At 66.3% G+C, this 52,025-nt stretch carries 46 protein-coding genes; 21 read left to right on the plus strand and 25 right to left on the minus strand.

The genetic code is table 11. The features are described from left to right. The 5 genes from U0L91_RS08045 to U0L91_RS08065 form a co-directional block, all read left to right on the plus strand. A partial coding sequence (locus U0L91_RS08045) for a hypothetical protein (protein WP_330045905.1) occupies positions 1 to 224 on the plus strand: 224 nt, incomplete at its 5' end. A 232-nt stretch (positions 225 to 456) separates the two neighbouring features. Beyond that, complete coding sequence (locus U0L91_RS08050) at positions 457 to 1,398, plus strand: magnesium transporter CorA family protein (RefSeq protein WP_330045907.1); 942 nt, start codon at positions 457 to 459, stop codon at positions 1,396 to 1,398. A gap of 104 nt (positions 1,399 to 1,502) precedes the next feature. After that, a complete protein-coding gene (locus U0L91_RS08055) occupies positions 1,503 to 2,063 on the plus strand; it encodes an RNA polymerase sigma factor (protein WP_330045987.1) in 561 nt (186 codons plus the stop codon). Next, positions 2,060 to 3,343 carry a hypothetical protein gene (locus U0L91_RS08060; protein ID WP_330045909.1) on the plus strand — a complete coding sequence of 428 codons (1,284 nt, stop codon included), beginning with the start codon at positions 2,060 to 2,062 and terminating at the stop codon, positions 3,341 to 3,343. Before U0L91_RS08055 ends, U0L91_RS08060 begins: the two co-directional genes overlap by 4 nt. Before the next feature lie 67 nt (positions 3,344 to 3,410). Further along, positions 3,411 to 4,295 carry a glycosyltransferase family 2 protein gene (locus U0L91_RS08065; RefSeq protein ID WP_330045912.1) on the plus strand — a complete coding sequence of 295 codons (885 nt, stop codon included), beginning with the start codon at positions 3,411 to 3,413 and terminating at the stop codon, positions 4,293 to 4,295. 52 nt (positions 4,296 to 4,347) lie between these two features. On the opposite strand, the gene U0L91_RS08070 is transcribed toward U0L91_RS08065, so the two are convergent. Both U0L91_RS08070 and U0L91_RS08075 read right to left on the minus strand, forming a co-directional pair. Next, the gene (locus tag U0L91_RS08070; RefSeq protein ID WP_330045913.1) at positions 4,348 to 4,731 is read right to left on the minus strand and encodes a metal-dependent transcriptional regulator; all 384 of its coding nucleotides are present in this window, start codon (positions 4,729 to 4,731) and stop codon (positions 4,348 to 4,350) included. Between the two features lie 84 nt (positions 4,732 to 4,815). Then, a complete protein-coding gene (locus tag U0L91_RS08075; protein WP_330045915.1) occupies positions 4,816 to 5,673 on the minus strand; it encodes an Ig-like domain-containing protein in 858 nt (285 codons plus the stop codon). 168 nt (positions 5,674 to 5,841) lie between these two features. On the opposite strand from U0L91_RS08075, the gene U0L91_RS08080 reads away from it, so the two are divergent. The 9 genes from U0L91_RS08080 to U0L91_RS08120 all read left to right on the plus strand — a co-directional run bounded on the left by U0L91_RS08080 (position 5,842) and on the right by U0L91_RS08120 (position 15,905). Further along, positions 5,842 to 6,738 (plus strand): ribonuclease Z, encoded by an 897-nt coding sequence (locus tag U0L91_RS08080; RefSeq protein ID WP_330045989.1) that lies wholly within the window; start codon positions 5,842 to 5,844, stop codon positions 6,736 to 6,738. Positions 6,739 to 6,748: 10 nt separating this feature from the next. After that, on the plus strand, positions 6,749 to 7,093 hold the full coding sequence (locus tag U0L91_RS08085) for a NusG domain II-containing protein (protein ID WP_330045917.1): 345 nt from the start codon (positions 6,749 to 6,751) through the stop codon (positions 7,091 to 7,093). Between the two features lie 10 nt (positions 7,094 to 7,103). Then, entirely contained in the window at positions 7,104 to 7,604 is a 501-nt protein-coding gene (locus U0L91_RS08090) for a GNAT family N-acetyltransferase (RefSeq protein WP_330045919.1), read from the plus strand. A gap of 16 nt (positions 7,605 to 7,620) precedes the next feature. Continuing rightward, positions 7,621 to 8,763: an exonuclease SbcCD subunit D gene (locus U0L91_RS08095; protein WP_330045920.1), complete on the plus strand. Its 1,143-nt coding sequence runs from the start codon at positions 7,621 to 7,623 to the stop codon at positions 8,761 to 8,763. After that, positions 8,760 to 11,567, plus strand: a complete 2,808-nt coding sequence (locus U0L91_RS08100) for an SMC family ATPase (protein ID WP_330045923.1) — start codon at positions 8,760 to 8,762, stop codon at positions 11,565 to 11,567. Before U0L91_RS08095 ends, U0L91_RS08100 begins: the two co-directional genes overlap by 4 nt. 17 nt (positions 11,568 to 11,584) lie before the next feature. After that, positions 11,585 to 13,021, plus strand: a complete 1,437-nt coding sequence (locus U0L91_RS08105) for an aminotransferase class I/II-fold pyridoxal phosphate-dependent enzyme (RefSeq protein ID WP_330045925.1) — start codon at positions 11,585 to 11,587, stop codon at positions 13,019 to 13,021. A 62-nt stretch (positions 13,022 to 13,083) separates the two neighbouring features. After that, positions 13,084 to 13,224 carry a six-cysteine ranthipeptide SCIFF gene (scfA, locus tag U0L91_RS08110; protein ID WP_320866602.1) on the plus strand — a complete coding sequence of 47 codons (141 nt, stop codon included), beginning with the start codon at positions 13,084 to 13,086 and terminating at the stop codon, positions 13,222 to 13,224. A gap of 72 nt (positions 13,225 to 13,296) precedes the next feature. Then, positions 13,297 to 14,751 carry a thioether cross-link-forming SCIFF peptide maturase gene (gene scfB / locus U0L91_RS08115; RefSeq protein WP_330045929.1) on the plus strand — a complete coding sequence of 485 codons (1,455 nt, stop codon included), beginning with the start codon at positions 13,297 to 13,299 and terminating at the stop codon, positions 14,749 to 14,751. Further along, positions 14,751 to 15,905 (plus strand): aldo/keto reductase, encoded by a 1,155-nt coding sequence (locus tag U0L91_RS08120; RefSeq protein WP_330045931.1) that lies wholly within the window; start codon positions 14,751 to 14,753, stop codon positions 15,903 to 15,905. The genes scfB and U0L91_RS08120 overlap by 1 nt, the downstream gene beginning before the upstream one ends. Before the next feature lie 53 nt (positions 15,906 to 15,958). Here U0L91_RS08120 and U0L91_RS08125 read toward each other — a convergent pair whose 3' ends face one another. Genes U0L91_RS08125 through U0L91_RS08135 form a run of 3 tightly spaced genes read right to left on the minus strand, consistent with a single transcriptional unit; the run spans position 15,959 to position 18,538 of the window. Beyond that, complete coding sequence (locus U0L91_RS08125) at positions 15,959 to 16,438, minus strand: HD domain-containing protein (protein ID WP_330045933.1); 480 nt, start codon at positions 16,436 to 16,438, stop codon at positions 15,959 to 15,961. Beyond that, positions 16,435 to 17,415 (minus strand): TIGR03943 family putative permease subunit, encoded by a 981-nt coding sequence (locus U0L91_RS08130; RefSeq protein ID WP_330045935.1) that lies wholly within the window; start codon positions 17,413 to 17,415, stop codon positions 16,435 to 16,437. The genes U0L91_RS08125 and U0L91_RS08130 overlap by 4 nt, the downstream gene beginning before the upstream one ends. 19 nt (positions 17,416 to 17,434) lie before the next feature. After that, positions 17,435 to 18,538: a CobW family GTP-binding protein gene (locus tag U0L91_RS08135; protein ID WP_330045990.1), complete on the minus strand. Its 1,104-nt coding sequence runs from the start codon at positions 18,536 to 18,538 to the stop codon at positions 17,435 to 17,437. Between the two features lie 214 nt (positions 18,539 to 18,752). Between U0L91_RS08135 and U0L91_RS08140 the strand changes: the two genes are divergently transcribed. The 6 genes from U0L91_RS08140 to U0L91_RS08165 all read left to right on the plus strand — a co-directional run bounded on the left by U0L91_RS08140 (position 18,753) and on the right by U0L91_RS08165 (position 26,627). Next, positions 18,753 to 19,424: a response regulator transcription factor gene (locus U0L91_RS08140; RefSeq protein ID WP_330045937.1), complete on the plus strand. Its 672-nt coding sequence runs from the start codon at positions 18,753 to 18,755 to the stop codon at positions 19,422 to 19,424. Continuing rightward, positions 19,421 to 20,422 carry a sensor histidine kinase gene (locus tag U0L91_RS08145; RefSeq protein WP_330045938.1) on the plus strand — a complete coding sequence of 334 codons (1,002 nt, stop codon included), beginning with the start codon at positions 19,421 to 19,423 and terminating at the stop codon, positions 20,420 to 20,422. The genes U0L91_RS08140 and U0L91_RS08145 overlap by 4 nt, the downstream gene beginning before the upstream one ends. A gap of 118 nt (positions 20,423 to 20,540) precedes the next feature. Beyond that, positions 20,541 to 21,305, plus strand: coding sequence for an ABC transporter ATP-binding protein (locus U0L91_RS08150; RefSeq protein ID WP_330045940.1), 765 nt, complete (start codon positions 20,541 to 20,543; stop codon positions 21,303 to 21,305). Continuing rightward, entirely contained in the window at positions 21,298 to 23,274 is a 1,977-nt protein-coding gene (locus tag U0L91_RS08155) for an FtsX-like permease family protein (protein ID WP_330045942.1), read from the plus strand. Before U0L91_RS08150 ends, U0L91_RS08155 begins: the two co-directional genes overlap by 8 nt. A 79-nt stretch (positions 23,275 to 23,353) precedes the next feature. Continuing rightward, on the plus strand, positions 23,354 to 25,141 hold the full coding sequence (locus U0L91_RS08160) for an aminopeptidase P family protein (RefSeq protein ID WP_330045944.1): 1,788 nt from the start codon (positions 23,354 to 23,356) through the stop codon (positions 25,139 to 25,141). Positions 25,142 to 25,226: 85 nt separating this feature from the next. Further along, entirely contained in the window at positions 25,227 to 26,627 is a 1,401-nt protein-coding gene (locus U0L91_RS08165; protein ID WP_330045946.1) for an MATE family efflux transporter, read from the plus strand. 46 nt (positions 26,628 to 26,673) lie between these two features. On the opposite strand, the gene U0L91_RS08170 is transcribed toward U0L91_RS08165, so the two are convergent. Further along, the gene (locus U0L91_RS08170) at positions 26,674 to 27,393 is read right to left on the minus strand and encodes a uracil-DNA glycosylase (protein ID WP_330045948.1); all 720 of its coding nucleotides are present in this window, start codon (positions 27,391 to 27,393) and stop codon (positions 26,674 to 26,676) included. A gap of 197 nt (positions 27,394 to 27,590) precedes the next feature. Between U0L91_RS08170 and fba the strand changes: the two genes are divergently transcribed. After that, a complete protein-coding gene (gene fba / locus U0L91_RS08175) occupies positions 27,591 to 28,454 on the plus strand; it encodes a class II fructose-1,6-bisphosphate aldolase (RefSeq protein ID WP_330045950.1) in 864 nt (287 codons plus the stop codon). A 94-nt stretch (positions 28,455 to 28,548) separates the two neighbouring features. Here fba and U0L91_RS08180 read toward each other — a convergent pair whose 3' ends face one another. The 19 genes from U0L91_RS08180 to rplT form a co-directional block, all read right to left on the minus strand. Continuing rightward, a complete protein-coding gene (locus U0L91_RS08180) occupies positions 28,549 to 29,889 on the minus strand; it encodes an MATE family efflux transporter (RefSeq protein WP_330045952.1) in 1,341 nt (446 codons plus the stop codon). Positions 29,890 to 29,946: 57 nt separating this feature from the next. Continuing rightward, positions 29,947 to 30,909 carry a glycosyltransferase family 2 protein gene (locus U0L91_RS08185; RefSeq protein WP_330045955.1) on the minus strand — a complete coding sequence of 321 codons (963 nt, stop codon included), beginning with the start codon at positions 30,907 to 30,909 and terminating at the stop codon, positions 29,947 to 29,949. A gap of 30 nt (positions 30,910 to 30,939) precedes the next feature. Beyond that, positions 30,940 to 32,523 carry a glucosyltransferase domain-containing protein gene (locus U0L91_RS08190; RefSeq protein ID WP_330045956.1) on the minus strand — a complete coding sequence of 528 codons (1,584 nt, stop codon included), beginning with the start codon at positions 32,521 to 32,523 and terminating at the stop codon, positions 30,940 to 30,942. A 69-nt stretch (positions 32,524 to 32,592) separates the two neighbouring features. Then, the gene (gene leuS, locus U0L91_RS08195) at positions 32,593 to 35,136 is read right to left on the minus strand and encodes a leucine--tRNA ligase (protein WP_330045958.1); all 2,544 of its coding nucleotides are present in this window, start codon (positions 35,134 to 35,136) and stop codon (positions 32,593 to 32,595) included. Between the two features lie 57 nt (positions 35,137 to 35,193). Then, complete coding sequence (gene rsfS / locus U0L91_RS08200) at positions 35,194 to 35,562, minus strand: ribosome silencing factor (protein ID WP_330045960.1); 369 nt, start codon at positions 35,560 to 35,562, stop codon at positions 35,194 to 35,196. 20 nt (positions 35,563 to 35,582) lie between these two features. Then, on the minus strand, positions 35,583 to 37,508 hold the full coding sequence (locus tag U0L91_RS08205) for an LCP family protein (RefSeq protein WP_330045962.1): 1,926 nt from the start codon (positions 37,506 to 37,508) through the stop codon (positions 35,583 to 35,585). 76 nt (positions 37,509 to 37,584) lie between these two features. After that, positions 37,585 to 38,163: a bis(5'-nucleosyl)-tetraphosphatase (symmetrical) YqeK gene (gene yqeK / locus U0L91_RS08210; protein WP_330045964.1), complete on the minus strand. Its 579-nt coding sequence runs from the start codon at positions 38,161 to 38,163 to the stop codon at positions 37,585 to 37,587. Between the two features lie 15 nt (positions 38,164 to 38,178). Next, a complete protein-coding gene (gene nadD / locus U0L91_RS08215) occupies positions 38,179 to 38,781 on the minus strand; it encodes a nicotinate (nicotinamide) nucleotide adenylyltransferase (RefSeq protein ID WP_330045967.1) in 603 nt (200 codons plus the stop codon). Beyond that, positions 38,778 to 39,077 (minus strand): YhbY family RNA-binding protein, encoded by a 300-nt coding sequence (locus U0L91_RS08220; protein ID WP_330045969.1) that lies wholly within the window; start codon positions 39,075 to 39,077, stop codon positions 38,778 to 38,780. The genes nadD and U0L91_RS08220 overlap by 4 nt, the downstream gene beginning before the upstream one ends. A 20-nt stretch (positions 39,078 to 39,097) precedes the next feature. Further along, positions 39,098 to 39,730 (minus strand): RdgB/HAM1 family non-canonical purine NTP pyrophosphatase, encoded by a 633-nt coding sequence (gene rdgB / locus U0L91_RS08225; RefSeq protein ID WP_330045971.1) that lies wholly within the window; start codon positions 39,728 to 39,730, stop codon positions 39,098 to 39,100. A gap of 7 nt (positions 39,731 to 39,737) precedes the next feature. Next, positions 39,738 to 40,685: a signal recognition particle-docking protein FtsY gene (ftsY, locus tag U0L91_RS08230; RefSeq protein WP_330045973.1), complete on the minus strand. Its 948-nt coding sequence runs from the start codon at positions 40,683 to 40,685 to the stop codon at positions 39,738 to 39,740. 23 nt (positions 40,686 to 40,708) lie between these two features. After that, positions 40,709 to 44,266: a chromosome segregation protein SMC gene (gene smc / locus U0L91_RS08235; protein WP_330045975.1), complete on the minus strand. Its 3,558-nt coding sequence runs from the start codon at positions 44,264 to 44,266 to the stop codon at positions 40,709 to 40,711. A gap of 24 nt (positions 44,267 to 44,290) precedes the next feature. Then, positions 44,291 to 44,965 carry a ribonuclease III gene (gene rnc, locus U0L91_RS08240; RefSeq protein ID WP_330045977.1) on the minus strand — a complete coding sequence of 225 codons (675 nt, stop codon included), beginning with the start codon at positions 44,963 to 44,965 and terminating at the stop codon, positions 44,291 to 44,293. Then, the gene (gene plsX / locus U0L91_RS08245) at positions 44,962 to 45,984 is read right to left on the minus strand and encodes a phosphate acyltransferase PlsX (protein ID WP_330045979.1); all 1,023 of its coding nucleotides are present in this window, start codon (positions 45,982 to 45,984) and stop codon (positions 44,962 to 44,964) included. The genes rnc and plsX overlap by 4 nt, the downstream gene beginning before the upstream one ends. A 12-nt stretch (positions 45,985 to 45,996) precedes the next feature. Next, complete coding sequence (gene trmFO / locus U0L91_RS08250) at positions 45,997 to 47,307, minus strand: methylenetetrahydrofolate--tRNA-(uracil(54)-C(5))-methyltransferase (FADH(2)-oxidizing) TrmFO (RefSeq protein ID WP_330045981.1); 1,311 nt, start codon at positions 47,305 to 47,307, stop codon at positions 45,997 to 45,999. After that, positions 47,307 to 49,580: a type I DNA topoisomerase gene (topA, locus tag U0L91_RS08255; protein WP_330045982.1), complete on the minus strand. Its 2,274-nt coding sequence runs from the start codon at positions 49,578 to 49,580 to the stop codon at positions 47,307 to 47,309. The genes trmFO and topA overlap by 1 nt, the downstream gene beginning before the upstream one ends. Before the next feature lie 19 nt (positions 49,581 to 49,599). Further along, the gene (gene dprA / locus U0L91_RS08260) at positions 49,600 to 50,706 is read right to left on the minus strand and encodes a DNA-processing protein DprA (RefSeq protein ID WP_330045984.1); all 1,107 of its coding nucleotides are present in this window, start codon (positions 50,704 to 50,706) and stop codon (positions 49,600 to 49,602) included. A 6-nt stretch (positions 50,707 to 50,712) separates the two neighbouring features. After that, on the minus strand, positions 50,713 to 51,489 hold the full coding sequence (locus U0L91_RS08265; protein ID WP_330045985.1) for a TrmH family RNA methyltransferase: 777 nt from the start codon (positions 51,487 to 51,489) through the stop codon (positions 50,713 to 50,715). A 72-nt stretch (positions 51,490 to 51,561) separates the two neighbouring features. Continuing rightward, the gene (gene rplT, locus U0L91_RS08270) at positions 51,562 to 51,915 is read right to left on the minus strand and encodes a 50S ribosomal protein L20 (RefSeq protein ID WP_078783376.1); all 354 of its coding nucleotides are present in this window, start codon (positions 51,913 to 51,915) and stop codon (positions 51,562 to 51,564) included. Between the last annotated feature and the right edge of the window lie 110 nt (positions 51,916 to 52,025).

Consider the following 52,025-nt stretch of genomic DNA (forward strand, 5'->3'; position numbering starts at 1 on the left):
CCATCACGATTAAGGTTCCACAAGTTTCAGTATTGTTCAATTTTCAAGGTCCTGTGACCGCTGCCGGTGTCCCGGACAGCTCATTTATTATATCAAATCGTGTTTGCTTTGTCAAGCACTTTTTTGATATTTTTTTGAATCTCTTTCGAGATCCGGGAGCGCTTTCTCATCAAGCAAGTCATCCGGCTTTTCCGGGTTTCTTGACGTTCCAGCGTATTCCCTGAGCCTTTCGGCGGCCGCTGTCTCTCGCGACAGCTCATTTATAATACCACATTTCCAGAGAATGTCAACCCCTTTTTTCGAGTTTTTTCAAAACTTTTTGCGCGGATTCCTTTCTCTGCCGGAGTCTGCAAAGTTTCTACCTTATAATAGCAGCCAAACTTCCCTTTTTCGGCTCTTGCGCTTTGTCTGCGAACCCGCTATACTGGAAACTGGAAATGAACGGCGGTGATGTGAATGCTGGCAATCTATGCAACGACAAACGGGCATCTGACCCGTGCTTCTGAAATCACGGAGGGGACCTGGATCTCCCTGACGGCTCCCGAACTGTCCGAGGTGCGCCAGGTGGCGGCGACCCTCGACATTGAGCCGGCCGACCTGCAGGCCGCCCTTGACCCCGAGGAATCGGCCCGGATCAGTCTGGAGGACGGCTACACGGTGATCATTGTGGACATTCCCATCAAGAGCGCCGGGGCCGGGGAGGGCGTCTACACCACCATCCCGCTCGGCATCCTGCTGACCCAGACCACCATCACGACGGTCTGCTCGGTCGAGACCCCGGTACTGACCGATTTCGTGGCCGGGCGGGTGCGGGATTTCTCCACCAAGAAGAAGATGCGGTTCGTCTATCAGATTCTGTACCGGGCCGCCTCGATGTACCAGCAGGAGCTGCGGCTCATCGACCGCCGCCGTCAGGAGATCGAGAAGAACCTTGCCGGCACACTGCGCGACAGTGATCTGATGGAACTGCATTCCCTGGAATCCACCCTGGTCTACTTTGCGACCTCGCTGCGTGCCAACCACACGGTGCTGGACCGGCTGACCCGCTACAAGCGGCTGGAACAGTATCCCGACGATATGGAGCTGCTCGATGATGTCATCGTCGAGATGCGGCAGGCCATCGAGATGACCAGCATCTACCGCGACGATATCAAAGGTACCCGCGAACTGTTCAGCTCGATTCTGGACAACCGTCTGAACAACGCGATGAAATACCTGACCTCCATCACGCTGCTGATGGCCGTGCCGACCGTCATCTCGGGGTTGTACGGCATGAACGTCAGTGCCACCGGTGTCCCCTTCGCGGCCTCGGTCCACGGGTTCGGCATCGTGTGCACCCTGACGCTGGCCATCTGTGCGGCGGCTGCCTGGATTCTTCACAAAAAGCATATGCTGTAATCGTTGTGCAGGCTTTCGGGCCTGCTTTTTTTGTCGGGCACTGTAACGCGGGCGGGGTGTTTTCCTATATCATAGACAGAAGAGAAGAAAGGAAGGTGGCCGCCATGACGGACCGCGAGATCGTGGCCCTGTACTGGGCGCGGGACGAGGAGGCGATTGCCCGCACGGCGGAAAAGTTCGGCGTCTACTGCCGCCGCATTGCGCTGAATCTGCTGGGAAGCCGGCGGGATGCCGAGGAATGTGAGAACGACACCTGGCTGGCGGCCTGGCGCAGCATGCCCCGCAACCGGCCGGAACGGCTGGCGCCCTATCTGGGGCGGATCACCCGGAATCTGGCGCTGGATCTGTGGGACCGGCAGACGGCCGCCAAGCGGGGCGGCGGTCAGACCGAGCTGATCCTGGAGGAGCTGGAGGGCTGTCTGCCCGCCGCCGACCAGGTGGCCCGGCAGGCCGAGAGTGCCGAGACCGCCCGGGCGATCAGCGACTTTCTGCGCGGGCTGCCCGAGGAACCGCGCAACCTCTTTATCCGCCGGTACTGGTACTGCGATGCCACCGCCGCCATTGCGGCACGGTACGGCATCAGCGAAGGAAAGGTGCGGGTCACGCTGCACCGCACCCGGGAAAAACTGCGGGTATTTTTACAGAAGGAGGGCGTTGCCGTATGACGGCCCGAGAATTGTTTGAGGTCATCGGCCAGCTGGACGACGATCTGGTGCTGGCGGCCGATGCCGTCCCGCGCCGCAGGGCGCGGACGATCCTGCGGCGGGTGCTTCCGGCGGCCGCCTGTCTGTGCGTGACGCTGCTGGGCGTCTGGTATCTGCGGGGCAGCTCCGGCGCGGCCAGTCCGGGAACCGGCAGCGAGGCTGTCGCCGACCTGCGCAGCGAGGGTTCCCCCGAAATGCTGGCGGACGCCGCTGCGCCGGCGCAGTACGCGGGGGCGCTGAACGGCACCGAGGCCGCGGCCCAGCTGGAGGACAACGCCGGGGCGGGAAGCGTTTCGCTGATGGCCCGCCGGGCGGAGGAGCTGTTCTTTGCCGAGGGACTGACGCCGTCCGACGAGATGCCGGTCTACCGCAGCACGCTGACCGAGGAGGTCCATGAGGACGCGATGCGCAGCCGGCTGCGGCAGGTGCTGACCGCCCTGGGAGCGGACAGTGCCCAGGCCGACACGGCGGAGCTGGTCTCGGACTATGCGGGCGGGCTGGATGCTTTGCAGCAGACCGCCGACAAGCTGCGCAGCAAGGCCGAACAGTACGGCTGGGGTGACCAGGTGCTGCGGGAATACTGGAACGGCGCGGCCCGGCTGACCGCACAGGTGCCGGTCTGCGACGCCTGGCCGGACGGGCTGCGCGTCACGGTCTCCAACGATCTGTCGGTGACGGTGCAGGGCGAATCGGAGGACCCGCTGCTGTCGGTCACCACCCGGGCCGGGGCCGACGAGGCCGCCGGGCAGGCCGGCGAGCGGTACGGCGCGCTGCTGTCCGGGCTGCTGGGCGACGGGTACCGCAGCATCACGGACGGCGGGGACTGCGCCACCACGGGCGAAACGATGTCGGCGACCCTGCAGTTTGAATCCCGGCCGGGGTGCCGGGCTGCGCTCTCGCTCCGGACCGACGGGCGGCTGGCCTCGCTGCAGCTGACCGATCCTCCCATGGAGGAGCTGGGCCGTTACCCGGTGCTGGACCGGGAGGCCGCCGACCGGGAACTGGCCGCCGGCAACTATGTGGGCAGTTCCTCGCTGACCGCCGAGGAGCTGGCCGACCCCGACCGGCTGGTCTGTGCGCGGCTGTGCTACCGGGGCAGCACGCTGCTGTTCCCCTGCTGGGAGTATGTGGTGGACGAGGGCGAGACCTCCTGCACCGATGACGGCGAACCGCTGCACAGTTTCTGTGTGGTGTATGTGCCGGCCGTGGCGGTGAGCGAGCTGGCCGGGGCGGCGGACTGACGCTTGCCTTTTGGCGGATTTTGCGGTATAGTGTGACCAGAGTATCGCCGCAGAGGAGGGCCGCCGTATGCCGTCTGAGTCAACCTGTGAACCGCTGGTCAGCATCATTGTGCCGATCTACAATGCCGCCGATCATATTGCACGCTGTATCGAAAGTATCCGGCGTCAGACCTACCGGAATCTCGAGATTCTGCTGCTCAATGACGGCAGCAAGGATGTGAGCTTTTCGGTCTGCCGGTCCTATGCGGGCATTGACCGGCGCATCACGCTGATCGACAAGGAGAACAGCGGCGTCTCGTCCACCCGCAACCTGGGCATGCGCAAAGCGCACGGCAAGTACCTGCAGTTCGTGGACGCCGATGACTTTTTGCAGCCCTACGCGACCCAGCTGCTGGTGGAGAAGGCCGAGGCCTACCAGGCGGACATGGTGATTGCCCACTACAACCGGATTGAACCGCCGGCCCGGCTGCCCGAGGCCGTGCGCGACACCGTCGTGGAGCGGGCCCTTGACCCGATTCTGGATCCGAATCACCGGGTACAGACCTTCGGCTTTCTGATGGAAGGCGTGATGAACAAGAAAGCGTTTGCCTGCGGGCTGATGCAGGAACCGGCCAGCTTCTACTACGGCGTGATGTGGAACAAACTCTACCGCGCCGACCTGGTGCGCCAGCACGAGGACGTGTGCTGCAACGAGGAGCTGGATTTCAGCGAGGACCTGTATTTCAATCTGAGCTTCATCCGGTATGCCGAAACGTTCTACGCGCTGTCCACCCCGATTTACAACTATGTGCAGAACCCCGACAGCGCCGTGCATCATCTGAACCCCATCGACGCCCTGACCACCCGGTGGGAGCTTTCGGCCTATTATAAGGATCTGTACAAGCAGCTGGGCCTGTACGAGGCCAACAAGCTGCGGCTGAACAAGTATTTCTTCGGCATCGCGGAGAGCTGAGCCAAAAAAACGACCCCCGGAAGGTGATTCCTTCCGGGGGTCGTGCAGTTTGTCAGGATTCGGGAAGAAGATGCTGGCTTTCGGCAAAAGCGACCAGCTTTTCAAAGGTCTCGGCGCTCAGGTCATGCTCGATCTTGCAGGCATCCCGCGACGCCACCGAGGGATCGACGCCGATGGCCTCAAAGAAGCGGGTCAGCTTTTTGTGCCGCCCATAGATGCGGGTGGCAATCTCCAGGCCCTTGGGCTGCAGCACGATGGAACCGTTGCCGTCCATCGAGATATACCCCGCCTGGCGCAGGTTCTTCATCGCAATGCTCACGCTGGGCTTGGTGACGCCCATCTCGTTGGCAATGTCGATGGACCGCACCGCACCGTTGCGCTCGGTCAGCATCAGAATCTTCTCGAGGTAATCCTCGGCGGATTCATAAATTTTCACTGCCGCTCCCTCCTTCGGTGCCTCATTTGCGCATAATACAGTCATTTTAACACACGCCGGGGGATTTGGCAAGGGCGGCCCGGGTCAGGCCGTGGGGTCTCCCCCGTCAAACAGCCCCGCAAAGAAATTCCGCACGGTCTGCCCCGCCGATCGCAGCCACTCCCGCAGCGGCTCATGGGTCGGCGGCTGTTCGGTGCCGCCCGGTTCGGGCGAGGCGGCCGGCGCCGTTTTCCCGGTATCGGCAGACCCCGGCGCCGAGGGGCCCGGAGCCGCTGTCTCCGCCGTGGCGCTCTCGGGCGTCGCGGATTCCGGGGTGGCAGTCTCAGGGGTGGCGGTCTCGGGCGTTGCGGTCTCCGGGGTGGCGGTTTCCGGAGTCGCGCTTTCCGGTGTTGCGGTCTCAGGGGTGGCACTCTCGGGTGTCGCACTCTCCGGGGTAGCGCTTTCCGGTGTGGCCGTCTCGGGCGTAGCCGTTTCCGGGGTAGCACTCTCCGGGGTGGCGCTCTCGGGCGTCGCAGTCTCGGGGGTGGCAGTCTCCGGTGTCGCGGTTTCCGGCGTGGCAGTCTCCGGCGTGGCGCCGGGGGTATGTACGGTGATCTGCACCTCGGCGTAGAAGTCCAGGTCCACGCAGCTTACCAGCACGGTGGCCGTGCCCGGCGTCAGGGCCGTGACGACGCCGCCCTGGTCCACCGCGGCGACATCGGGATCGGTGGAGGCAAAGTGCACGACCGCCGACCCGGCCGCGGCCAGAAATGCCTGCCGGTCCTGGGTTGTCACCTCGGAAAGGTCCCCGGTATAGCGCAGCTCGCCGGGCAGCGAACACTGCTGCCCTGTCTGCAGCGCGATCTGCTGCGGCAGACGGAAGTCCTCGGCGCTGCACCCGCAGAGCACGCAGAGCATGACGGTGAGCAGCGCGGCAAATCCCAACAAACGAATCCTTTTCATAGTGAACAGTCCTCTCCCGGAATGACAGAAAAATCGGTGTTTCTGTCTATGATACGCGGCAGCTGTGAATTTTTCTACATGGTTTTGTGTAAGTTTGGCGGTTTGCACCGCCGGGCGGATGTGCTATAATACCGATATGGATTTTGCCGGAAGGAGGGCTGCGCCGTGATGACCGTTACGCTGCTGGGCACCGGCGGCACACAGCCGCTGCCCGACCGTGCGCTGGCTTCGGCCTGCATCACGGTGGGCGGTTCCACCGTACTGCTGGACTGCGGCGAGGGCACCCAGACCGCGGCCCGGCGCTGGGGCGTGAGCATTTTCAAGATGGATGCCGTCCTGCTGACCCACTACCACGGCGACCATCTGTTCGGTCTGCCGGGGCTGTGGCAGACGATGGCCGCCCTGGGCCGCACGGCGCCGCTGGTTGTGGCGGGGCCCGAGGGGCTCAGCCAGGTCGTGCGCGTCCTCTATGCGCTGGCCGGGCCGCTGCCCTTTCCGCTGCGTCTGCAGGAACTGACGGACGGCCGCGGCAGCTTTGAAATTCCCTGCGGGCAGGTGGAGGCCTTTCCGCTGCGGCACCGTGTGGACTGCTGCGGCTACGCCCTGACGCTGCCCCGGGCCGGGCGGTTTGACCCCGAGCGGGCCCGCGCCGCCCACATTCCTCTGCGCTGCTGGTCGGTGCTGCAGAGCGGCCGGCCGACGGAGGGATTTCTGCCCTCCCAGGTGCTGGGGCCGCCCCGCCGGGGGCTGAAGGTCGTGTACGCCACCGATACCCGCCCCTGCCCGGCGCTGCGCAAAGCCGCCCGGGACGCCGACCTGCTGATGATGGACGCCACCTATGCCGATGACGCCGACCTGCCCAAGGCCCGGCTGTACGGCCACGCCACCTGCCGCGAGGCCGGGGAGCTGGCTGCCCGGGCCGGGGTGCGGCGGCTGTGGCTGACCCATTACAGTGCCGCCGTGACCGATCCGGGACCCGGTCTTGCGGCGGCGCGGCAGGCCTTTGCCCCGGCCGAGGCCGGGCGGGACGGCATGTCCCTGACGCTGAAGTTTGATCCCGATTGAGGAAACTGCTTTGAAAAACAAATCCACCCGCATGAATCTGGTGTTCCTGGCCGTCGTGCTGGCCGCCGCCTTGCTGCTGTGGCTGCTGTCCGGCCGGGCCGGCGCCGGCGCCGGGCACACCGCCGTGCTGACCTACGGCGATGAGAACACCGAGCTGCGCATCCCGCTCGACCGGGATCAGCGCTATGACATTGATACCGGCTACTATACCATCCATCTGGAAGTCAGCGGGGGCGGCATCCGCTTTGTGGACAGCCCCTGCCCCGACCATACCTGCGAAGGGTTCGGCGTGCTGCGCAAGGAGGGCGACTGGGCCGCCTGTCTGCCCGCCCGGGCCAGTGTGACCGTGGAATGAGGAGGAAGCGATGAAACCGATTTACAAGCAAGTGACCAAGACCCGCTATGTGGAGCAGATTGAACAACTGGCACAGGAGATCTTTGTGCAGCATTACCACAAGCTGACCCCCAAGGTGGCCCGTGCGCTGGCCGACACCTACCAGAGTGCCGACCTGACCGACGACCAGATTCACAGCGGCACGGTGAACTACTTTCTGATCGAGCTGGGCGGCGAGGCCGTGGGCTATTTTGCGCTGGACCTGGCGCCCGCCGGGGCGGTCTGTCTGTCCCGGCTGTTCCTGCTTGAGAAAGCCCGCGGGCAGGGCATCGGGCGGGGCGTTGTGGCCTACGCCCAGAAACTGGCCGAGGGCGACGGGCGGAGCCGTCTGTATCTGAAGGTATGGGCCCGGGACCTCAAGGCGGAGAGTTTCTGCAAGAAATGCCGGTTCCGCAAGAGCGATGTCGAGACCGTGGAGGTCCTGCCCGGCGTGACGCTGGAACTGGCGACCTGGGAAAAGTTGTGGCGCTGAAGGAGGGCGTGCTGCCGTGAAACTGCTGCATCTTGCCGACCTGCATCTGGGCAAGCGGGTCAACGGGTTTGACCTGCTGGAGGACCAGCGCGCCATGCTGGAACAGCTGCTCGACCTGTGCGACCGCAGGCATCTGGACGCCGTGCTGCTGGCCGGGGACATCTACGACGCCCCGGTACCGCCCGCCGCGGCGGTGCTGCTGCTGGACTGGTTCCTGACCGAGCTGGCGGCCCGGGGGCTGGCGGTGCTGGCCGTGGCGGGCAACCACGACAGCGCCGAACGGCTGGACTATGCGGCGGGGCTGCTGCGCGGGCAGCGGATTTTTCTGGCCGGGCAGTACACCGGCGCGCCGCGTCAGGTCGTGCTGGAGGATGCGTTCGGCCCCGTGACCTTTGACCTGCTGCCCTTTGTGCGCCCGGCCACGGTGCGGCATTTTGCCCCCGAGGCCGCCATCCAGGACGAGGATACCGCGCTGGCCGCCGCGCTGGCTGCCGCCGCCCCCGCCGACGGGCGCCGGGTGCTGGTTGCCCACCAGATGATCATTGCGGGCGGCCGGATGCCGGACTGTGCGGGCAGTGAGAGCTGCGCCGCGGATGTCCATGTGGGCACGGTGCAGGCCGCCGATGCGGCCCGGCTGGACGGGTACTGCTATGCGGCGCTGGGGCACATCCACCGCCCGCAGCGGGTGGGCCGGGACACCGTGCGGTATGCGGGCAGTCCGCTGTGCTACAGTCTGGACGAGTGCGGGGCCGAGAAGAGCGCCGTGGTGGTGACGCTGTCCGCCGCGGGGGCGGAGCCCGAGCTGGTGACGCTGCATCCCCGCCGGGCGATGCGGCATCTGACCGGACCGCTGGACCGGCTGACCGACCCCGCCGCCGTGACCGACCCCGAGGATTACATCTGGGCGACGCTGACCGACCCCACGCCGCGCCCCGACGCGATGAAGGTACTGCGCGCCGCCTACCCCAACGCGATGAAGCTGGACTACGCCCTCGGTGCACAGGAGGACGGCGCCGGTCCGGCCGCCGATGCGGCCCGGCTGCGCGCTCTGAGCTTTGAGGAGCTGTTCGGCGGATTTTTTGAGAAGATGCACGGCCGCCCGATGACCGACGCCGAGGCCGCCGCGCTGCGCACCCTGCGGGAGGAGGCCGCCCTATGAAACCCCTTCGTTTGATTGTCTCGGCCTTCGGGCCGTATGCGGACCGCTGTGAGCTGGACCTGACCCCGTTCGGCGGCAGCGGTCTGTTTCTTGTCAGCGGCGACACCGGCGCCGGCAAGACCGCCCTGTTCGACGCCATCACCTTTGCACTGTACGGCGAGGCGACCGGCACCTACCGCGCTCCCAACATGCTGCGCAGCGACTACGCCGACCCCGCGGCCGACACCTTTGTCTCGCTGGAATTCCTGCACCGGGGCCGGCGCTACACCGTGACCCGGTCGCCGGAACAGCTGCGCGCCAAGCGGCGGGGCACCGGTCTGACCACGGTGCCCGGCTCCGCCGAGCTGCTGCGGGAACCCGACCCGCCCGTGACGGGCGCCAAGGCCGTGACGGCCGCCGTGACCGACCTGCTGGGCATTGACTGCCGGCAGTTCTGCCAGATCTCGATGATCGCCCAGAACGACTTTGCCCGGCTGCTCAATGCGTCGAGCGCCGACCGGTCGGAAATTCTGCGCCGGGTGTTCGACACGGGCAGCTACCAGCGGCTGGCCAACACAGCCCGCACCAAAGCCACCGAGGCCCAGAACGCCGTGGACCGGGCCAATGCGGCGGTCTGTCAGCAGCTGCGCAGTCTGCTGCCGGTGCCGGGCTGTCCCCACACCGAGGAACTGGCCGAGATCCAGCGCAGCGGCGACGTCTACCGCGCCGCCCAGCTGCCCGACTGGATCGGCGAGATGCTGGACGCCGATGCCGACGCCGCGGCCCGCTGTGAGGAACAGATCACGGCGCTGGATGCCCGGATCGGCGAGCAGAACGCCCGGCTCAGCGCCGCCCGGGACCGGGCCGCCCTGCTGGATTCGCTGGCCCGCGCCCGGGCCCGGGCCGCGGAGCTGACGGCGTCCCGTCCCGCCAAAGAAGCCGCCTGGAAGGCCGTCGAGGCCCGCAGCGGCGAGCGGGATGCGCTGGCCTTGCAGCTCAGGACGATGGCGGAGCTGGCCCCCCGCTACGAGACCCTCCGGACGCTGGAACAGGCCGCAGCCGCGGCGAACCGCCGGGTCACCGACGCCCAGACCGCCCTGACGGCCGCCCGCCAGGCTGCCGAGGCCGCCGCGGCGGAGCGGGACCGGCTGGAGGAGCAGATCCGCACCTGCGGGGCACCGCAGGCCGAGCTGGACACCCTCGAAAAGACCGCCGAGCTGGCCGCCGGGCAGCAGGCGAGCTGTGAGAAGCTGCTGGCCGACGGCGCCGCCCTGGCGGATGCCTACGGGCAATGGCAGGATTTTCTGGCCGCCTACCGTGCCAAGCAGCAGACCGCCGACCGCGCCGCCCGGGAAGCGGACGACCAGCGGCGGCAGCTCAACGCGGCGCGGGCCGGACTGCTGGCCGCCGAGCTGCGGGACGGCGAGCCCTGCCCGGTCTGCGGCGCGACCGATCACCCGCACCCCGCCGCACCGGTTCCCTCCCATCTGACCGAGGCCGCCTGCACGGCCGCCCGCCAGAAGGCCGACCGGCTGCAGCGGGAAGCCGGCAAGGCCGCCGAGCAGTCGGGGGCTGCCAAATCCGCCTTCACGACCCGGCGGGAGAGCTTTTACCGCGACGCCGACGCCTTTCTGAAACGGCGCGCCAGACAGTACACCGGCCCGGCGGCCGCCGAGCTGGAACCCGACCGGCTGCTCGAAGCGCTGCGCGGCCAGAACGCCCGGCTCAAAGCGGGGCTGCAAGCGCTGGAACCCCGGCGGCGGGAACTGCGCAGCCGGCTGGAAGAGCTGGACCGGCTGAACCGGCGGCGCGCGGCACTGGCCGACGAACTGCCCCGCCGCACCGAGGCCCAGGAGACCGCCCGCACCGCGCTGGAAGCGGCCCGCGGCGAGTCCGAGCGGACGGCGGCCCGGCTGGAAGAGCTGCGCCGCGGCCTGACCTGGCCGACGGCCCGCGAGATGGAACAGGCCCGGGCGCAGACCCAGGCGCAGTATGACGCGCTGTGCGGTGCGCTGGACCGGACCGCCGAGGAGCGGCGCCGGTTTGCCGATGCGGTGACCGCGGCCGAGACCGAGGCCGCCACGCTGGCCGACCGGGCGGGCAACCCCGACGACCGGCCCGACCCCGAGGCGATGAGCCGGGCACTGACCGAACAGCAGCAACAGCGCGATGCGCTGCGCAGCCGGGCGGCCGACCTGCATCACCGGCTGGAGACCAACCGGGCCGGCGTTCAGGCGCTGCGCCGTGCCCTGAGCCGGGCCGACGAGGCGCGGCAGCAGGCCGCCGTGATGGACTGCCTGAGCAAGACCATCAACGGCAATCTGCCCCAGAAACAGAAGCTGCCCTTTGAGCAGTATGTCCAGAGCTTTTATTTTGACGGGGTGGTGGCGGCGGCCAACCGCCGCTTCACCCGGATGACCGGCGGGCAGTACACGCTGCGGCGCCGCAGCGGGGCCGACATTGCCGGCAAGACCGCGCTGGAACTGGATGTGTTTGACGCCTACACCGGCAAGACGCGGCCGGTGGCGTCGCTGTCCGGCGGGGAGAGTTTTCTGGCTGCGCTGAGCCTGGCGCTGGGCATCAGCGACACGATCCAGGAGAGCGCCGGCGGCGTGACGGTGGACACCCTCTTCGTGGACGAGGGCTTCGGCACACTGGACGCCGAGGCCCTGCAGAAAGCGGTGGACACGCTGACCGCCCTGGCCGGCGCCGACAAGCTGGTGGGCATCATCAGCCATGTCGAGGCGCTGCAGGACCGCATTCCCCGCCAGATTCTTGTCCGCAAGACCCGCTCGGGCAGCACGGCCCGGGTGGTTCTGCCCTGACTGTACCGGAGGTATTGATGAATCCCTATCTGCTGCAATCCCAGCTGCAGGCCTATGCGGCCTCGGGGCTGTATCCGCTGCACATGCCGGGCCACAAACGGCGGGTCTGTCCCGCCCCCGGCCTGCCCTATGCCTGGGACCTGACCGAGGTGCCCGGCGTGGACGACCTGCACGATGCCGACGGCATCCTGGCCGACGCGATGGCGCGCACCGCCGCCCTGTGGGGGGCCCGGCGCAGCTGGTATCTGGTCAACGGTTCGACCTGCGGCATCCTGGCCGCGGTGCGGGCCGCCGTGATGACCCGCCGCAGCCGGGTGCTGCTCTGTGCGCGCAACTGCCACAAATCGGCCTACCATGCCATCGAGCTCAACGATCTGCAGGTCCGCTGGCTGATGCCCGACCGCGACCGGGCGTTCGGCATCTACGGCAGCGTGTCACCCACCGAGGTGGAAGCCGCCCTGCGCGAATACCCCGACGCCGCGGCGGTGCTGCTGACCAGCCCGACCTACGAGGGGGCGCTGTCCGACCTTGAGCGCATTGCGGCGCTCTGCCATGCGCGCGGGGTGCCGCTGCTGGTGGACGAGGCGCACGGCGCGCATTATCTGCCGCTGGCCGCGCCCTACGGCTGGCAGGGCGGGGCCGTGGCGGCGGGGGCGGATCTTGTGATCCAGAGCCCCCACAAGACGCTGCCCAGCCTGACCCAGACCGCGCTGCTGCATCTGGCCGGGGACGCCGTCCCCGCCGAGGAGGTGGAGCGCCAGCTGGATATTTTTGAGACCAGTTCCCCCTCCTACCCGCTGATGGCCAGTCTGGACGGCTGCACCGGGCTGCTGGCCGCCGAGGGCGAGCGCTGGTTTGCCGGCTGGCGCCAAGCGCTGGACCGCTTTGACGAGGCCATCCGCCCGCTGCGGCGGCTGCGGGTGCTCTGCCACGGGCAGGACCGCGCGGCCGGGCATCCGGCGATCTTTACGCACGATGCGGGCAAGCTGCTGATCCGGGGGGCCGGGCTGACCGGCGCCGCGCTGGCCGACCGGCTGCGCACCCGGTTCGGCCTGGAAACCGAGATGTCCTGCGGGAACTGCGTGCTGGCAATGACCAGCCCCTGCGACGCCCCCGACGCCGCCGACCGGCTTGCCAAAGCCCTGCTGGTGCTGGACGGCGAGGACCCCGGCGGGCCCGACCCGGTGTGGACGGTGCTGCCCGACCCGGGCCCCGCGGTCTGCACGATTGCCGAGGCGCTGCGCCGGCCCCGCACCCTGCTGCCCGAGGCGCAGGCGGCCGGCCGCACGGCCGCGGAATACCTGTGGGCGTACCCGCCCGGCGTGCCGCTGATCGCCCCGGGCGAGCGCATCACCGAGGAGTTTCTTGCCCTGACGGGGGCGCTGCGGCAGACCGGGACGCGGCTGCACCACACGGGCGGCGGCGACGGGCAAAACATTGCGGTGCTCACTTGACAAAGTGCGGGCGTTGCGTGTATGATAAAGGAAATCCAATGATGATAAAGGAGTGACTTTTCATGAAGCACATTCAGACTCTCGAGACCCGTGACATGGCGAAGAGCCTCCAGAACGGCGGCTGCGGCGAGTGCCAGACTTCCTGCCAGAGCGCCTGCAAGACCAGCTGCGGCATTGCCAACCAGCCTTGCGAAAAGAAGTAATTTGACTGGCTTTTCTGCCGGGACTGCCTTGACCGAGGTGCTCCCGGTTATTTTTATGATATGAGGAATTGTATGATCCATCAGTATAAACTCAACGGCTACAACATTGTGCTGGACGTGTACAGCGGCAGCGTCCATGCGGTGGACGACGTGGCGTACGATGCCATCGCGCTGATCGACGCCGGCCATTCCCGCACCGAGACCGCGGCCCTGCTGGCCGACAAATACCGCAGCCATCCCGAAGTGACCGAGGCCGACATCGCGGATTGCCTGGATGACATTGACGAGCTGCGCGCCGCCGGCAAGCTGTTTGCCGAGGACATCTATGCCGACCGCGCCTTTGATTTCAAGAACCGGTCGTCGGTGGTCAAGGCGCTCTGCCTGCATGTGGCCCACACCTGCAACCTGAACTGCGAATACTGCTTTGCCGCCCAGGGCAAGTTCCACGGCGAAAGCGGTCTGATGAGCTTTGAGACCGGCAAGCGGGCGCTGGATTTCCTGATCGAGAACAGCGGCACCCGCCGCAACCTGGAAGTGGACTTTTTCGGCGGCGAACCGCTGATGAACTTCGAGGTCTGCAAGCAGCTGGTCGCCTACGCCCGCAGCGTCGAGAAGGAGAAGGGCAAGAACTTCCGCTTCACGCTGACCACCAACGGCATCGGCATCACCGACGAAGTCATCGAGTGGGCCAACCGCGAATGTTACAACGTCGTGCTCTCGCTGGACGGCCGCAAGGAAGTCAACGACCGGTTCCGCAAGGACCTGGCCGGCAACGGCAGCTATGACCGCATTGTGCCCAAGTTCCAGAAGCTGGTCAAGGCGCGCGGCGGCAAGGGCTACTATATGCGGGGCACCTTCACCCACTACAACACCGACTTCACCAACGATCTGTTCCACATGGCGGACGATCTGGGCTTTGACGAGCTCTCGATGGAGCCGGTGGTCAGCAAGCCGGGCAGCCCCGAGGCCCTGACCGAGGCCGATCTGCCGATGCTGTTTGACCAGTACGAGCTGCTGGCCAAGGATATGCTCCGGCGCGAGAAGGCCGGCCACCCGATCACCTTCTACCATTATATGATTGACCTGGAACACGGCCCCTGCATCTACAAGCGGATTTCGGGCTGCGGTTCCGGCACCGAGTACATGGCCGTCACCCCGTGGGGTGACCTGTATCCCTGCCACCAGTTTGTCGGCGATCCGGCCTACAAGCTGGGCGACATCTGGCACGGCGTGACCAACACCGCGCTGCGCGACGAGTTCAAGCTCTGCAACGTCTATGCCCGTCCGGACTGCAAGGACTGCTGGGCGCGGCTGTACTGCGCGGGCGGCTGTGCGGCCAACGCGCTGCACGCCACCGGCGACATTCACGGCGTGTATGAGTACGGCTGCCAGGTGTTCCGCAAGCGCATCGAATGTGCGCTGATGATCAAAGTTGCCGAACGTCTTGACCCGGCGCTGGCCGGCGGTTCCCGCACCGATGCGGCGCAGGACTGCGACGGCTGCGCCGACTGTGAGGAGGAATCCTGATGGAATATCGCGTCTGCCGCCGCAATCCGGCCCAAAGCACCGACCGGGACAGCAAGATCAGCCTGCTGGGCCTGGGCACGATGCGTCTGCCCCTGACCAACCCCGCCGACCCCACCAGCATTGATGAGGAGAAGGCGCAGGCCATCGTGGACTATGCCTATGCCCACGGTGTGAATTATTTTGATACCGCCTATCCCTACCACGGCCGGATGTCCGAGAAGTTCTGCGGCCGTGCGCTGTCCCGCTATCCCCGGGACAGCTATCATCTGGCCAGCAAGCTGCCGGGCTGGTTCCTGCACAGCGAGGAGGACGTGCCCCGCATTTTTGCCGAGCAGCTGGAAAACTGCCGCACCGACTACTTTGACTTCTATCTGGTGCACTCGGTCCACAGCGGCAGCTGGCCCAACTATGTCAAGTACCGCGCCTACGACCAGCTCAACGAGCTGCGCAAGGCCGGCAAGATCCGCCGTCTGGGCTTCTCCTTCCACGGGGACCCCGACCTGCTGCGGGAGGTGCTGGCCGCCGGCGACTGGGATTTTGTCCAGCTGCAGCTGAACTATTTTGACTGGGATTACCAGCAGAGCCGCGAAAAATACGAGATCTGCCTGGCCGCGGGCCTGCAGGTCATCGTGATGGAACCGGTGCGGGGCGGCATGCTCAACACCCTCTGCCCCGAGGCCGCCGATCTGCTGCGCGCCGCCGAACCCGAGCGCAGCCTGGCCAGCTGGGCCATCCGCTGGGTGGCCAGTCTGCCGGGGGTGCTCTGCGTACTGTCCGGCATGACGACGCTGGAGCAGGTTGTGGACAACACCGCCTCGATGGACCCCTTTGTGCCGCTGACCACCGCCGAGCAGGCCACGCTGAACCAGGCCCTGGAGGTGTTCCGGGCCCAGAAGCTGGTGCCCTGCACGGCGTGCCGGTACTGCATGCCCTGCCCCGCCGGGGTGGACATTCCCGCCATGCTGCGGGTCTGGAACGACCACCGGCTGCACGGCGACAGCGCCGCCAACCTGCGGGAAAACTACGCCGACGCCCCCGAGGCGACCCGCGCCGAGCACTGCATTGCCTGCGGTGCCTGCCTGACCAAGTGCCCCCAGCACATCGACATCCGGTCGATGATGGCTGCCATCCGGGACAAGGCCAAGGCCGAATAAGTCAGAGAAAAAGAGCCTGTGACCCTTGGGGTCACAGGCTCTTTGTGTTTGGATCAGTTCTGACTGCGCGAAAGCTGCGGCATCCCGCGGCTGAAGCAGGTTTCCCCCGCGGCGCAGAGTTTGTCGGCCAGGCAGACCAGCCAGGCCTCGCGGCAGGCCGGCGGCACCGGCGTCAGCGGGAACATATGGCGGGCAATGATGTCCTGTTCCACATCGCTGAGGTCCCAGTCCTGCAGGGCGTTCTGCAGCGCGGTGGCCGGGTGGGTGAAGCCGTGCCAGCGGTGGCCGTTGTCGGGGTCGTGCCAGTCATAGAGGAAATAATCGTGGAGCAGCGCCCCGCGGATCAGCGCATCCTCGTCCACCGTCAGGTGAAGCCAGCCGGCCAGCGTACAGGCCAGGCAGGCCACCCGCAGGCAGTGGGCATAGACCGTCACATTGCCATGCTGGATGCAGCGGCGGGTGACGGCGTAGCGTCCCTGCCGCTCCAGCAGGGCGGCCTGGCGCATCACCCGGTCCAGAACGGCCCCGGTCAACTGAAGGTCACCACGTCATCGCGCGGGGCCTCGGCGGGCTCGATCGCGGTGGCGGTAAGCACCGGACCGACCGAGTCCGGCGTCTGGCCCTTGTAGATCGGATGGTATTTCAGGTTGACCTTGGCGGTGACGGTGATCCAGTCGCGCTGCTTGAGGCTCTTGTAGTCGTCATAGCGGCAGGGGAAGCCGACGAACTGGATGTCCTGGATGCAGCAGGTCATGGCGAACCGGCCGGGGACAAAGCTGTCCTTGCCGGCGCGGGAGGTCTGGCAGACCTGCGCGAGGAAGCGGACGGTCTTGCCGTCATACTTCTGGGCGTCGTCCATGCAGTCCATATACCACACGCCGAAATACTCGGCCGGAATGTCGATGACCGGCGCAGTCACGTCAAAGGGCAGCGGGTCGGGAATATCGTCATAGGCCACGCTGCCGTTGGCGAACTCGTAGGCGATGTCGCAGCGGCGGCTGGCCTGGCGGACCAGCTTGTGGATGAGCTGGCGGCTCTCCTCGTCGTTGACCTTCTCGGCCCGGTTGACGACGAGCAGCTCGCTGCCGCGCAGCTTGTCCAGCAGCAGCGACCGCATCGCGTTGTCGTTGGCGTAGGTCTTGATCGTCGTGCCGTCGGCGGTGGCCAGGCACTGATAGATCAGCCAGTTGTCCGGCATGGCATCGTACAGGTCCTGCACCAGCCACATGCCGTTGTATTCGATGATGACGCGGCCGCAGTCCGATTTGGTGGCCAGCGCCTGCAGATTCTGGCGGTTCAGCTCGGCCTTGTCGGACAGCGTCGCCACCGTCACCCCGCCGAACGCAAAGCGGTCGGGGTCATATTCCTCCTCGCCTTCCTCGCAGACCAGAAGCAGCGTCTTGTCGCCCGAGTCAAACTGCGGGTCCTCCATCGTTTCCTGGATGAACTTGGTCTTGCCGCTCTCCAGCTGGCCCACGAACAGGTAGCAGGGGATCTCTCTTTGTGCCATGTTGGCCTCCTTTTCTGCCTTACAGGCGGAACAGCGCTTCCACCTCGTGCTCCTTGAGGTCCGAACCGATCACGCAGAGCTTGCCGGTCACGTCGGGGCCGCAGGTGCGGATCTCGTGCTCGCCGGGCACCATGTCGAACTCGTACCAGGTGTCGGTGCCGTCCACAATGCCCTTGGCACGCAGCACGGCGCCGTACTTGCCGGAATCCAGCGCGGTCAGCGCCTGCTCCAGCTCCTCGCGGGTGTAGCGGCGGGCCGTCTCGCGGCCCCAGCTCGTGAACACCTCGTCGGCGTCATGGTCGTGATGATGATGGCAGCAGCACTCGCCGTCATGATGGTGATGCTCGTGCTCGTCCTCATCATGATCGTCATGATCGTGGCAGCAGCACTCGCCGTCGTGATGATGATGCTCGTGCTCCTCCTCGTCATGATCGTCATGATGATGGTGGTGATGATGGTGCTCCTCCTCGCCGGCATGGGCGGCGTTGGACGCCTGGGCCTCGGCCAGTAGCTCGGCGACGAGGTCGCGCTTGCCGTCCATGACCGAGACGATCTGGGCACCGGTCAGCTCGTTCCAGTCCGTCGTGACGATGGTCGCGGTGGGGTTCTTCTGCTGCAGCATCTCGACGGCAGCGGCCACCTTCTTCTCATCGGCGGTGCCGGTGCGGCTGAGCAGGATGCAGGAAGCATGGCTGACCTGGTCATCGTAGAACTCGCCGAAGTTCTTCATATACAGCTTGACCTTGTTGACGTCGGCGACCGTCACAAAGCTGTTGAGCCGGACGGGCAGCGTCTCGGCCACGCCCTCGACGGCGCGGGTCACGTCGCTGAGCTTGCCGACGCCGGACGGCTCGATGAGGATGCGGTCGGGATGGTAGGTCTCGACAACCTGCTTGAGGGCCTCGCGGAAGTCACCCACCAGCGAGCAGCAGATGCAGCCGCTGTTGAGCTCGTTGACCTTGATGCCGGCCTCCCGCATGAAGCCGCCGTCAATGCCGATCTCGCCGAACTCGTTCTCGATCAGGACGATCTTCTCGCCCGCAAAGGCTTCCTTGATGAGCTTCTTGATCAGCGTGGTCTTGCCGGCGCCCAGGAAGCCGGAAAAAATATCAATCTTTGTCAGTTTTTCTGCCATGATGTGTGTCCCCTTCTATTTTGAATCGCAGCTTGATTAGCAATCGCAGTTTCCTACTGCCAACCCTATTATACCAAACCCGTCAAGAGGTTTGCGCGGCATTTTTGTAGCGCAATTCTGAACTTTTTGCAAAATTCCTGCCCGGCTGGCTCGTCTTATCAGGTGAATGCCTGCTGCCGCAGACGGAAGGAGTGTCGCTGCGATGTACCGAATCTTTCTGGCCGAGGATGACCCGGTCACGGCCCGTCTGACCGCCCGCCATCTGGAAACCCTCGGATACGAGGTGTGCTGTGCGGCCGATTTTGCCGATCTGATGCCGGCGCTGACCGGCTTTGCCCCGCATCTGGTCCTGCTGGACCTCTCGCTGCCCTACCGCAACGGGTATCACTGGTGCCGGCTGCTGCGCCGGCAGTCCGATGTGCCGATCGTCTTTCTGTCCTCGGCGTCGGACAACCTGAACATTGTCACGGCGATGGACCTCGGGGCGGATGATTTTCTGCCCAAGCCCTACGATCTGGACGTGCTGGCCGCCAAGGTGCAGGCGATCCTGCGGCGGGCCTACCGGACGGCGCCCTCGCCGGTGCTGCCGCTGGCCGACGGGGCGGAGCTGGAACCCGGCACCGGGGAGCTGCGCACCCCCGCGGGCACCGTGACGCTGACCCGCAACGAGCTGCGCATCCTGCAGATGCTGCTGGAAAACCGCGGCCGCACCGTCCGGCGGGACACCCTGATGACCCGGCTGTGGTCCACCGACTGTTTTGTGGACGAGAACACGCTGACCGTCAACGTCGGGCGGCTGCGCCGCAAGCTGGACGCCGCCGGGCTGGGCGGGCGGCTGCGCACCGTCAAGGGGGAGGGGTATCTGCTGGCATGAAAACGCTGTGGGGGTATCTGGCCGGGCAGCGGCACACCGCGCTGCTCTGGCTGCTGACCGTGGGGATTTTCTGGTGGGTGGGGCTGCTCTATGCCCTGCCCGGCGAGGCGCTGGGTTATGCGTCGGTGCTGTCCGCGGCGGCGGGACTGCTCGTGACGGCGGCGGGGTTTCCGGGCTGGCGGGCGCGCCGGGCGGCGGTGGCCGCGGTCCGGCACTGCCCCGAGGAGAGCCACCCCGTGCTGCCCGATCCGCCGGCCGGGGCGCAGAGCATCGAGGGACAGTACCGGGCCGCCGTGGCGGCGCTGGCCGACCGGATGGACCGGCAGCGGGCCGAGGCGCGCCGGGCGCGGGATGCGCTGCAGGAGGACTTTGCCCTGTGGGCGCACCAGATCAAGACGCCGCTGGCCGCGCTGCATCTGCTGGTGCAGTCCGCCCCCGGGGAGGAGGCCGCCGCGGCCGAGACCGAGCTGTTCCGCACCGAGCGGTATGTGGACATGGCGCTGAACTGCCTGCGGCTGTCGGACGGCAGCGCCGACCTTGTGGTCTGCCCCACGGCGCTGGACCCGGTGATCCGCCGTGTCGTGCGGCGGTTTGCCCGGATGTTCATTCTGCATCATCTCTCGCTGCGCTATGACGGCACCGCGGCCCGGGCTCTGACCGACGCCCGCTGGCTGGGCTTTGTGCTGGAACAGCTGCTCTCCAACGCCGTCAAATACACGCCCGACGGCGGCACCGTGACGATCACGGCGGACGCCGCGGCGCTGTGCGTGGCGGACACCGGCATCGGCATCCCGCCCGAGGACCTGCCCCGGGTGTTTGAGAAGGGCTATACCGGCCGCAACGGCCGCGATGCCGACAGCCATGCCACCGGGCTGGGGCTGTATCTGAGCGCCCGGGCCGCGGCGCGGATCGGGGCGTCCCTGCAGGCCGGGGCGGCGCCGGGCGGCGGCACGGCGGTGACGCTGCACTTTCCCCGCCAGGACCTGCTGTGCGAGTAAGGTGACAAAACCGTTCGGTTGGCGGGCCGCTTTGTTCGCTGCGGCCATGGCAGACGCCCGCGCCGGGCGGTACGATGACGGTGTATCCATCCGATGCAAGAAAAGGAGGCTGCCTGCCATGGCACTTTTGGAAATCCGTCATCTTCAGAAAATCTACACCGCCCGGTTCGGCGGGGCGCGGGTCCAGGCGTTGTCCGACCTGAGTTTTGCGGTGGATCAGGGGGAATACCTGGCCATCATGGGCGAGTCCGGCGCCGGCAAGACGACGCTGCTCAACATTCTGGCCGCGCTGGACCGGCCTTCCGGCGGCGAAGTGCTGCTCAACGGCCAGGACATCACCAAAATTCCCGAGCGGCAGCTGGCCGCTTTCCGCCGGGATCACCTCGGGTTTGTCTTTCAGGACTTCAATTTGCTGGACACCTTCAACCTGCGGGACAACATCCTGCTGCCGCTTGTGCTGGCCGATCTGCCCTACGCCCGGATGGAGGAGCGGCTGCTGCCGCTGGCCCGTCAGCTGGGCATCGACGGGCTGCTGGACAAGTACCCTTATGAGGTCAGCGGCGGCCAGAAACAGCGCGCCGCCGTGGCGCGGGCACTGATCACCCGGCCGGCGCTCGTGCTGGCCGACGAGCCGACCGGCGCGCTGGATTCCCGCTCGGCGGAATCGCTGCTGCAGCTCTTCGGCCGCATCAACGCGAGCGGCCAGACCCTGCTGATGGTCACCCACAGCGTGCGGGCGGCCAGCCATGCGTCCCGGGTGCTCTTTCTGCGGGACGGGCAGGTCTACCACCAGCTGTTCCGCGGCGGGTCGGACTCGGAGCAGATGTTCACCCGGATTCAGAACACGCTGGCCGCGCTGACAGGGGGTGAAGAGGATGCGTAAACCCGCCTTCTATCTGCGGCTGGCCCTGCGCGGTCTGGTGCGCAACCGGCAATACTGCGGGCCGTTCTTTCTGACGGCGGCGTTCTGTTCCGCCATGTGCTACATCATGCGGTATCTCAGCTACAGCCCCTTTGTGCAGACGATGCACGGTGCGGACTATGTGGCGATGATGCTGACGCTGGGCAGTGCCGTCATGGCCTTTCTGATCGTCTGGATCATGGTGTATGCCAACGGCTTTGTGCAGCGCCGCCGGGGCCGGGAACTGGCGCTGTACAACATTCTGGGCATGGAAAAGCGCCACCTAGCCGTCCTGCTGGCGCTGGAATCGGCGCTGATCTGGGCCGGGTCCTCGGCGGCGGGGCTGGCGGGCGGCGCGCTGCTCTCCAAGCTGGCGCTGGCGGCGCTGCTGCGGCTGATGCACCTCTCGCTGCCGCTCGGCTTTGCGTTCTGTCTGCCCGGCGCGCTGGAAACCGCCGTCGCCATGGCCCTGCTGTTCGGGTTTCTCTATCTGCGCAATCTGTGGCAGGTCGGGCGGATGAGTCCCATCGAGCTGCTGCACAGCGACCGCACCGGCGAGCGGGAACCCCGCAGCCGCCGTCTGGCGGCGCTGGCGGGGGCCGCGGCGCTGGCGGGCGGCTACGCGCTGAGCATCCTGACCCGCGACCCCGTGATGGCGTTGCTCCTCTTTTTTGCGGCGGTCGCCCTTGTGATTGTGGGCACCCATCTGCTGTTCGGCGCGGGCAGCGTTGTGCTGCTCAAGGCGCTGCGGGCCAACCGGCGGTTCTACTACCGGCCGCGGGCCTTTGTGGCGGTGTCGGGGCTGATCTACCGGATGAACCAGAACGCCCGCGGCCTGGCCAACATCTGCATCCTGTCCACGACGGTGCTGGTCAGCGTAGCCACAACGGTCTGTCTGTACACCGGCATGGAGGCCAGCCTGCAGACCAACTATCCGCATGATCTGCTCATCACCTCGCACTATACCTGCGACACCGGCGACGACACGGCGCTGCGCGGGCAGCTGGCCGACGCGGCCGCCCCCTGGCTGACCGACCGGGCCGTCTGGCAGAGCCAGACAAGTCTGGAACTGACGGTGACGGTCCGGGACGGCGTCTACCGCCCCATCAGCGAGTACACCGCCGACGCGGTGATGCTGTCGGTGCTGACGGTGGAGGACTACAACGCCGCCGCGGGGCTTTCGCTGACGCTGGACGACGACGAGGTGCTGGTGGCCGGGGCGGACCCGGCACAGCTGCGGTACGGCTCGCTGTGCTTTGCGGCAAGCCCGGCGCCCGCGGTGCCGGAGGACCTGGTCAACCGGGTGAGCGGGTCGCTGGCCGTGGTGGTCTCCTCCCGGCAGGTGCTCGAGACCTTCCGGCAGGAGACCGAGCGCTGCATCGGCGAGATGCCCAACCTGCAATGGCAGCTTGCCGTGGACGACCCCGGCGCTTCCGACGAGGCACTGCTGTCCTGCGCCGAAGCGATGCAGCAGACGCTGGACGCCAGTTCCGGCACGCCGTTTGACGGGGCGGGGCTCTATCTGTTCTGCCAGCCCCAGCTGCGGCAGGAATTCACCGGCCTGTACGGCAGTTTTGTCTTTCTGGGGCTGTTCCTGGCGCTGCTCTTCACGATGGCCACCGTGCTGATGATCTACTACAAGCAGCTCAGCGAGGGCTACGAGGACCGCGGCCGGTTCGTCATCCTGCAGAAGGTCGGCATGTCCGCCGAGGAGGTCCGCGCCGCCATCCGCACCCAGGTGCTGCTGGTGTTTTTCCTGCCGCTGGCGGCCGCGGCGGTGCATCTGGCCGCCGCCTTCCCGATGCTGTCCCGGATGGTGGAGATGTTCGGCATCACCGACCTTGTGCTGTTCGCCGGGGTGGCGCTGGCCGTCCTGGCCGTGTTTGCGGTGTGCTATACGGCGGTCTATGCCGTGACGGCCCGGCAGTACTACCGCATTGTGCGGCGGTGAACCGCGCGCCTTGACCTTTTGTAAAAACGTGTTAGAATGGACTTGTTCGATACCAAATCACAAAAAGGGGCGATCCATTTTGACTACGAACGAAAAGATCTCCGCCCTGCGCAGCGCGGCCAAAGCGGCCGGCGGCAGCGGCGTTCTGCTGATGACGAGCGACCCGCATTGCAGCGAGTACCTGCCCGATTACTACAACAGCCTGCCCTGGTTCTCCGGCTTCACGGGGGAGAACTCCACGCTGGTCGTGACGATGCAGGGCAGTGCCCTGTGGTGCGACGGACGGTTTTACGTCCAGGCCGACAAGCAGCTGGCCGGCACCGAGATTGCCTGCATGCACGCCGGTTCCGCCGGGGTGCCGACGGTGGCCGAGTACCTGGCCGACCATTTCGGCGCCGGGGACACCCTGCTGCTGGACGGCAGCTGCGTGCCCGCCACGACGGCCCACACCTATGAGCAGGCGCTGGCCGCCAAGGGCGCCGCGCTGAAGAGCCTGGACATCGTGACCCCGCTGTGGGAGAGCCTGACCGACCGTCCGCAGCTGCCCAACACCCCCTGCCGCCTGCTGACCCCCGAACAGACCGGTGCGACGGCCGCCGAGCGCATCGAGATGGTGCGCGCCGAGCTGCGCAAGGCCGGTGCCACCGCGCTGGCCGTGACGGGTCTGGACTGCGTGGGCTGGCTGACCAACGTCCGGGCGCTGGACCTGCCCTGCACCCCGCTGGCCGTGGCCTATGCGCTGGTCACGATGGACAGCTGCACGCTGTTCATTGCGCCGGGCCGTCTGAGTGAGGCGGACGCCGCCACCCTGCACGACAACGGCGTGACGCTGCGGGATTATCCCGAGCTGCTGGAGGCCGTCCATGCCCTGCCCGCCGAGGAAGTGTTCCTGGTGGACGAGAAGGCGACCAACTATGAACTGTACCGCGCCCTGTGCGAGCACCGCACCGTGGCGGGCCCCGACCCGATCTTTGCCCTCAAGGGCATCAAGAATCCCGTCGAGCTGGCCAACATCCGGGAATGCCATATCCGGGACGGCGTGGCCGTCGTGCGGTTCCAGATGGATCTCGAGAAGGCGCTGGCCGAGGGCAAGACGCTGCACGAGACCGACATCGAAGTGATGCTGCAGCGCCGCCGCAGCGAGATGCCCGGCTATTTTGAGGACAGCTTCGGCACGATTGCGGCCTACGGTCCCAACGCCGCGATGATGCACTACCATGCGGGCGGCGACGTGGACAGCGTGATTGAGCCTCACGGCTTCTTGCTGGTGGACAACGGCGGCCAGTACGACTGCGGCACCACCGACATCACCCGTACCTATCCGGTGGGCCCGCTGACCGACAACGAGCGCCGCTACTACACCTGGACGCTGCAGTGCCACATCGACATTGCCCGCGCCGTCTTCCTGGATTACTGCACCGGCTTTGCGCTGGACAGCTTTGCCCGCGGTCCGCTGTGGGCCCACAAGATCAACTACCGCTGCGGCACCGGCCACGGTGTCGGCTTCATCAGCGGCGTTCATGAGGGTCCGCAGAGCCTGCGTCCCCAGAACGACATTGTTTTCAAGCCCGGCATGACCATCACCGACGAGCCCGGTGTCTACGAGACCGACGAGGTGGGCATCCGCATTGAGAACGAGCTGGAATGCGTCGATGCCGGCGAGAACCAGTACGGCCACTGGCTGCGGTTTGAGCCGCTGACCCTGGCGCCGATCTCGACCGAGCCGGTGCTGGTGGATGAGCTGACCCGCACCCAGATTGACTGGCTGAACGCCTATCATGCCCATGTGTATGAGATGCTCAGCCCCCGCCTGAACGAGGAGGAGAAGGCCTGGCTGAAGGCCAAGACCGCCCCCATCGGACGCTGATTTCCGGATGATGGCGGCGTGCCGCTCCCTTGGAGAGCGGCACGCCGTTTTTTGTGTTTCTAACCCGCTGCAAGGAGATACCGCTATGTTTTTTCACCGCTCCCCCGCCGGCGGCAGCCGCCAGGTGGATTTTTCCACCGGCAGCGTGCGCCAGAACGTGCTGTCCGTTGCGGCCCCCATGCTGGTGGCCCAGGTCCTCAACCTGCTGTACAACATCGTGGACCGCATCTACATCGGCAAGATTCCCGGCCACGGCACGCTGGCGCTGGCCGGGCTTGGCCTGTGCTTTCCCATCGTGACCCTCGTCACGGCCTTTGCCAACCTGTTCGGGGTGGGCGGCGCACCGCTGTGCTCCATCGCCCGCGGCCAGAAGGACCTGCCCGCCGCGCGGCGCATCATGGCCAACGCCTACTTCATGCTGCTGGTCTGCGGTGCGGTGCTGACCATTGTGGGCATCGCCTTCCATCGCCCGATTCTCTATCTGTTCGGCGCCAGTGCCGACACCTACGGCTATGCGTCGGACTACATGACGATCTACCTGCTGGGCACCGTCTTTGTGATGACCTCGCTGGGGCTCAACCCCTACATCAACAGCCAGGGCTTTGCCAAGGTCGGCATGCTGACCGTCCTGCTGGGCGCCGCGGCCAACATCGTGCTGGACCCCATCCTGATCTACGGGTTCGGGCTCGGCGTACGCGGCGCCGCCATTGCGACGGTGGTCTCGCAGTTCCTCTCGGCGCTGTGGGTGCTGCGGTTCCTGACCGGGCCGCAGGCCGAGCTGACGCTGCAGTTCCGCGGGTTCCGGCCGGACTGGGGCTGCATCCGCCGCATCACGGCGCTGGGCACCTCCAGCTTTGTGATGTCCTTCACGGACAGTCTGGTCCAGGTGGCCTGCAACGCGACGCTGCGCGCCTTCGGCGGGGATCTGTACATCAGCGTGATGACCGTCATCAACTCGGTGCGGCAGATCGCCCAGACGCCGGTCATGGCGCTGACCGACGGCGCTTCGCCGGTCATCAGCTACAACTACGGCGCCCGCAATGTCCCCCGCGTGCGGCAGGCCATCCGGTTCATGACCCAGCTGGGCTTCGGCTACACGCTGCTGATCTGGGGGCTCATCTCGCTGTTCCCCACCTTCTTCATCAGCATCTTCAACCATGATGCCGCCCTGCTCGGGGCGGCGGTGCCCTCGTTGCACATCTACTTTTTCGGGTTCGTCATGATGGCCTTCCAGTTCACCGGGCAGAGCGTCTTCAAATCGCTGAACAAGGCCCGGATGGCCATCTTCTTCTCGCTGCTGCGCAAGGCGATCATCGTCGTGCCGCTGACGCTGGCCCTGCCCCACCTGGCAGGTCTCGGGGTCAACGGCGTCTTTCTGGCCGAGCCGATCTCCAACCTGATCGGCGGTCTGGCCTGCTACCTCACGATGCGCCGCACCGTCATGCCGGAGCTTTCCGCCATGGAGGCAGCTTCTTCGGTCCACTGACAGCACAAGGCCCGCGGCCATATGGCCGCGGGCCTTGTGGTTTGCATCAGTCGGTCGGGGTGTTCAGCGCCCAGCGGATCGGCGGTTCGCCCTGCGCCGTCAGGAAGGCGTTGGCCTGGCTGAACGGCCGGGACCCGAAAAAGCCCCGGTGTGCCGACAGCGGGCTGGGATGCGGCGCACACAGGCAGCACACCGGCGCGCCGGCGCGTGCCTCGAGCATCGGGGCATAGGACTGGGCGTGCGCGCCCCAGAGCAGCGCCGCCACCGGATGGGGGCTTTGCTGCAGGGCGTAGGCGATGGCGCTGCGGGTGAAGGTCTCCCACCCGTGGCGGGCGTGGGAGTTGGCGGCGCCGCGGTCCACCGTGAGCACCGTGTTGAGGCAGAGCACGCCCTGCCGGGCCCAGGGCGTCAGGTCGGTGCCGGCGCCCGCACCGGGGCCGAGGTCGCTTTCCAGTTCGCGGCAGATGTTGCGCAGCGAGGGCGGCGCCTTGACCCCCCGGGGCACCGAGAAGGCCAGTCCCATCGCCTGCCCCGGTTCATGGTAGGGGTCCTGGCCGAGCAGCAGCACCCGCACCGAGGCCGCCGGCGTACATGCCAGCGCGCGGAACACCTGCCCGGGCGGCGGATACACCGTGCCCGCGGCGGCGCGCTGCGTCACAAAGCGGTCCAGCGCCTCAAAATAGGGCTGCTGCGCCTCGGTTTCCAGAAAGGGCTCCCAGTCCCCGTACCGCCCTGTCCCGGCCATCTCTTCCAGCAAGATTCCCATGCCGTTCTCCTCCCTGCGGTCTGTTCGCCGCACCGTTCTGGTCTGATTATAGCATAGTGCGCAGCGGCAGGCAATTCCTGAATCTTTTTGTTGCTTTTTTGTCAAAGTCAGGCTATAATAGAGGTATCGGAGGGGCGGGGTCTCTCTGCCTTTCTCAGGAATGAAATTAGGGAATGAAATTTGAGGAGGTACCTGATATGCTCGTTAATGCAACCAATATGCTCCTGAAAGCCCGTGACGGTCACTACGGTGTCGGTCAGTTCAACATCAACAACCTGGAATGGACCCGCAGCATCCTGCTGCAGGCGCAGGCCATGCAGAGCCCGGTGATCCTGGGTGTTTCGGAAGGCGCCGGCAAGTATATGACCGGCTTCAAGACGGTGGCCGCGATGGTCCGCGCGATGGATGAGTCGCTGGGCATCACCGTGCCGGTGGCGCTGCACCTGGACCACGGCACCTACGAGGGCGCCAAGGCCTGCATCGAGGCCGGCTTCACCTCCATCATGTTTGATGGTTCTCATTATCCGATCGAGGAGAATGTCGCCAAGACCCGCGAGCTCGTTGAGCTGGCCCACGACAAGGGCCTGTCCATCGAGGCGGAGGTCGGTTCCATCGGCGGCGTCGAGGACGGCGTCGTGGGCGCCGGCGAGATCGCCGATCCCGAGGAGTGCGCCAAGATCACCGCGCTGGGCGTGGACTTCCTGGCTGCCGGCATCGGCAACATCCACGGCATCTACCCCGACAACTGGAAGGGCCTGGACTTTGAGGCGCTGGACCGCATCCATCAGGCCACCAACAACATCCCGCTGGTCCTGCACGGCGGCACCGGCATCCCCGACGAGATGGTTCAGAAGGCCATCAGCCTGGGCGTCTGCAAGATCAACGTCAACACCGACTGCCAGCTGGTCTTTGCGGAAGCCACCCGCAAGTACATCGAGGCCGGCAAGGATCAGCAGGGCAAGGGCTACGACCCCCGCAAGCTGCTGAAGCCGGGCGCCGATGCCATCATGGCCAAGGTCAAGGAGAAGATCGAGCTGTTCGGCTCCGCCAACCGTGCCTGATTGAATCCCTATTTGCGGCAGACGCCAGAGCGTCTGCCGCTTTTTTCTTTGCAAAAAGCGCCCCTTCCCGGCCGGGAAAGGGCGCTTTTATTTTTCAGGTCCGGTCCGCGGCCAGCCAGCGGGCGCGGGTTGCAAAATACCAGGGGACCTCGACGCAGAGCATGACGGTCCAGCCGACGGCGCAGGCCCAGGCAATGCCGCTGATGCCCAGCCGGGGCGCCAGCAGACAGGTAAAGATCACCCGCAGCGAGGTCTGCAGGAAGGTGCCCAGCAGGGTCATGGGCATACGGCCCATGCCGCGGTAATAGCCCTGGAAGCCGTTGGTCAGGGCGGGCAGCAGATAGAACACCGCCATCAGCGCGAGATACCGGGACGCCAGCGCCACAACGCGGTCGGCGCCCTCGCCGGTGACGAAGAGGGAGGCCAGCGGCGTGCGCAGCACCGCCACCAGGGTGCCGATGATGGCCCAGTAGGCGACCTCCATGCCGAGCCCCACGGCAAACCCGCGGTTGATGCGGTCCCGCCGGCCGGCGCCGCGGTTCTGGGCGATGTAGGTCGTGATGCCCTGGGCGATGCTCTGTTCGGGGGTGAAGGCGAAGTCATCCATCCGGGTCACGGCGTTGAAGGCCGCGATGATGTCCACCCCCAGCGCGTTGACCTGGCCCTGGATGAGCACCTTGCCGATGGGCTGCACGGCCTGCTGCAGCGCCGTGACGCCGCCGTACCGCAGCGTGCGGCCCAGCAGCGAGCCGTCGATGCGCCAGTCGCAGCGTTCGGGGCAGAGTTCGGGGGTGCGGCGCAGGAGCCACCAGCCGGCCAGCGCCGCGCTGACGGCCTCGGCGACGACGGTGGTCACCGCCGAACAGACGATGCCGAAGCCCAGCGCGCCGATGAAGATGAGGTCCAGCACGGCGTTGAGGATGGAGGAGAACATCAGGAAGCGCAGCGGCGTCCTGGCGTCGCCGACGCTCTTGAAGCCCGCCGCGAGGGCGTTGTAGAAGCAGGTGAAGGGCGCGCCGAGGAAGGTGATGCGCAGATACACGCCGGTGATGGTGAGGATTTCGGGCGGGACGGCGAGGCCGCGCAGGATGGCCGGCGTGAGCAGGATGCCCGCCGCCGCGACCCCCGCGCAGAACACGGTGCCGAACAGCACGGTGGTGGCCAGTTCGCGGCGCAGACGGGGCAGGTCCCCGGCGCCGAAAAACTCGCTCATCAGCACGCCGGCGCCCAGACAGATGCCGGTGATGCCCAGGATGACGAGGTTCATGACGGGGCCGGCGACGCCCTCGGCGGCGAGGGCTTCCTTGCCGATGAAGCGGCCCGCGATGATGGAATCCACGGCATTGTAGGCGAGCTGGAACCAGTTGCCCAGCATCAGCGGCAGGGCGTACCGCCACAGATGCCCGAAGGCCGGGCCGGTGGTCATATCCCGCATGGATGGTCCCCTCCTATACAAAAAAGCAGAGAGCCGGATGCCCTCTGCTCGGTGTTGTTACGGATTGCCGCGGCGCGCGTCGCGGTCGGCCTCGGTCTCCCGGGTGATATAGACCGGGCGGTGTTTGACTTCCAGATAGGTCTTGGCCAGGTACTCGCCCACGATGCCCAGGCAGAAGAGCTGCACGCCGCTGCAGAGCAGCATGATGCAGACCATGCTGGGCCAGCCCGAGGTGGGGTCACCGAAGAGCAGTGCCCGCACAATGACAAAAATGATGCCCACAAAGGCCGCCAGGCAGAAGATCACGCCGGCCAGCGCCGCCATGACGAGGGGCGCCGTCGAGAAGCCGACGATGCCCTCGATGGAATACTGGAAGAGGCTCCAGAAATTCCATTTGGTCTTGCCGGCGACCCGCTCGACGTTCTTGTAGTCGAACCAGCGGGTCTTGAAGCCCACCCAGCTGAAGATGCCCTTGGAGAAGCGGTTGTACTCCGACATTTCCAGCACGGCGTTGACCATCCGGCGGCTCATGAGGCGGAAATCCCGGGCGCCGTCCACAATCTCGGTGTCGGACATCCGGTTGATGATGCGGTAGAACAGCCGGGCGAACCAGCTGCGCACCGGGGGTTCGCCCTCGCGGGTGGTGCGGCGGGTGGCGGCGCAGTCATAGTCGCCGGTGAGCAGGGCGTCCAGCATGTCGGGCAGCAGGGCGGGCGGGTCCTGCAGGTCGGCGTCCATCGTGGCGACATAGTCGCCGCGGGCGGCCTGCAGACCGGCATAGATGCCCGCCTCCTTGCCGAAGTTGCGGCTGAACGAGACATACCGCACCCGCGGGTCCTCGTCATGCAGGCGCCGGGCCGTGGCCAGGGTGCCATCCCGCGAACCGTCATCCACAAAGATGAATTCAAAGTCCGCGCCGTGGCTGGTTTTCATCTGCTCTGCCACACGGGAGGCCTCGCGGTAGAACAGCGGCATGGCCTCCTCCTCATTGTAACAGGGTACGATCAGGCTGATGAGCATATCTTGACTCCCCTTCCGGGTATTTTGGTATCAGAATCGGACGAGCAGATACCCGTCCTGCATGGTCACGCCGTCGGGCAGTGTCTGGGCCAGTTGGTCGGCCTCGCTCTGCTGTTCGGGGGTGACTGCCGCGCAGGGGCGGCCGACCTGCTCCATCAGCAGGTAGAGCTGTTCCTTGCCGCCGAAGGCATCCTGTGCCCAGTTGATGACAAGGGTCTGGGGGTTTTCGTAGCGGTACAGTTCACCGAACGGCCCGCCCAGCACCGCCGAGATCAGGTAGGACACCTTGTACGCGGGGTTCTGCGCCGGGACGACGAGCCGCCGGGAGAGTTCCTCGGGCAGTTCGACCTCCCCGGTGAAGGCGACCGGCATCGTGCCGGCGGGGTCGAGGGCATCGAGGGCGCGGGCCGTATCGGTCAGCAGCGATTCCTCATAGTGCCAGCGGTCCCGCCCGAAGGCGAAATCCGCCCGCAAAGACGCCGCCTCGATGCCGAGAAAGACCAGGCCCGCCAGCAGGGCCGGCACGGTGCGGCGCGGCCGGAGTGCATCCAGGGCCGGACCGAGCCACAGCCAGGCCGCGAAGGGGACAAAGACCGCAAAGCACTGGGTTGTGCGGGCCATCTGGGCGCCGGTGCCCTGCAGCAGCCCCAGGGAAAACTGGGAGAGCAGCAGGCCCGCCGCAAAGAGTGCCCGGCCGTTGCCGCCGCGGTGCCGCACGCCCCAGACCAGGACGGCCAGGCAGGCCAGGGCCAGCAAAGCGAGCGCCGGCACCGCAAAGGCGAGGGCGACGTAGTTGGTCAGCCATTCCCGCAGCGGGATGAGCAGTGCCTGGGCGAGGCTGTCCCGCCGGAACCAGAAGATGGTCTTGGAGGCGGTGCCGTTGCCGCCCGTGACGCCGGCGGCCGCACAGAGCAGCGCGGTGAAGAGGCGGCGGAGCAGCAGACCGGCGGCCAGCGGCCAGAGGCCCCGCACCAGTGCGGCGGCGGACCGGCGCAGCGAGCGGCTGCGGGGCGGCAGGGCCGCGGCGTCGAGCAGCAGCGCCGCAAACACCAGGGTGAGCCAGACCGGGGCAAAGGACTCGTAGAGGCCGAGGGCGAACGCCAGGCAGAGCGCCGCGCCCGCCGCGCCGGGCAATCCGGTGCGGACCCCGCCCAGCAGGTGGGGCAGCGCGAGGGCGAGCGCCGCGGCGCAGAGCAGATACCCCAGCCCCACCCCGCACTGGTTGGAGTACATGAGGATCTCGGCATGGTAGGGCCAGAGCACGAGGCCGGCGGCCAGCAGCAGGGCGCCGGGCAGGGCCGCCGGGCGCCGGGCCGCGGTGTAGAGCGCGGCGGCCAGCACGACGCCGGCCAGCGCCAGGCAGACCAGCGCGAACAGTTCCGGCCAGAAGGGCCGGTATGCCATGATGCCGGTCAGCGCCTGCAGCAGCCAGACGGTGAACCGTCCCTGCCGCAGGAATTCCCCGCCCTGCTGGTAGACGCCGATGGCGAGGTCGTCCATATCGACGGCGGGGACCCGCAGAGCGAGCCAGTAGCCGGGCAGCGAGAAGGCCGCCAGCAGCAGCCAGAGCAGCGGACGACGTGCCAGCGCGGCCAGATTGCCCGAAACGGGCAAAGCCCCCGCGGAGGCGGAGGCTTGCCGACAGGTATTCAGCTTTTGCGAAGCGTGTGCCATGGGGAGCAATCAGCCTTTCACGGCGATGTTGACCAGGCGGCCCTTGACGTAGATTTCCTTGGCGATGGTCTTTCCGGCGATGGCTTCGGCCACAGCGGGGTCCGCCTTGGCGGCGGCGATGGCGTCGGCGCTCTCGATGTCGGCGGCCACGTCGATGCGGGCCTTGACCTTGCCGTTGACCTGAACGGCGATCTGGACGGTCTGCTCGACGCACTTGGCCGGGTCATAGCTGGGCCAGGGGTGGTAGGCCAGCTGATCCTCGTGGCCCATCTGCTGCCACAGTTCCTCGGTCATATGCGGCACGAAGGGGTTGAGCAGCTGGAGCAGCACCTCGAACTCGGCGCGGGTGGCGCCGCCCTGCTCATACAGCGCGTTGACAAGGATCATCAGCTGTGCGATGGCGGTGTTGGCCTTGAGGGCGTCGATGTCCTCGCCCACCTTCTTGATGGAGCGGTTGAAGAGCGCCTCGAGCGACGGACGGATGCCGTCCCCCTCGACCTTCTTTTCGGACAGCGCCCAGATGCGGTCGAGGAACCGCTTGCAGCCCTTGATGGAGTTGGTGTTCCAGGGCGCGGCCTTCTCGAAGTCGCCGATGAACATTTCGTACAGGCGCAGCGTGTCGGCGCCGTACTCGTTGACCACGTCGTCGGGGTTGACGACGTTGCCCAGGCTCTTGGACATCTTGACGATGGGATGTTCCGACATCTCGCCGTACTTCTCGACCAGATGCTCGCGGACGGCCTTCTCGCTGCCGAACTCGGCCAGCAGGGCCTTGCGCTCCGAATCGGGCAGATTCTCGTAGGCATGGGGGTTGAGGCCCAGGATCATGCCGTGCGAGGTGCGCTTCTTGTACGGCTCGGGCAGCGGCACCACGCCGATGTCGTACAGGAATTTATGCCAGAAGCGGCTGTACAGCAGATGGAGCGTCGTGTGCTCCATGCCGCCGTTGTACCAGTCCACCGGGGACCAGTAGTCCAGCGCCTCCTTGCTGGCGATGGCGTCGGGGTTGTGCGGGTCCATATAGCGCAGGAAATACCAGGACGAGCCGGCCCACTGGGGCATCGTGTCGGTCTCGCGCCGGGCCGGGCCGCCGCAGCACGGGCAGGTCGTGTTGACCCACTCGGTATGGCGGGCCAGCGGGCTCTCGCCGTCCGGGCCCGGCTCAAAGTCGGTGATCTCGGGCAGGCGCAGCGGCAGCTCGCTTTCGGGCAGGGGCTGCCAGCCGCACTTGTCGCACCAGACCATCGGGATGGGCTCGCCCCAGTAGCGCTGACGGCTGAACACCCAGTCGCGCAGCTTGAAGTTGACTTTCTTGCAGCCCTTGCCGTTCTCTTCCAGCCAGGCATACATCTTCTCCTTGGCCTGCTCGACGGACAGACCGTTGAGGAAGCCGGAGTTGATCAGCGTGCCGGTGGCAACGTCGGTGAAGGCCGCCTCCTCGAGGTTGGACGGGGTTTCGCCCTTGACGACCTCGATGATGGGCAGACCGAACTTCTTGGCGAACTCCCAGTCGCGGGTATCGTGGGCCGGCACGGCCATGATGGCGCCGGTGCCGTAGGTGGCCAGGACGTAGTCCGAGATGAAGATGGGCACCTCGGCGCCGTTGACGGGGTCAATCGCGTTGACGCCCTCGATGCGCACGCCGGTCTTTTCCTTGTTGAGCTCGGTGCGCTCGAAGTCGCTCTTGCGGGCGGCTTCCTCCTGGTAGGCCTTGACGGCGTCGGGGTTGCGGATCAGGCCGGCCTCCATCCATTTGCGGATGAAGCTGTGCTCCGGCGAGACAACCATATAGGTGCAGCCGAACAGCGTGTCGGCGCGGGTGGTGTAGACGGTCAGGGTATCGCCGGCGGTGGTGTCGAAGTTGATTTCGGCGCCGTGGCTGCGGCCGATCCAGTTGCGCTGCTGGGTCTTGACGCGGTCGATGTAATCGACGGTGTCCAGATCGTCGATCAGGCGGTCGGCGTAGGCCGTGATGCGCAGCATCCACTGGCTCTTGACGCGCTGGACCACGGGGCTGCCGCACCGCTCGCAGACGCCGTTGACGACCTCCTCGTTGGCCAGAACGACCTTGCAGCCGGTGCAGTAGTTGACGGTGGTCTCCTTCTTGTAGGCAAGGCCCTTCTTGTAGAGCTGCAGGAAGATCCACTGGGTCCACTTGTAGTAGTCGGGATCGGTGGTGTTGATCTCGCGGTCCCAGTCAAAGGAGAGGCCCAGCGCCTTGAGCTGGCTCTTGAAGCGGGCGACGTTGCGGGCCGTGATGATCTCGGGGTTGATGTGGTTCTTCAGGGCATAGTTCTCGGTGGGAAGGCCGAAGGCGTCCCAGCCCATCGGGTACAGCACATTGTAGCCGCACTGACGCTTTTTGCGGGCCACGATGTCCAGTGCGGTGTAGCTGCGGGGATGTCCCACATGCAGGCCCGCGGCGGAAGGATACGGGAACTCCACCAGCGCGTAGAATTTGGGCTTGGAATGATCGATCTCGGCGTGGAAGGTATGCTCATCCTCCCAGACTTTCTGCCATTTGGCCTCAACGGCCTTGAAATCATACTTCATTTGACGTTCTCTCCCCACTGATTGTATTGGGATGGCACCGCGGACGGCGCGCCCTGTTTATTGTTGTTGTTCCGGGGCTGCCCACTCACTCTCGGGCAGCTGGGTGGCATCGGCCCACAGATGTTCCAGGTCATAGAAATCGTGGGCCTCGGGGGTAAACACATGGACAATGACACTGCCGTAATCCAGCAGCACCCAACGGTTGCCGTCGTGGCCTTCGGTGCGCAGGACATGCACGCCCTGCTGCCCGAGCTGGAAGTCCGCCTCGTCGGCCAGCGCCCCCACATGGGTGGTGGAGTTGCCGGTGGCGATGACGAAGTAATCCGCCACGGTGGTCAGGTCCTCGACGTGGAGGACCCGGATGTTATACGCCTTCTTGGCGTCCAGAACACGGGCCAGACGAATGGCCAATTCCTTGCTTTCCATAGTTGCTCCTTCCTTGGGGCTCAGGCCGCGGGTTCCGCGTCGCTCTGGGCCGCATCGCTGCCGGCCGAGTCGGCGGAATCTGCGGGGTCCGGGGTCGGTTCGACGTAATCCACGACATGGGAACCGTCGAGGTTGTCGTTGACCTGGGCCTCGGAATCCTTCTGCATCAGGTCACCCATATACTGGATATTGGGGTCGGTCACGGTACCGCCGGTCAGCGCCACGACATTGTCGCACAGGTTCAGTTCGCTGGCATCGACGGGGCCGGTATTCTCGCGGAAATACTGGTTGAGCAGGTCGGCGTCCTCCTGACGGGCCGGGTAGAGCAGATCCTGGTCGTTGTACTTGGGTCCGCCCATATAGACCGGCATCTGGCAGATCATGATCTTGGAGGATTCCACCTTGAGCATGCTGACCGCAAAGCTGACCAGCTTGGTCACGCTGAGGTCGGTTTCGAGATAGTTGACGACGGCGGGCACCATCTTGGCGACATCCCAGATGTTGCCGATGCTCTTGAGCTTGCGGAACAGCGCGGAGTAGAACTGCCGCTGCATGTTCAGACGGCCGATGTCGCCGTCGGGGTAGATCTTGCGGGCGCGGAGCAGGAACTCGCAGGCCGCACCGTTGAGGGTCTGGTAGCCCTGGCTGAGGTGGCTGCCCTGGAAGTCCATATCCTGGGGCACGTTGAGTTCCACGCCGCCGAAGGTATCGACAAGGCTGACCAGCATCTCGAGCCGGATCGTGATATAGCCGTCGATGGGCAGCTTGTACTGGTCGGCGACCAGCTCACAGAGCGCAGCCATATTGTTGTTGTTGTCCGAGCCCTGGGTCTTGGCCACGCCGTTGATGCGGTAGTTGCCCGAGACCGAGGTATCGGTGGTGACCATCGTATCGCGGGGGATCTGCAGCATCCGGACCTCGCCGGTCTCGTTGTTGAAGTGCAGATACAGGATCATGTCGGTCATGCCGTCGTTGACGTTGGAGTCATTGGCGGCGCCGGCGCTCAGGTCGTCGGTGCTCGAGCGGTCCACGCCGGTGATGAGGACGTTGAACTCGCTGTCCTGCAGTTCCTTGGGGGTGTTGATCAGCTGGCTGATCTTGATGGCACCGGCCTCCGGCGCGATGGCGCGGATGATGAAGAACAGCGTGCCGGCAAAGATCAGGACAATGGCGGCCAGGGTGCCCAGCAGGATTTTCCACCAGCTGCCCTTCTTCTTTTTGGAACCGCCCTTGCCGTTCTTGCCGCCCTTGCCGCCTTTTCCGGCCTTGCCGCCGTTGCCGCCGCGGGGAGGCTTGCCGCCCCCGGCGCCCGAGGCTCCGGCACCGCTGCGCGCAGAGCCGCCGGCTTTGCCGGCCGTGCTGCCGTTCTGGGACGTGCGGGACGCCATGACGGGCTGCGAAGCCGCCGGGGCCGCGGCGGCCGGCTGCTGCGGACGGGCAGCGGCCTGGGCGGCGCGGCGCTCGAGGCGGGCGCGGTATTCCGGATCGTCGTTCATATCGTAATGCGGACGGCTGCCCCGGGTTTCGTTGAGGTCAAGACGCCGCACCTGGGTGCCGCTGCTGCGGTGAATCGTGCGGTTGTTGGCCGCGGCGCGGCGCTGGATTTCCATGGCCTGGCGCTGGGCCAGCGTGAGCGGCTGCTGGGCCGCCGGCTGCGCGGGCTGGGCCGGCTGCGCGGGGCGCTGGGCCTGTGGCTGGGCGCCGGCCTGCTGGCGGGCGGCCTGATAGCGGTCAATGTCGTGCTGCTGCACCCGGTTGAAGCTGCGGGTGCGGCGGCTGTTGTTGGCGGCGGCAGCCTGGGCGCGGCGGCGGGCCGCCTCGTATTCCTGCTGGCTCAGCACGCCGCCGGCCGTCGAGCGCCGGACATTGACAGTGCGCTGTGCGTCCCCCGCATGATAGACACTGCGGGGCGCGTCATCGGTATTCAACCTGCGTGACTCGCTCATATTGTTCCTCCCTTTGGGTCAGATATGGGAACAGACCGGAGGGCACTGCCTTCCGGTATCATGGCTTTTTCGGTCGTTACAGCGGATCCTGCGCGCAGTGACGGCGCACGTCCTGAAGGGCGGCCACGGTCTCGGGGTCCAGCACGCCGCCCTTCTCTTTGACAAAACCGATGCACTGTTCCAGTGCATGGCAGAGTGCCAGGTCGAGATTTTCCATCTCCTCGGCACGCAGCACCTCAACGCCGGGATAGTCCCGCTCGGCGCTGGTCATATCCGCCATATACAGGATCTTGTCCAGCAGGCTCATCCCCACCTTGCCGGTGGTATGGCAGCGGATGGCGGACAGGATCTCGGGGTCCGTCACCCCCCACTGTGTCTGGCACAGTATGGCGGCGGCGATCCCATGCCACACCGGCGAAGGACGCTGGGCAGCATTTTGTGCTATTATAGCATTATCGGCAAAAATCTGCAACAGCTCCTGCCGGGGCAATTCCTTCGCACTGTCGTGCAGGATTGCCGCAAGAGCGGCCTTTTCGGGGTCTGCGCCGTAGCGTCGGGCCAGTTTGACCGCCATTTTTTTTACATTTAAGGTATGCTGGTAGCGCTTGGCGGACAGGCGCGGTTTGACAAGAGCTTTGGCCTCTTCCTCGGTCATAACGGCAACTTCCTTTCAAAAGGTACGGCGGTACAGTCGGTATTGTTCCATCAGGCGGGGCACCGGCGGCGGCAGCAGTCTGGCCAGCTGTTCCGGTGTGTAGCGCCCGGCGCGGATGTCGCTGGAAGCGCACTCCACGACGGGGGCGCGGGTGAACAGCACCTGGCCCCCCGCCTCGACCAGCGGGCGGGCGGCGGCGCGCAGCGCGTCGGCGTCGTCCTGTTCCCGGCTCTGCACGACCAGCGTGGCCAGCCGCAGCAGATCCTGCCAGCGGTACCAGCGCTGGAAGGTTTCCAGCATATCGCTGCCCACCGTCATGTACCGCTCGGCGGCGGGCCAGCGCTCGGCCAGCATGGTCAGGGTATGGTAGGTGTAGCTGCGTCCGCCCCGCTCGATCTCCCAGCCGCTGATCTCCACGCAGGGGTCCACGGCCCGGAAGCAGGCGCACATGGCCAGCCGCACCGACCCGGGGGTGGCGCTGGCCTGTTTGTGGGGCGGGATGCCCGCCGGCATGACGATGGCCCGGTCGGGCCGGACCAGCTCGATGGCGGCCCGCAGGTTGTTCATATGTCCGGCGTGGGGCGGGTCAAAGGTGCCGCCGAACAGCAGAATCTTCATCGCAGCAGATCCGCGTAGGCGGACTCTTTTTCTTTGAGGCGGAACAGCACGAACTTGCGGCCGATGACCTGGACGCAGTCGGCGCCCAGCCGCTCGCTGAGCAGGTCGGCGGCTTCGCGGGCGGTGTATTCGCTGTTTTCCAGCACCTTGATCTTGATGAGTTCCCGGGCGGCCAGGCAGTCCTCGACGCCGGCGGCGAGGGTATCGTCAATCTCGCCCTTGCCGATCTGGAAAACAGGGTCCATCGGGTTGGCGAGGCCGCGCAGCACGGCGCGCTGTTTGCTGGTAAGGGACATGGGGGTTCCTCCTTTGGATTTCAGGATTGAAGGAAGTCCGGCAGGGCGGCTTCCAGGCGTTCCATCGCGCGGCCGCGGTGGCTGATGGCGTCCTTCTCGGCGTCGGCGAGTTCGGCGTAGGTGCGGCCCTCGGTGTTGGGGCGGGTTCCGCCCTGCGGCAGGCCCACCCGGTCGGGGATGAACAGCGGATCATAGCCGAACCCGTTGCTGCCCGCCGGGGTCAGCGCGATGCGGCCGGGGCATTCCCCGTGGACGGTCAGACAGCGGCCGTCCGGCAGCATCAGGCAGACCGCCGAGACAAACCGTGCGGCGCGGCTGCCCTCGGGCAGGTCGGCCATCCGGTCCATCAGTTTGCGGTTGTTGGCCTCGTCGTCGCCGTGGCAGCCGGCATAGCGGGCGCTGTACACGCCGGGCTCGCCGTGCAGTGCCTCGACGCAAAGACCCGAGTCGTCCGCCACGGTGGCCAGGCCGGTGGCGGCGCAGAACGCCTGCGCCTTGATGCGGGCGTTCTCCTCAAAGGTGGTGCCGGTCTCGTCGGGGTCGAGGGTCACGCCCAGCTCACGCAGGCTTCTGACCTCGTGGCCGCAGCGGGTCAGGATGCGGCGCAGTTCCTTGAGTTTTCCGGCATTGTTGGTGGCGGCACAGACGATCATCGGACACTCACTCCTCGTTGTGTTTGGCGGGCACTTCGGGCAGAAGCGCCTCGGAGAAATCGGTGGCCGAGAAGAACAGCAGATCGTCAATCTTCTCGCCCACGCCGACAAAGCGGATGGGCAGGCCCAGCTTTTCGTGGACGCCGATGACGCAGCCGCCCTTGGCGGTGCCGTCCAGCTTGGTCAGCACGATGCCGGTGGCGCCGGCGGCGCGGCAGAATTCCTGCGCCTGGCTGATGGCGTTCTGGCCGGTCAGGGCATCCAGCACCAGCAGCACTTCCAGGCTGGCCTCGGGGCTGGCCTTGCGGACGCTGCGGGAAATTTTGGCCAGCTCGTCCATCAGGCCCTTCTTGTTGTGCAGACGGCCGGCGGTGTCGGCGATGACCAGGTCATAGCCGCGGGCCGCGGCGCTCTGCACGGCGTCAAAGATGACGGCGGCGGGGTCGGCGCCCTCGCCGGCCTTGACCAACGGCACCTCGGCGCGCTCGGCCCAGATTTCCAGCTGTTCGCTGGCCGCGGCGCGGAAAGTGTCGCCGGCCGCCAGCATGACGTGCCGGCCCAGGTCCTTGTACAGATAGGCCAGCTTGGCGATCGTCGTGGTCTTGCCGACGCCGTTGACGCCGATGACCAGGATGACGGCGGGCTTGCCGGAAAGATCGAGGTCGGTGCTGGGGCTGATCTCGCGCCGGATGATCTCGCGCAAAGCGCGCAGCGCTTCCTCGCCGGTCCTGAGATGCTGCGATTCGACGGTGTCGCGCAGCTCGTCCACGAGGCGGACCGCACAGGCGGGGCCCACATCGGCGAGGATGAGCTGTTCTTCCAGCTCGTTGTACAGATCGTCGTCGATCTGGGAGTTGGTCAGTGTGTTCACGATGGACTGGAAAAAGCCGGTGCGGGTCTTTTCCAGGCCGACCTTGAGCTTTTCCTTCTTCTTGAATGCGTCAAACAGTCCCATAATGTATCTCTCCCTTGGTGGGTTCAGCTGATCAGGTCAGCGGTCACGTTCTCGAGGTCCAGGCGCAGGATCTTGGAGACGCCGTCCTCCTGCATCGTCACGCCGTACAGCACGTCGGCGGCCTCCATGGTGCCGCGGCGGTGGGTGATGACGATGAACTGGGTGTGGTCGGTCATGCGGCGCAGATACTGTGCGTAGCGCGTCACGTTGACATCGTCGAGGGCGGCTTCGATCTCGTCAAGGATGCAGAAGGGCGCGGGGTTGACGGCCAGGATGGCAAAGTAGATGCTGATGGCCACCAGCGCCTGCTCGCCGCCCGACAGGGCCGACAGGTTCTTGATGACCTTGCCGGGGGGCGAGACCTGGATTTCGATGCCGGATTCCAGCACGTTGGACTCGTCGGACAGGTAGAGCCGGGCCGTGCCGCCGCCGAACAGTTCGCGGAAGATCTGACCGAAATGGCGGTTGATGTCCCGGAAACTGGCCGAGAACATCTGCTGCATCTCGTCGGAGAGCTCGCGGATCATCCGGGTCAGCTCGGCCTTGGATTTCTCCACGTCGGTGACCTGGGCCTTGAGGAAATCGTAGCGCTGCCGCACTTCCTTGTACTCGTCGATGGCGCCCACGTTGACATTGCCCAGCGCGCGGATCTTGCCGCGGATCTCGGTGACCTGGCGGCGCAGTTCGGTGACCGAGGAGAACTCGACGCAGAGTTTCTGCGCCTCGCTCTCGGCCAGCTGGTATTCCTCCCACAGCTTGGCGGCCGTGGTATTCAGTTCGTTCTCGGCGGCGGTGCGGCGCTCGGCCAGGCGGGCCATCTCGCCGCTCATCCGCTCCCGCTCATCGTTGAGCGCGCGGTTGTCCTGGGCCAGCTTGCTGACCTCGGCCTCCTTGCGGAGCCGGGCCTCGTTGGCCTCGCGGATGCTCTGTTCCGCGGCGGTGATGCGGCCGCGGTTTTCCTCCCGGGTGCGCTCGATCTCGGCGGCGCGCAGGTCGTTGGCCTGCATCTGCGCCCGGGCCGCATCGGCGGCGGCCTGCAGTTCCCGCACCCGGGCTTCCGCCTCGCCGGTACGGCTCTTGAGGGTTTCAAGGGCGGCGGCGTGCAGGCTCATGTCCTTCTCGTCGGTCACCCGCTGCATCCGGTTGTCCGAAAGCCGGGTGGTCAGTTCCTCCCGCCGGCGGGTCAGTTCGCCGGTGGATTCGCCGAGGGTTTCCAGCTCGTGGCGGTAGCCCTCGCACTGCTCCTCGGCCTGGCGGCGGGCGCCCTCGGCCTGGGCAGCCGCTGCCGCGTTGTCCCGCAGGCCGGCTTCCAGCGTTTCGATCTCCTTGCTGCGGCCCGCGGCGGCCGTCCTGGCCTCCTCGAGGGCGCTGTTCAGGCGGTCCAGCTCCATGCCGGCCTTGATCCGGTCGGAGGCCGCGTTCATGCTCTCGCTCTCGGCGCCGGCCAGCTGGGCGGCCAGGTTGTCGGTCTCGGCCTTGCGGGCGGCAACCTCCCGCTCGGCGGCGGCGCGGCGCTCCTCGAGTTTCTTGAGCTTGCCGCGCAGTTCTTCCAGCTCCTGTTTGCGGCTGAACACGCCGACGCTGCGCGCCGTCGAGCCGCCCGTGAAGGAGCCGCCCGCATTGATGACCTGGCCGTCCAGGGTGACAATGCGGTTGCGGTAGCCGAGGTTGCGGGCCACGGCGGAGGCCTCGGTCAGGTCCTCCACCACGATGATGCGGCCCAGCAGGTTTTCCACGATGGCGTGGTACCGCGGATCGGCCTCGACCAGATCGGCGGCGACCTCGGCGGTGCCGGTCAGCCGCCCCTGGAACCGGCTGCCCTGCATGGTATCGAGCGGCAGGAAGGTGGCACGGCCGGCCCGTTCCTCCTTGAGGAAGGTGATGGCGGCGCGGGCACAGCCCTGATCCTCGACAACGATGTTCTGCAGCGCAAAGCCGAGGGCGGTCTCGATGGCGGTCTCGTACCCCTTGCGGACGGTCAGGATGCCGGCCACCGGCCCGATGATGCCGCGCAGCCGGCCGCCGGCGGCGGCCCGCATGACGGCCTTGACGCTCTGCTGGTAGCCGTCCATGTTGCGCTCGAGATCTTCGAGGATGCGGATGCGCTGGGCCGTGTTGGACTTGTCCCGGTCGGCCTGCTGCAGTGCCGCGGCGGCGGCTTCCTGCTGGCGGCGGCGGGATTCCAGCTTGAGTCTGAGGCCGGATTTGATGTTGTCGCAGCGGGTCACGGCCTCCTCGCACTCGGTCAGGCGGGACGCGGCGGCATCCCGCTCCGCGGTGAGTTTGGCCTCGGCGTCCGCGGCGGCGGTCCGCTGGGTCTTGAGGGCGTCCAGCCGGGTGCGGTCCGCCTGGGCCGTGCTGGCCAGGCTGGCCGACCGGACCTGCAGCGCCGTGATGTTCTGCTGCATCCGGGCCAGGGCGGCGCTGACAATCTCGCTGCGTTCGCCGCTCTGCAATGCCTGCTGCTCCAGCGCATTGAGGTCGCTGCGCAGCACGGCGGCCTGGTCATCCAGTTCCCGGATGGCCTGCTCGAGGCGGGCGGTCTCGGCGCGGTGGCTCTCGGCCTCCTCCTCGATGCCCTTGGCGCCCTCGCCGGCCCGTTTGAGCTCGGCTTCGGCGTCGGCGATCTGGCGGGCCGCGTGTTCATTCTCGTTTTTCAGAACGGCCAGGCTGCTCTCGCTGCCGGCGTTCTCCTCGGTGATGCGCCGGATTTCGGCGTTGGCCTCCTCGACGCGCAGCGTCAGGCGGCTGGCCTCGGCGCGCAGGGCCTCGGTGCGCTCGTCGAACTCGTCGAGCTGGCGGGAGATCCGGTTGTAGTCCGCCTCGGCGGCCTCATACTTGCGCTGCTGGTCGCGGACGGTGTCCTGGGCACGGCGGATGGAGTCCACCCAGAGGGTGATTTCCAGGCTTTTGCGGGTGGCCGACAGTTCGAGGAACTGCTGGGCCTTCTCGCTGTCGCGGCGCAGCGGCCCGACCCGCTTTTCCAGTTCGCCGAGGATGTCGCGCAGCCGTTCGAGGTTGCCCTCGGCGGCCGTCAGGCGGCGCTCCGCCTCGTTCTTGCGGTAGCGGTACTTGGCGATGCCGGAGGCTTCCTCAAAGATTTCCCGCCGCTCGGTGGATTTGGCGCCCACGATCTCGGCGACGCGGCCCTGGCTGACGATGGCGTAGCCGTCCCGGCCCAGACCGGTGTCGAGCAGCAGCTCATAGACATCCTTGAGGCGGACGCTCTGGCCGTTGATGGTGTATTCACTTTCGCCGCTGCGGTAGTAGCGGCGGCCGATGGTGACCTCGTCGGCGTCCATCTGCAGGCCGTGGTCGGTGTTGTCGATGGTCAGCGAGACCGAGGCATAACCCATGGCGCCGCGGGTCTGGGTGCCGCCGAAGATGACATCCTCCATCTTGCCGGCGCCGCGCAGCTGTTTGGAGCTGGTTTCGCCCAGGACCCAGCGGATGGCGTCCGAGATATTGCTTTTGCCCGACCCGTTGGGGCCGACCACGCCGGTGATGCCGGCGCCGATGGTGATTTTGGTTTTATCCGGAAAGGACTTGAATCCCTGGATTTCCAGTTCTTTTAAGCGCATAGTTACCTCTTGGTGGGTGCCGCCTTACGCCTGTCCGAGCTTTTGCAGCGCGGCCTTGGCGGCCTGCTGTTCGGCGGCCTTTTTGGAGCGGCCGCTGCCCTGGGCGAGCGGTTTGCCGTCCAGCGAGACCGTGACGCTGAAACATTTCTGATGCGCGGGGCCGGATTCGCCGGTCACGGCATAGCGCAGGCTCTGTTCGGGGTGCTGCTGGATGAGTTCCTGCAACGCGGTCTTGTAGTCCTCCTCGGCGGTCTTGCCCTCGGTGATGAAGGGCAGGATGAAGTTGCGGGCCGCCTCGATGCCGCCGTCCAGGAACAGGGCGGCGATGGTGGCCTCGAAAGCGTCCGAGACCACGCTGGGGCGCTCGCGGCCCCCGCCGAGTTCCTCGCCGTGGCCCAGGCGCAGATAGGCGCCCAGGTCGATCTCCTGCGCAAAGAGGAACAGCGCCTCCTCGCTGACCAGCGAGGCCCGCATCCGGGAGAGCTCGCCCTCGGGGCGGGAGGAGTGGTGGAACAGATAGTTTGCCACGACGACCGAGAGGACGCTGTCGCCCAGGAATTCCAGGCGTTCGTTGTACTTGGTGGGGGTCTTGGCCTCGTTGGCGTAGGAGCTGTGGGTCAGCGCGGTGATGAGCAGCTCACGGTCCTTGAAATGATAGTGCAGCTTGTCTTCGAGTTCTGCGGGATTGCGGCCTGTCATACGCCCTCCTTTTGCTGGCCGAGCCGGGCCAGCGCCGTCTGCATGGTACCGCACAGGTCATTCTGCACGCAGAGCTTTGCCTGGCGGATTGCGTTCTTGATGCCTTTGGCCTTGGAGGAGCCATGGGCCTTGATGACCGGCCGGGCCGTGCCCAGCAGCGGTGCGCCGCCGATCTCCTCGGAGTCCATCCTGTGTTTGAGGTCGCGCAGTCCGCTGTGGACCCCCAGGAAGCACAGCTTGGTGATGAGGTTCTTCAGGAAGATGTCCTTGAGCATCTCGAGCAGCGTGGTGGCCACGCCCTCGGTGAGCTTGAGCACGACGTTGCCCACAAAGCCGTCGCAGACCACGACATCCACCTCGCCGGCCATGATGTCCCGCGGCTCGATGTTGCCCACAAACCGGATGGAGGGGTTGGCGCGCAGCAGGCCGTGGGCTTCGCGGTAGAGCGGGGTGCCCTTGGTCTCCTCGGCGCCGTTGTTGACCAGCGCCACCGCCGGGTCGGGGCGGCCCATGACGCTCTGCATATAGACGCTGCCCATCGTGCCGAAGGCGTTGAGCATCTCGGCACGGCACTCGGCGTTCGCGCCGCAGTCCAGCAGCAGATAGGGCTGCTTTTTGCCGGGCATGCAGGTGGCCAGCGCCGGGCGCTTGACCCCCTTGATGGTCCGCACGATCAGGCTGGCGCCCACATGCAGCGCACCGGTGGAGCCGGCCGACACAAAGGCGTCGGCCTCGCCGTTCTTGAGCATCGTCAGACCCTTGACCAGGCCGGAATCCTTTTTGTGGCGCACCGCCTTGACGGGGTCGTCGTGCATCGTGATCTCCTCGGTGCAGGGGATCAGTTCAAAGGGCGTCAGGTCAATGCCCAGCTCCTGCGCGGCGCTGCGCAGCCGGGCCTCGTCGCCCAGCAGGGCGATCGTCATGCCGTCGCCGAACTCCCGCATGGCATCCGCCGCGCCCTGCAGCGTGGCGTTGGGGGCGTTGTCGCCGCCCATGGCGTCCAGAAGAATTTTGATCATCCTTAGTTATCCTCACTCTGTCTCGGCGGCCCAGCTCTGCATGGCCGCCTGTGCTGTCTGCGAAAGCGCCAGGTACCGTTCCCGTTTGTCCCGGATGGCGTTGATCGCCTCGTCCCGGGGCAGGATGCCCATGTTGGCGCCCATGGGCTGGAAGTCCTTGTTGGGGGTGGTGATGTAGTTCACCAGCGCGCCGCACATCGTGCAGGCCGGGGGCGGCGCCCATGTCCGGCCGTTGAGCCGGGCATACAGGCTGCGCGCCGCCAGCAGTCCGCTGGCCGCGCTCTCCATATAGCCCTCAAAGCCGGTGATCTGACCGGCGAAAAACACGTTGGGATGCTCTTTCAGGCAGAGCTGCGGGGTCAGCACGGCGGGGCTTTCCAGGAAGGTGTTGCGGTGCATGACGCCGTAGCGCACAAACTCGGCGTGTGCAAGCCCCGGAATCATCGAAAAGACCCGCTTCTGCTCGCCCCACCGCAGGTTGGTCTGGAATCCCACCAGATTGTACAGCGTGCGGGCGGTGTTCTCGGCCCGGAGCTGGACGTTCGCCCAGGGGCGATGGCCGGTGCGCGGGTCGCGCAGCCCCACCGGGCGCAGCGGTCCGTAGCGCATCGTGTCCGCCCCGCGGGCCGCCATGACCTCGATGGGCATGCAGCCCTCGTAGACCGTCAGGTTGCCGTCAAAGTCATGCAGGGGCGCCCGCTCGGCATTCAACAATTCGTTATAAAATGCCTCATATTCCATTTTGTTGAATGGACAGTTGAGGTAATCCGCCTCACCGCGGCCGTAGCGGGACGCCGCGAAGATGCGGTCGGTGTCGAGGCTTTCGGCGGTGACGATGGGCGCGACGGCGTCATAGAAGCTGAGCCGGTGGGAGCCGGTCAGCGCGGCGATGGCGTCGGCGAGTCCGCCCTCGGTCAGCGGGCCGGAGGCCACGAGGACCGGGCGGTCCTGGGGCAGCTCGGTGACTTCGCGCCGGATGACCGTGATGCCGGGGTGCTGTTCCACCATCCGGGTGACGGCGGCGGAAAAGACATCCCGGTCCACGGCCAGCGCGCCGCCCGCCGCCACGCGGGCGGTCTCGGCCGCGGTGAGCAGATGGGAGCCCATCTGCCGCATTTCCAGCTTGAGCAGGCCGGAGGCCGAGTCGGGGCGCTCCGCCTTGAGGGAGTTCGAGCAGATCAGCTCGGCAAAGTTTTCGCTTTTGTGCGCGGGGGAAAACCGCACAGGCTTCTGCTCAAAGAGCTCGACCTGCACGCCGTGGTCGGCCAGCCAGAGAGCGGCCTCGCTCCCGGCCAGGCCGGCGCCGATGATTTGGATTGGCATTATTTTTTCTCCACATTGCGGACATACCCGCAGCCCTCGCCGGCGCAGTACAGCTGGCCGCGGCGTTTGAACAAGGTCTTGCCGCAGTTGGGGCAGGTTTCGGTCACGGGTTCGTCCCAGGTCATGAACTTGCAGTCGGGATAGTTGCTGCATCCGTAGTAGATGCGGCCGCGGGCGCTCTTGCGCAGCAGCATATGGCCGCCGCACAGCGGGCAGAGGCCGCCGGTATCCTTGACGATGGGGTGCGCGTTGCGGCATTCCGGGAAGCCCGAACAGGCCACGAACTTGCCGTACCGCCCGCTCTTGATGACCATGGGGCGGCCGCATTTTTCGCAGATCTCGTCGGTGGGGATGTCCTCGACCTTGACGCGCTTGCCCTCCATGTTCTTCTCGGCATTTTCGAGGCTCTTGGCAAAGCCGCGGTAGAATTCATCGACGGTCTGGACCCAGTCGGCCTTGCCGGCCTCGACGACGTCGAGCTTTTTCTCCATCTCGGCGCTGAACGTCGGGTCCACGATGTCGGGGAACTGTTCGAGCATGACCTGGTTGACGGCCTGGCCCAGCGGGGTGGTGCGCAGTTTCTTCTGGTCCTTCTCGACATAGCCGCGGTCCACGATCGTCGTGATGATCGGCGCATAGGTGGACGGACGGCCGATGCCGTTCTCCTCCAGCGCATGGATCAGCGCGGCCTCGGTGTAGTAGGGCGGCGGCTGGGTGAATTTCTGCTCGGCCGACAGTTTGCCCAGCACCAGCGTCTGGCCTTCCTCGAGGGGCGGCAGGGCGGTTTCCTTCTTCTGTTTGTCGTCGGTGGACTCCTCATACAGCGCCGTGAAGCCCTCAAAGGTCACATGGAAGCCCGAGGCGCGGAACAGGTAGTCCCCCGCCCGGACCGTCGCCGAGACGGTGTCCATCACGCAGTCCGCCATCTGAGAAGCCATGAACCGGCTCCAGATCAGGCGGTAGAGCTTGGCCTCGTCGCCGCTGATGCTGCGCTCCGCCTGCTCGGGGGTCAGGTCGGGCATCGAGGGGCGGATCGCTTCGTGGGCATCCTGGGCGGCGGTGGCGGAGCGGGATTTCCAGACCCGCTTTTTGGGGCAGACGTAGGGCGCGCCCCAGTTCTTTTCGATGAAGGTCTTGGCAGCGGCGGCGGCCTCGTCGGCGATGCGCAGGCTGTCGGTACGCATATAGGTGATCAGACCGATCTGGCCGTACCCCGCGACCTCCATGCCTTCGTAGAGGCGCTGGGCCGCGCGCATCGTGCGGGTGGCCGCAAAGCCGAGTGCGCGGCTGGCGTCCTGCTGCAGCGTCGAGGTGATGAAGGGCGGCGGCGGCTGACGGCGGCGCTGGCCCTTGTCCACCTTGGCGACGGTGTAGCTCTTGCCGTCCAGCGCGGCGAGGATGGTGTCCGCCTGCTCCTTGGTCTTGACGGCCAGCTTGGTGCCGTCGGCGGTCGCCGTGAGCCGGGCGCTGAAGGCGGCGCTGCTGTTCTGGGGATGCAGGTTCGCGTCGATGTTCCAGTATTCCTCGGGCCGGAACCGCTCAATCTCGAGTTCGCGGTCGCGGATGATCCGCACCGCGACGCTCTGCACCCGTCCGGCCGACAGACCCTTGCGGACCTTGTGCCACAAAAACGGGCTGAGCTTGTAGCCCACCAGGCGATCCAGCTCGCGCCGGGCCTGCTGGGCATTGAACAGATCCATATCAATGGCACGCGGATGGGCCATGCCCTCCTGGATGCCTTTTTTGGTGATCTCGTCAAAGGTCACCCGGTTGGGGGCCGCGGGGTCCAGGCCCAGCACGTTGGCCAGATGCCAGCTGATGGCCTCGCCCTCGCGGTCGGGGTCGGTCGCCAGGTAGACGGCCTCGGCCTTCTTGGCCTCCGCCTTGAGTTCCTTGACCAGCGCGTTCTTGCCTTTGATCGTGATATATTTCGGGGTGTAGCCGTTTTCGATGTCAATGCCCAGCGACGAGGCGGGCAGGTCGCGGATATGCCCCATACTGGCCGTGACGGTATAGCCCCGGCCCAGGTATTTTCCAATCGTTTTGGCTTTGGCGGGCGATTCCACAATCACCAGTTTGCCGGTTCCCGCCGTGCTCTTCTTTTTGCCGGCGGTCTTTTTGGCCGCAGGCTTGCTGGCCGCAGATTTTTTGGCTGCGGTTTTCTTTGCCGCGGGCTTGTCGGCCGCGGACTTTTTGCCCGAAGTGCGGGGTTTGGGCGCTTCGGGAGCGCGGACGGAAGTCTCCGCCGCGCCGTTCGTGGTTTGCTCTGGCATAAGCTGCTCCATCTTTCGTTTATTCGACCGCCGTATACCGTCCGCCGGGATGGGCAACGGCGGCATCGTTGAGTTCCAGTTCGGTCAGCGCGGCCAGGACGGTCTGCACCGGCAGGGCCGTGGCCGCGGCCAGCTCGCCGGGGGTCAGGGGCTGCGGGCCGAGGCCCGTCAGAACGGTCCGGGCCTCCCGGCTCAGGCCGGAAGGCGGGGTTTCGCGCGGCGCACGGGGCGGCCGGGCGTCGTCGCAGGGCATCCCGAGCCGTGCCAGCACATCGGCGGCGCGGCAGAGGACCCCGGCGCGTCCGGTGCGCAGCAGTTCGTTGGTGCCCGCACTGGACGGACTGTAGATGCTGCCCGGCACGGCCAGCACCGGCCGGCCGTACTGCTCGGCATGGCCGACCGTGTTGAGGGTGCCGCTGCGCATCCGGGCTTCCGCCACGCAGAGCACCTCGCTGAGTCCGGCAATGAGCCGGTTGCGCGCCAGGAAGGTGCCGGTCATCCGGCCCGGATAGTCCGGCGGGTACTCGCTGAGGACTGCGCCGCCCAGGCGTTCCATCTCGCTGCGCAGCTCCCGGTTGACGGCCGGGTAGGTGTGGTTGATCGCGGTGCCGAGGAAGGCCACCGTGCAGGCGCCCTCCCGGACGGCGGCGCGGTGTCCCTCCCCGTCCAGACCGTCGGCCAGACCGCTGACAATGACGATGCCCTGGCGGGCCAGCTCGGCCGAGAGGTCCCGGCAGGCATGGCTGCCGTAGGCCGTGGGGCGCCGGGTGCCCACCATGCCGACATAGCGCCGGCCGTTGAGGCAGGCGGTATTGCCCGTCGCGTAGAGGATCAGCGGCAGGTCCGGCAGGTCCAGCAGGCGGCGGGGATAGTCGGGGCTGTCCGGCGTGAGGATGGCAATGCCCGACGATGCGCAGTATTGGACGCGCCCGGCCAGATATTCCGGGCGGACGGCGTGCAGCGTCTGGGCGGCACGCGGCGTGATGCCGCGGGGCACCGCGCCCCCCGCCGCGAGGTACTCATAGAGCCGGCGGGGGTCCGGCCACTGCGCGAGCAGCCGGCCGGTGCCGCGGCATCCGGGGCCGAGGCCTTCGGCCAGCCACAGCCAGTAATAGATCCTGTCCATACCTTATTATACACCTCTGAAGTGCCAAAGCAAGACACTGCCCGCCACACCGGCGTTCAGGCTTTCCACCAGGTCGGTCATGGGGATGCGCACGGCCCGGTCGCAGGCCGCCACCGTCGGATCGGTGAGGCCGCGGCCCTCGCTGCCGATGACCACGCACAGCCCGCCGGGATAGGCCCGGGGCGCGGTGTCGAGGGGTTCGGAATGGTAGAGTGCGGCGGCCAGGCATACGACGCCCCGGCTGCGCAGCGCGGTGAGCGCCGCAGGCAGGTCCCGCACGGCGGCGAAGGGCAGGCGCCCGGCCGCGCCCATCGAGGCGCGCAGCGTCTTGGGGGCGAAGGGGGCCGCACAGCCCGGGCCGAGCAGCACCGCGTCGAACCCGAAGGCGGCGGCGCTGCGCAGCAGCGTGCCGACGTTGCCGGGGTCCTGCACGCCCTCGAGGGCCAGGACCCGCCGGGCGGTGCCGAGCAGCGCGTCGGCGTCGGTGACGGGCTGCACAAAGATGCCGAAGACATCCTGGCTGCTGCGGGTGCCGGCCAGCTTTTCGGCCACATGGGGCGCGACCTCGACGGTGCGGTCGGCAAAGCGGGACAGCGCCGGCGTGCGGGCCAGCGCCGCGGCCGTGGCGTAGAGGGTGCGCAGCTCACAGCCCCGGGCCAGTTCCAGGCAGAGCTTGGGGCCTTCGGCAAAGAACAGCCCGTCGGCCGCGCGGAGTTTTTCCTCCTCGCGCAGGCGGCAGGCATATTTGATTTTGGCGTTTTCGCGGCTTGTGATCGCTTCCATGGTCCCTCCAACGTCCCTGCAAACAAAAATGACGCACGCGCAGGGGGCGCGTACGTCTTGGTTGGATTGTTCTTACAGCGCCTTCTTGGCAGTCTCGACCAGCGCGTTGAAGCTGGCGGGATCGTGAATGGCCATCTCGCTGAGCATCTTGCGGTTCAGCTCGACGCCGGCCTTCTTCAGGCCGTTCATGAAGGTGGAGTAGTTCATGCCCTGGGCACGAACGGCGTTGTTGATGCGGGTGATCCACAGGTTGCGGAACTGGCGCTTCTTCTGCTTACGGCCGACGAAAGCGTAGTTGCCGCTCTTCATAACGGCCTGCTTGGCCATGCGGAAGTGCTTGGACTTAGCACCGTAGTAACCCTTTGCGAGCTTGAGAGTCTTAGCACGACGCTTGTGCGTCATGGTAGCGCCTTTAATACGAGCCATGTTTTATATCTCCTTTGTCTGTAACTGGTAGTAACTGACCTTTAAATGTCTTAGTGATTAGCCACCGTAGGGCATCATTTTCTTAACAGCAGCCTCGTTGGTCTTGTCGA

This window comes from Gemmiger sp. (assembly GCF_036306485.1).
Lineage (GTDB): Bacteria > Bacillota > Clostridia > Oscillospirales > Ruminococcaceae > Gemmiger.

Bases quoted from the DNA above. Each gene is read 5' to 3' on its own strand.
- fba (WP_330045950.1), top strand. From the start codon at position 27,591: ATGCTCGTTAATGCAACCAATATGCTCCTGAAAGCCCGTGACGGTCAC.
- U0L91_RS08105 (WP_330045925.1), top strand. From the start codon at position 11,585: ATGAATCCCTATCTGCTGCAATCCCAGCTGCAGGCCTATGCGGCCTCG.
- scfB (WP_330045929.1), top strand. From the start codon at position 13,297: ATGATCCATCAGTATAAACTCAACGGCTACAACATTGTGCTGGACGTG.
- nadD (WP_330045967.1), bottom strand. From the start codon at position 38,781: ATGAAGATTCTGCTGTTCGGCGGCACCTTTGACCCGCCCCACGCCGGA.
- U0L91_RS08165 (WP_330045946.1), top strand. From the start codon at position 25,227: ATGTTTTTTCACCGCTCCCCCGCCGGCGGCAGCCGCCAGGTGGATTTT.
- U0L91_RS08265 (WP_330045985.1), bottom strand. From the start codon at position 51,489: ATGGAAGCGATCACAAGCCGCGAAAACGCCAAAATCAAATATGCCTGC.
- U0L91_RS08090 (WP_330045919.1), top strand. From the start codon at position 7,104: ATGAAACCGATTTACAAGCAAGTGACCAAGACCCGCTATGTGGAGCAG.
- rdgB (WP_330045971.1), bottom strand. From the start codon at position 39,730: ATGATCGTCTGTGCCGCCACCAACAATGCCGGAAAACTCAAGGAACTG.
- leuS (WP_330045958.1), bottom strand. From the start codon at position 35,136: ATGAAGTATGATTTCAAGGCCGTTGAGGCCAAATGGCAGAAAGTCTGG.
- U0L91_RS08080 (WP_330045989.1), top strand. From the start codon at position 5,842: ATGACCGTTACGCTGCTGGGCACCGGCGGCACACAGCCGCTGCCCGAC.
- scfA (WP_320866602.1), top strand. From the start codon at position 13,084: ATGAAGCACATTCAGACTCTCGAGACCCGTGACATGGCGAAGAGCCTC.
- smc (WP_330045975.1), bottom strand. From the start codon at position 44,266: ATGCGCTTAAAAGAACTGGAAATCCAGGGATTCAAGTCCTTTCCGGAT.
- yqeK (WP_330045964.1), bottom strand. From the start codon at position 38,163: ATGACCGAGGAAGAGGCCAAAGCTCTTGTCAAACCGCGCCTGTCCGCC.
- trmFO (WP_330045981.1), bottom strand. From the start codon at position 47,307: ATGCCAATCCAAATCATCGGCGCCGGCCTGGCCGGGAGCGAGGCCGCT.
- rnc (WP_330045977.1), bottom strand. From the start codon at position 44,965: ATGACAGGCCGCAATCCCGCAGAACTCGAAGACAAGCTGCACTATCAT.
- U0L91_RS08075 (WP_330045915.1), bottom strand. From the start codon at position 5,673: ATGAAAAGGATTCGTTTGTTGGGATTTGCCGCGCTGCTCACCGTCATG.
- U0L91_RS08150 (WP_330045940.1), top strand. From the start codon at position 20,541: ATGGCACTTTTGGAAATCCGTCATCTTCAGAAAATCTACACCGCCCGG.
- U0L91_RS08205 (WP_330045962.1), bottom strand. From the start codon at position 37,508: ATGAGCGAGTCACGCAGGTTGAATACCGATGACGCGCCCCGCAGTGTC.
- U0L91_RS08065 (WP_330045912.1), top strand. From the start codon at position 3,411: ATGCCGTCTGAGTCAACCTGTGAACCGCTGGTCAGCATCATTGTGCCG.
- ftsY (WP_330045973.1), bottom strand. From the start codon at position 40,685: ATGGGACTGTTTGACGCATTCAAGAAGAAGGAAAAGCTCAAGGTCGGC.
- U0L91_RS08120 (WP_330045931.1), top strand. From the start codon at position 14,751: ATGGAATATCGCGTCTGCCGCCGCAATCCGGCCCAAAGCACCGACCGG.
- U0L91_RS08220 (WP_330045969.1), bottom strand. From the start codon at position 39,077: ATGTCCCTTACCAGCAAACAGCGCGCCGTGCTGCGCGGCCTCGCCAAC.
- U0L91_RS08170 (WP_330045948.1), bottom strand. From the start codon at position 27,393: ATGGGAATCTTGCTGGAAGAGATGGCCGGGACAGGGCGGTACGGGGAC.
- U0L91_RS08060 (WP_330045909.1), top strand. From the start codon at position 2,060: ATGACGGCCCGAGAATTGTTTGAGGTCATCGGCCAGCTGGACGACGAT.
- U0L91_RS08100 (WP_330045923.1), top strand. From the start codon at position 8,760: ATGAAACCCCTTCGTTTGATTGTCTCGGCCTTCGGGCCGTATGCGGAC.
- U0L91_RS08145 (WP_330045938.1), top strand. From the start codon at position 19,421: ATGAAAACGCTGTGGGGGTATCTGGCCGGGCAGCGGCACACCGCGCTG.
- dprA (WP_330045984.1), bottom strand. From the start codon at position 50,706: ATGGACAGGATCTATTACTGGCTGTGGCTGGCCGAAGGCCTCGGCCCC.
- U0L91_RS08140 (WP_330045937.1), top strand. From the start codon at position 18,753: ATGTACCGAATCTTTCTGGCCGAGGATGACCCGGTCACGGCCCGTCTG.
- rplT (WP_078783376.1), bottom strand. From the start codon at position 51,915: ATGGCTCGTATTAAAGGCGCTACCATGACGCACAAGCGTCGTGCTAAG.
- rsfS (WP_330045960.1), bottom strand. From the start codon at position 35,562: ATGGAAAGCAAGGAATTGGCCATTCGTCTGGCCCGTGTTCTGGACGCC.
- U0L91_RS08055 (WP_330045987.1), top strand. From the start codon at position 1,503: ATGACGGACCGCGAGATCGTGGCCCTGTACTGGGCGCGGGACGAGGAG.
- U0L91_RS08155 (WP_330045942.1), top strand. From the start codon at position 21,298: ATGCGTAAACCCGCCTTCTATCTGCGGCTGGCCCTGCGCGGTCTGGTG.
- U0L91_RS08185 (WP_330045955.1), bottom strand. From the start codon at position 30,909: ATGCTCATCAGCCTGATCGTACCCTGTTACAATGAGGAGGAGGCCATG.
- U0L91_RS08180 (WP_330045952.1), bottom strand. From the start codon at position 29,889: ATGCGGGATATGACCACCGGCCCGGCCTTCGGGCATCTGTGGCGGTAC.
- U0L91_RS08130 (WP_330045935.1), bottom strand. From the start codon at position 17,415: ATGGCACAAAGAGAGATCCCCTGCTACCTGTTCGTGGGCCAGCTGGAG.
- plsX (WP_330045979.1), bottom strand. From the start codon at position 45,984: ATGATCAAAATTCTTCTGGACGCCATGGGCGGCGACAACGCCCCCAAC.
- U0L91_RS08050 (WP_330045907.1), top strand. From the start codon at position 457: ATGCTGGCAATCTATGCAACGACAAACGGGCATCTGACCCGTGCTTCT.
- topA (WP_330045982.1), bottom strand. From the start codon at position 49,580: ATGCCAGAGCAAACCACGAACGGCGCGGCGGAGACTTCCGTCCGCGCT.